45 protein-coding genes (1 of these 45 running past the window's edge) are annotated in these 47278 nt (G+C 40.8%); 24 read left to right on the top strand and 21 right to left on the bottom strand.

Going from position 1 to position 47278, the window contains the following annotated elements; all coding sequences use genetic code 11:
• Window positions 1-131 precede the first annotated feature (131 nt).
• Both Q4567_RS15630 and Q4567_RS15625 read right to left on the bottom strand, forming a co-directional pair.
• On the bottom strand, window positions 132-347 hold the full coding sequence (locus Q4567_RS15630; protein WP_216047526.1) for a hypothetical protein: 216 nt from the start codon (window positions 345-347) through the stop codon (window positions 132-134).
• A 68-nt stretch (window positions 348-415) separates the two neighbouring features.
• A complete protein-coding gene (locus tag Q4567_RS15625) occupies window positions 416-1153 on the bottom strand; it encodes a helix-turn-helix transcriptional regulator (RefSeq protein WP_216047525.1) in 738 nt (245 codons plus the stop codon).
• Window positions 1154-1280: 127 nt separating this feature from the next.
• Here Q4567_RS15625 and Q4567_RS15620 point away from each other — a divergent pair, with 127 nt between their 5' ends.
• The 3 genes from Q4567_RS15620 to yiaA all read left to right on the top strand — a co-directional run bounded on the left by Q4567_RS15620 (window position 1281) and on the right by yiaA (window position 3097).
• On the top strand, window positions 1281-1637 hold the full coding sequence (locus Q4567_RS15620; protein ID WP_216047524.1) for a hypothetical protein: 357 nt from the start codon (window positions 1281-1283) through the stop codon (window positions 1635-1637).
• A gap of 53 nt (window positions 1638-1690) precedes the next feature.
• On the top strand, window positions 1691-2500 hold the full coding sequence (locus Q4567_RS15615; RefSeq protein WP_216047523.1) for a DUF2145 domain-containing protein: 810 nt from the start codon (window positions 1691-1693) through the stop codon (window positions 2498-2500).
• Window positions 2501-2626: 126 nt separating this feature from the next.
• On the top strand, window positions 2627-3097 hold the full coding sequence (gene yiaA, locus Q4567_RS15610) for an inner membrane protein YiaA (RefSeq protein WP_216047522.1): 471 nt from the start codon (window positions 2627-2629) through the stop codon (window positions 3095-3097).
• A gap of 56 nt (window positions 3098-3153) precedes the next feature.
• On the opposite strand, the gene Q4567_RS15605 is transcribed toward yiaA, so the two are convergent.
• Window positions 3154-3552, bottom strand: a complete 399-nt coding sequence (locus tag Q4567_RS15605; RefSeq protein WP_216047521.1) for an OsmC family protein — start codon at window positions 3550-3552, stop codon at window positions 3154-3156.
• Between the two features lie 30 nt (window positions 3553-3582).
• Entirely contained in the window at window positions 3583-4398 is an 816-nt protein-coding gene (locus Q4567_RS15600) for a S1 RNA-binding domain-containing protein (protein ID WP_303500990.1), read from the bottom strand.
• A 145-nt stretch (window positions 4399-4543) separates the two neighbouring features.
• On the opposite strand from Q4567_RS15600, the gene Q4567_RS15595 reads away from it, so the two are divergent.
• From Q4567_RS15595 to alr, 5 genes are read left to right on the top strand one after another with little or no spacing between them, the layout of a single operon-like run.
• On the top strand, window positions 4544-5269 hold the full coding sequence (locus tag Q4567_RS15595; protein WP_216047531.1) for a 5-oxoprolinase subunit PxpA: 726 nt from the start codon (window positions 4544-4546) through the stop codon (window positions 5267-5269).
• Window positions 5269-5985 carry a 5-oxoprolinase subunit PxpB gene (gene pxpB / locus Q4567_RS15590; RefSeq protein ID WP_303500989.1) on the top strand — a complete coding sequence of 239 codons (717 nt, stop codon included), beginning with the start codon at window positions 5269-5271 and terminating at the stop codon, window positions 5983-5985. Before Q4567_RS15595 ends, pxpB begins: the two co-directional genes overlap by 1 nt.
• Window positions 5982-6956, top strand: coding sequence for a biotin-dependent carboxyltransferase family protein (locus Q4567_RS15585; protein ID WP_216047518.1), 975 nt, complete (start codon window positions 5982-5984; stop codon window positions 6954-6956). Before pxpB ends, Q4567_RS15585 begins: the two co-directional genes overlap by 4 nt.
• 18 nt (window positions 6957-6974) lie before the next feature.
• Window positions 6975-7838, top strand: a complete 864-nt coding sequence (locus Q4567_RS15580; protein WP_303500987.1) for an aminotransferase class IV — start codon at window positions 6975-6977, stop codon at window positions 7836-7838.
• A gap of 52 nt (window positions 7839-7890) precedes the next feature.
• Window positions 7891-8991 carry an alanine racemase gene (gene alr / locus Q4567_RS15575; RefSeq protein ID WP_216047516.1) on the top strand — a complete coding sequence of 367 codons (1101 nt, stop codon included), beginning with the start codon at window positions 7891-7893 and terminating at the stop codon, window positions 8989-8991.
• A 35-nt stretch (window positions 8992-9026) separates the two neighbouring features.
• On the opposite strand, the gene fur is transcribed toward alr, so the two are convergent.
• On the bottom strand, window positions 9027-9452 hold the full coding sequence (gene fur / locus Q4567_RS15570; protein ID WP_216047515.1) for a ferric iron uptake transcriptional regulator: 426 nt from the start codon (window positions 9450-9452) through the stop codon (window positions 9027-9029).
• Window positions 9453-9734: 282 nt separating this feature from the next.
• On the opposite strand from fur, the gene Q4567_RS15565 reads away from it, so the two are divergent.
• Complete coding sequence (locus tag Q4567_RS15565) at window positions 9735-11744, top strand: methyl-accepting chemotaxis protein (RefSeq protein ID WP_216047514.1); 2010 nt, start codon at window positions 9735-9737, stop codon at window positions 11742-11744.
• Window positions 11745-11854: 110 nt separating this feature from the next.
• Here Q4567_RS15565 and fldA read toward each other — a convergent pair whose 3' ends face one another.
• From fldA to Q4567_RS15545, 4 genes are all read right to left on the bottom strand, one after another.
• Window positions 11855-12379, bottom strand: a complete 525-nt coding sequence (gene fldA, locus Q4567_RS15560; RefSeq protein WP_216047513.1) for a flavodoxin FldA — start codon at window positions 12377-12379, stop codon at window positions 11855-11857.
• Between the two features lie 41 nt (window positions 12380-12420).
• Window positions 12421-12639, bottom strand: a complete 219-nt coding sequence (locus Q4567_RS15555) for a DUF2788 domain-containing protein (RefSeq protein ID WP_216047512.1) — start codon at window positions 12637-12639, stop codon at window positions 12421-12423.
• A 60-nt stretch (window positions 12640-12699) separates the two neighbouring features.
• The gene (locus Q4567_RS15550; protein WP_303500985.1) at window positions 12700-13485 is read right to left on the bottom strand and encodes an alpha/beta fold hydrolase; all 786 of its coding nucleotides are present in this window, start codon (window positions 13483-13485) and stop codon (window positions 12700-12702) included.
• A gap of 106 nt (window positions 13486-13591) precedes the next feature.
• Window positions 13592-15238, bottom strand: a complete 1647-nt coding sequence (locus Q4567_RS15545) for an electron transfer flavoprotein-ubiquinone oxidoreductase (RefSeq protein WP_303500984.1) — start codon at window positions 15236-15238, stop codon at window positions 13592-13594.
• Between the two features lie 437 nt (window positions 15239-15675).
• Here Q4567_RS15545 and Q4567_RS15540 point away from each other — a divergent pair, with 437 nt between their 5' ends.
• On the top strand, window positions 15676-16425 hold the full coding sequence (locus Q4567_RS15540) for an electron transfer flavoprotein subunit beta/FixA family protein (RefSeq protein WP_303500982.1): 750 nt from the start codon (window positions 15676-15678) through the stop codon (window positions 16423-16425).
• Window positions 16425-17351 (top strand): electron transfer flavoprotein subunit alpha/FixB family protein, encoded by a 927-nt coding sequence (locus tag Q4567_RS15535; RefSeq protein WP_303500980.1) that lies wholly within the window; start codon window positions 16425-16427, stop codon window positions 17349-17351. The genes Q4567_RS15540 and Q4567_RS15535 overlap by 1 nt, the downstream gene beginning before the upstream one ends.
• A 101-nt stretch (window positions 17352-17452) precedes the next feature.
• On the opposite strand, the gene Q4567_RS15530 is transcribed toward Q4567_RS15535, so the two are convergent.
• On the bottom strand, window positions 17453-17761 hold the full coding sequence (locus tag Q4567_RS15530; RefSeq protein WP_303500979.1) for an isoamylase early set domain-containing protein: 309 nt from the start codon (window positions 17759-17761) through the stop codon (window positions 17453-17455).
• A gap of 534 nt (window positions 17762-18295) precedes the next feature.
• On the opposite strand from Q4567_RS15530, the gene Q4567_RS15525 reads away from it, so the two are divergent.
• The 5 genes from Q4567_RS15525 to Q4567_RS15505 all read left to right on the top strand — a co-directional run bounded on the left by Q4567_RS15525 (window position 18296) and on the right by Q4567_RS15505 (window position 26234).
• Window positions 18296-18865, top strand: a complete 570-nt coding sequence (locus Q4567_RS15525; protein ID WP_303500977.1) for an RNA polymerase sigma factor — start codon at window positions 18296-18298, stop codon at window positions 18863-18865.
• Entirely contained in the window at window positions 18862-19989 is a 1128-nt protein-coding gene (locus Q4567_RS15520; protein ID WP_303500975.1) for a FecR domain-containing protein, read from the top strand. The genes Q4567_RS15525 and Q4567_RS15520 overlap by 4 nt, the downstream gene beginning before the upstream one ends.
• Window positions 19990-20168: 179 nt before the next feature.
• Window positions 20169-23390 (top strand): TonB-dependent receptor, encoded by a 3222-nt coding sequence (locus tag Q4567_RS15515; RefSeq protein ID WP_303500974.1) that lies wholly within the window; start codon window positions 20169-20171, stop codon window positions 23388-23390.
• A 20-nt stretch (window positions 23391-23410) separates the two neighbouring features.
• On the top strand, window positions 23411-24478 hold the full coding sequence (locus Q4567_RS15510; protein ID WP_303500972.1) for an osmoprotectant NAGGN system M42 family peptidase: 1068 nt from the start codon (window positions 23411-23413) through the stop codon (window positions 24476-24478).
• Window positions 24468-26234, top strand: a complete 1767-nt coding sequence (locus tag Q4567_RS15505) for an OPT family oligopeptide transporter (RefSeq protein WP_303500970.1) — start codon at window positions 24468-24470, stop codon at window positions 26232-26234. Before Q4567_RS15510 ends, Q4567_RS15505 begins: the two co-directional genes overlap by 11 nt.
• A gap of 195 nt (window positions 26235-26429) precedes the next feature.
• On the opposite strand, the gene Q4567_RS15500 is transcribed toward Q4567_RS15505, so the two are convergent.
• Window positions 26430-28736 (bottom strand): TonB-dependent receptor, encoded by a 2307-nt coding sequence (locus Q4567_RS15500; protein ID WP_303500968.1) that lies wholly within the window; start codon window positions 28734-28736, stop codon window positions 26430-26432.
• 265 nt (window positions 28737-29001) lie between these two features.
• Window positions 29002-29985: a GlxA family transcriptional regulator gene (locus Q4567_RS15495; RefSeq protein WP_216047506.1), complete on the bottom strand. Its 984-nt coding sequence runs from the start codon at window positions 29983-29985 to the stop codon at window positions 29002-29004.
• A gap of 152 nt (window positions 29986-30137) precedes the next feature.
• Here Q4567_RS15495 and Q4567_RS15490 point away from each other — a divergent pair, with 152 nt between their 5' ends.
• The 5 genes from Q4567_RS15490 to Q4567_RS15470 all read left to right on the top strand — a co-directional run bounded on the left by Q4567_RS15490 (window position 30138) and on the right by Q4567_RS15470 (window position 35190).
• The gene (locus Q4567_RS15490; RefSeq protein ID WP_216047505.1) at window positions 30138-31937 is read left to right on the top strand and encodes an acyl-CoA dehydrogenase; all 1800 of its coding nucleotides are present in this window, start codon (window positions 30138-30140) and stop codon (window positions 31935-31937) included.
• Window positions 31938-31962: 25 nt separating this feature from the next.
• On the top strand, window positions 31963-32970 hold the full coding sequence (locus tag Q4567_RS15485; RefSeq protein WP_216047504.1) for an NADP-dependent oxidoreductase: 1008 nt from the start codon (window positions 31963-31965) through the stop codon (window positions 32968-32970).
• Window positions 32967-33731, top strand: coding sequence for an SDR family NAD(P)-dependent oxidoreductase (locus Q4567_RS15480; protein ID WP_216047503.1), 765 nt, complete (start codon window positions 32967-32969; stop codon window positions 33729-33731). The genes Q4567_RS15485 and Q4567_RS15480 overlap by 4 nt, the downstream gene beginning before the upstream one ends.
• Before the next feature lie 86 nt (window positions 33732-33817).
• A complete protein-coding gene (locus Q4567_RS15475) occupies window positions 33818-34582 on the top strand; it encodes an SDR family oxidoreductase (RefSeq protein ID WP_216047502.1) in 765 nt (254 codons plus the stop codon).
• Window positions 34583-34608: 26 nt separating this feature from the next.
• Window positions 34609-35190 (top strand): hypothetical protein, encoded by a 582-nt coding sequence (locus Q4567_RS15470; protein WP_216047501.1) that lies wholly within the window; start codon window positions 34609-34611, stop codon window positions 35188-35190.
• A 35-nt stretch (window positions 35191-35225) separates the two neighbouring features.
• Here Q4567_RS15470 and purB read toward each other — a convergent pair whose 3' ends face one another.
• The 4 genes from purB to Q4567_RS15450 form a co-directional block, all read right to left on the bottom strand.
• A complete protein-coding gene (gene purB / locus Q4567_RS15465) occupies window positions 35226-36599 on the bottom strand; it encodes an adenylosuccinate lyase (RefSeq protein ID WP_216047500.1) in 1374 nt (457 codons plus the stop codon).
• Between the two features lie 9 nt (window positions 36600-36608).
• A complete protein-coding gene (hflD, locus tag Q4567_RS15460) occupies window positions 36609-37283 on the bottom strand; it encodes a high frequency lysogenization protein HflD (RefSeq protein ID WP_303500966.1) in 675 nt (224 codons plus the stop codon).
• On the bottom strand, window positions 37244-38368 hold the full coding sequence (mnmA, locus tag Q4567_RS15455) for a tRNA 2-thiouridine(34) synthase MnmA (protein ID WP_216047498.1): 1125 nt from the start codon (window positions 38366-38368) through the stop codon (window positions 37244-37246). Before mnmA ends, hflD begins: the two co-directional genes overlap by 40 nt.
• 135 nt (window positions 38369-38503) lie before the next feature.
• Window positions 38504-39079, bottom strand: coding sequence for a pseudouridine synthase (locus Q4567_RS15450; protein WP_303500964.1), 576 nt, complete (start codon window positions 39077-39079; stop codon window positions 38504-38506).
• A gap of 306 nt (window positions 39080-39385) precedes the next feature.
• On the opposite strand from Q4567_RS15450, the gene Q4567_RS15445 reads away from it, so the two are divergent.
• Window positions 39386-41608: an NADP-dependent isocitrate dehydrogenase gene (locus tag Q4567_RS15445; protein ID WP_303500962.1), complete on the top strand. Its 2223-nt coding sequence runs from the start codon at window positions 39386-39388 to the stop codon at window positions 41606-41608.
• Between the two features lie 118 nt (window positions 41609-41726).
• On the opposite strand, the gene cspD is transcribed toward Q4567_RS15445, so the two are convergent.
• Window positions 41727-41945: a cold shock domain-containing protein CspD gene (gene cspD / locus Q4567_RS15440; protein WP_216047495.1), complete on the bottom strand. Its 219-nt coding sequence runs from the start codon at window positions 41943-41945 to the stop codon at window positions 41727-41729.
• A gap of 207 nt (window positions 41946-42152) precedes the next feature.
• On the opposite strand from cspD, the gene clpS reads away from it, so the two are divergent.
• Together clpS and clpA are read left to right on the top strand one after the other, a co-directional pair.
• Complete coding sequence (gene clpS, locus Q4567_RS15435; protein WP_303500961.1) at window positions 42153-42473, top strand: ATP-dependent Clp protease adapter ClpS; 321 nt, start codon at window positions 42153-42155, stop codon at window positions 42471-42473.
• Between the two features lie 267 nt (window positions 42474-42740).
• Window positions 42741-45005, top strand: a complete 2265-nt coding sequence (gene clpA / locus Q4567_RS15430) for an ATP-dependent Clp protease ATP-binding subunit ClpA (protein WP_216047493.1) — start codon at window positions 42741-42743, stop codon at window positions 45003-45005.
• A gap of 91 nt (window positions 45006-45096) precedes the next feature.
• Here clpA and infA read toward each other — a convergent pair whose 3' ends face one another.
• The 4 genes from infA to trxB form a co-directional block, all read right to left on the bottom strand.
• The gene (gene infA / locus Q4567_RS15425; protein ID WP_008844395.1) at window positions 45097-45315 is read right to left on the bottom strand and encodes a translation initiation factor IF-1; all 219 of its coding nucleotides are present in this window, start codon (window positions 45313-45315) and stop codon (window positions 45097-45099) included.
• Between the two features lie 78 nt (window positions 45316-45393).
• Window positions 45394-46095 (bottom strand): arginyltransferase, encoded by a 702-nt coding sequence (locus tag Q4567_RS15420; protein WP_303500960.1) that lies wholly within the window; start codon window positions 46093-46095, stop codon window positions 45394-45396.
• 2 nt (window positions 46096-46097) lie between these two features.
• Entirely contained in the window at window positions 46098-46796 is a 699-nt protein-coding gene (aat, locus tag Q4567_RS15415; protein WP_303500959.1) for a leucyl/phenylalanyl-tRNA--protein transferase, read from the bottom strand.
• A gap of 39 nt (window positions 46797-46835) precedes the next feature.
• A protein-coding gene (trxB, locus tag Q4567_RS15410; protein WP_216047490.1) for a thioredoxin-disulfide reductase crosses the window boundary here: on the bottom strand, window positions 46836-47278 show its 3' portion. It continues 514 nt past the right edge of the window; 443 of the gene's 957 nt are visible here — the last part of the coding sequence; the start codon falls outside the window, past its right edge; it ends in the stop codon at window positions 46836-46838.

The raw sequence follows: 47278 nt of genomic DNA, 5'->3' as shown, positions 1-47278 counted from the left end.
TCCTTATGAACCTTATACCTATAGCTTAGTTGATAGTGTCAAAGTGCTAGTCTAGTTTGTGGCTGTCTAAATTTTAGATACCTGTCTAAATACGAGATGTTGTGGCTGTCTAAATATTAGATATTACTAGTCTACTCCTTTACTGGAATGTCTTGGAGTAACTTTATAATTGCGCTGTTGTTGTTCAGGTTAGCTAAATCTATTAGGTAGCTTTTTTCGAGTTCTTGCATTGGATGTCCACAGATAAGATCTTTTATGGTTTGAACTTCACCATTTACAATTGCGGTTTTAAGGGCTGCAAAGTGGGCAATGCTATTATCATTTTGATTCGATGTGCTAGATGTCATTTGTTGTCCTCCAATTTATATTCAAATATTAACCTAGCATATCAATCTGTGTATTAACAATTTCCTCTTCATGCCTTACGACGCATATTCTCAAACAGAGATGGTTCCCAAGGTCGCATTGCCATCAGTATGCCCATGTGTTGACGCTTCGCTAGCGGTAACGCGGCATCTTCTTGGTTGAGGTCAGATGCTTCTTTCGTGAGTTGGTTTAATTTACGCTGAATTATTTCTATTGATGTTTGTGAATATCTACCGCGGATATATAACCTAAAATTCCATTTTTCATCTTTTTTGGGAGCCATAAACTTAACCATGACTTCTTGTTCCATGAACTTTTCCAAAGGTCCACCCGGTATCCATCTGAAGTCTTGAGCGATTAAGGTCTTATAATGGTTATTGGGCAACAAACTGATAATTTTAAGCTTGTCCAATTTCGCTAATAGACGAGTGCATTCGAATTGATCAATATCGTAATGTTCAATTAACTCATTATAAGTCCACGAGTCCCGCACACAAACTGCCACTAACAATAGTTTAGGGTCAGCGAGTAATTGTTTTTCCTGCTCAACTGTTAGCTGACTGAGTTTGTCTGTTTGTTGTTGGGCAACAGAAAATAGATCGGATAGTGATATTTGTAGCACATCGCATATTTCTTCTAAACGCTCCAATGTAAAACTGTTGGTTGAAAATATACGTTTTATATTGGCCTCGCTCATGGCTAATTTCTGAGCTAGATCGCGATAGGTAACTTGTTGCTGTTTTAAAAGTTGCTTGAGTGTTTTGCTAACTAGTCCAATTTGACTCATGGTTACTCTTTAGTATTGAATTAATAAACTATTGGTTGAGTTTTAGTATACATAAAACAACTTTGTTTACATAGGGTATACCTTTTCACTATTGTTTATCTCGTTCACAACAAACAGGAAAAACAATATGAAACATTTAACAACTGCATTAATTATTATTTTATCGGCGTCATCGCTAAACGTATATGCAAATGGATCCGCTCACCATAGTGGTCAAGCGAGTAAACATTCTGCATTGGCAGCATCAGAAGGCGCAGCCTCTACAGCGAAAGTGGCAAGCGTTGTGATGGTAACGCCGGTTATTGTCGCCGGTGGCGTGAGCTTAGTCGCTGGAAGTGTTGTTGCCGAAGCCGGAGACGCATTGAGTGATAGCGCAAGAGCTTCACACGCGACTTCTCATCACCAGCATCAACATACGTTGGTTATAACAGAACATACAATCACCGCTGATCCTGCTCCAATCCAGGTGATTAACGAAAAATAAATTAAAACTAGCAATATGAGTCTTGTCATTAAAGTTATTAGGAGAGTAGGGAAATGAAAATTAGCGCATTGTATATATTCATCGTTGTTAGCATTTTTAGTTTTACCGTGCCCAGTGCTTTGGCGGGAAGCCAAAGTGATGCACCCAATCAGCATGAGCCCGAAGAAATTGTAAAGTTCGCTAAAGATGTTGAAAAATATGCGGCATCAAAAGGCGCTCGAGCATTTATCATCGCCAGAGTAGGCAGACCAGAGAAAGATTTGCCTAAAGGAATTAAGTTCACGCATACCGCCATTGCCTTGTATTCAAATATCACCTTAGATAGTGGTGAAGTTGTGCAAGGTTATGCAATTCATAACCTTTATCAACAAAACGGAAAAGCGGATAAAAGTGAGCTAGTCGTTGACTATCCCGTAGACTTCTTTTGGGGAGTACATGAGTTATCTGCAGGAATTTTAATTCCTAATATGGAAGTTCAACAGAAATTAATAGACTTGATCGGTTCAGGTAAAGATAAAACCTTGCATAACCCAAACTATTCGGTCATTGCTAATCCGTTCAATTCGATATTTCAAAATTGCACTGAGTATACACTCGATTTGCTTAACTCGGCTATTTACAACACTCAGGATGTCGCGCAATTAAAGGTCAACGCAAAAGCACACTTTCAAGCACAACGAGTGAGAACCAGTCCATTTAAATTACTATTAGGATCTATGTTTATGGATGGTGTCACCACCAAAGATCACAGTGGAAAAGTATATACCACTACGTTTACAACCATTGGTCAGTATCTACGTCAAAATGAACTCGCCAGCGAATTTGTTACTTATTCAGCATCTGGAGACATAAATACATTGTAAAGTATAATATTAATAAACTTTAAGGCTTGAAATAATCAACATTTTATAACTGGGTTTATCATTAGTGTTTTTGAAGGCAAACTGCATTCATACTTTCAGCAACACTCGAAACAAGTGAGAATAATCATGACAACACAAACGTTAAATACTGCATTACAAGCTCCAACTAAATCTTATACTTATGCCGCGGTTGCAGCATTAATCATTGGCATAGGGGCTTACGGTGTTGGACTTTTTAACGCACAAATGTTACTCAATGAAAAAGGCTACTATTTGATAACCTTACTTTATGGTTTGTTTTCAATAGTATCATTGCAAAAAAACGTGCGAGACAAAGCTGAAGGCATTAACACTTCTTCAATTTACGGAAGCCTATCTTGGATATCAACAGGGTTAGCCATAGCACTGTTGGTGATTGGGTTGATTAATGCTGATTTATTATTAAGTGAAAAGGGATTCTACGCTATGGCATATACATTGAGTTTGTTTGCTGCTGTTACGGTTCAGAAAAATGTTCGGGATAAACAAGCTGCGACAAATGAAGGAATTGAAAATACCGTGAAAAATAAACAAACCTCAGAATTAGCCGCAGAATAATCTGCGATCTAGCAAGGTATTAAAGCCTGTTTAGTCACTAAACAGGCTTTTTCAGTTTATAACTCTTCAACTCTATATGACGTGGTAATGTTCACATTGCCTGCTAACATCAACATCACTGAACAATATTTTTCACATGATAGCTGCACCGCGCGAGCTAAATGTTTATCACTTATTTTTTCACCGCTAACCACATATTCGGCATGAATATCTGTAAATACTTTCGGGGCTGATTCGGCGCGAGTGGCTTTGAGTTCACATCGACAACTACGTAAAGGCAGACGAGATTTTTTCATGATCTCCACCACATCAACTGAAGAACAAGCACCTACCGATAATAAGACAGTTTCCATCGGAGTTAATTGCTCGCCATTTCCGTCTAATTGAAGGGTTTTTCCTGAGTCGGTTTCACAATCAAACAGCATATCTTTTTGCCAGGTAACAGTCGCCTGCATTACATGTTCCTTATTCATATCGTAAGAGCTTTACTTTACGAGAGTGATTTTATTTTTGTCGATTAAAATTCGTTTTTGCTTAAACAATGAGCCCAGCGCTTTTTTATAAGCATTTTTACTGGCGCCAAAACGCTGAGTTATTTCATGAGGTGGGCTTTTGTCTGTTAAGGTTGAAAGACCGTCATGGGCAATCAAATCGTCGATGATCAAATCGGTTAACTCTTTTCTGGCGCGCTCACTATGGAATTGAAAACATAAATCGATTTTGCCATCTTCGCGAATGCGTTTCACAAAACCTTTCATCTTTTGGCCAGTACGAATTGGTTTAAAGACCTCATCTTTAAAAATCAAACCGAGATGGGTACCATTAATTACGGCTTTGTAGCCTAAATCAGTGCGGCCACAAATAATTAAATCTGCTTCTACGCCGGCTTTAAGGTCGAGGCCGTCCTCGGTTAAAAAATCACGAAGCTTGGTGGATGCAGCAAGTCGTCCAGTTTCCGGATCCTCAAAAACATATACAACGTATTCGATACCTTCTGACATTGGTCGTTCTTGTTCACTAAACGGCACCAATAGATCTTTTTCCAATCCCCAATCTAAAAATGCGCCAACACGGGTCAGGCTTTTTACTTTTAGTACCGCCACTTCATTTACTTGGGCGAAGGGAATTTTTGAGGTCGCAATAATACGATCTTCGCTGTCATGGTAGATAAACACATCGACCATTTGACCTACTTCACAGCCTTCAGGGGCAGAGCCATTTGGCAATAAAATACGCTCTACTTGCGAACCATCGAGATAAAATCCAAAGGGTAATTTGTCAACCACTTCTAAGTGATTCATTTTTCCAATTTGTAGCATACACCTGACTTTTTTTAAGAATGAAGTAAACTAGCGAATCTCGGTCGTGATCTTGGTGAAAATCTTCATTTGGAATTCGCCTTAGATCATCATTATATCTGAATTTACTAGGAGCAATAAGCGCTTGATCAAACTAAATTGTGACTTAGGCGAAAGTTATGGCGCGTGGCGCATGCCACATGATGATTTGATCATGCCATATGTTGATATGGCAAATATTGCCTGCGGTTTTCATAGTGGCGATCCGCAAGCCATTCAATCAGCCATACAATCCGCTAAAAAACATAATGTAAAAATAGGGGCACACCCTTCCTATCCAGACTTACAGGGTTTTGGCCGTCGGAGTATGGCGCTAACTGAAACTGAGCTTATTCCACTCATGCATTATCAAATAGCGGCATTAGAGGGCATGGCAAAACTACAATCTAAAACCGTTGATTATGTGAAACCTCATGGCGCTTTATACAATGACATGATGGCCAGTAAAGGTTTATTTGAGACAGTTTTAAAAGCGCTGAGCAGTTATTCCGAAAGATTAATATTAGTTATTCAAGCCGTGTCTAATTGGCAATCCTATCAACAATTAGCTGATCAATATAAAATTGAACTTCAATATGAAGCCTTTGCAGATAGGCGTTATGCAGACACGGGCTTACTGTTATCCCGCGCTAAACCTGGCGCAGTGTTGCAGTTAAATGATATGTTTTCGCAAGTGAGAAGAATGGTTGAGCGTCAAGAAGTGGTATCTGCTACTGGACAAATTTTACCATTAAAAATTGATACTCTGTGTGTACATGGTGATAGTGCAGGGGCAGCAGAGGCTGTTAAACACATACGTGAATTATTGTCCTAATGTTTCCGATTGAACCAATCAAAATAGATGTCGCCAGCGAAAATGCGCTTATCGTGTATTTTGCAGGGGCAACATTGAATCGTAAAAATCAACAGGTGAGTATGTTTGTGCATTTATTGGAACAAGCAAATTCGCCTTGGTTGTTAGATGTGATTCCTGCTTACCACTCTGTACTGATTACCTTTGATATTTTGCAAACCGATTATTTTGCAGTAAAAGCTCGAATAATCGAATTGGTGAAAGCTTTAAAAGATGGCCAAACAAAACAAATATTTGCGAACCAAGAGACGAACATTGTGGAGCTGCCCGTTTGTTATGGGTTGAGCGAAGATAACGATTTGCAGCGGATCGCGGACCACAATCAGATCACGGTCGAACAAGTTATTCAGTTGCATCAACAAAATAGTTATCGTGTTTATTGTTTAGGGTTTTCTCCTGGTTTTGCATTTCTAGGAGAAACTGATGAAAAAATCGCAACGCCTAGACTAACCACTCCTCGCAAACAAGTGCCTAAAGGTGCTGTGGCTATCGCTGACAGACAAACTGCTGTTTATCCAAATGTCTCACCGGGTGGATGGAATATCGTCGGTGTGTGTCCATTAGCGTTATTTGTTCCAGAGCGAGCTTCACCATCGCCTTTTAAAGTGGGTGATACAGTTAGATTTAAGGAAATTAGTGAACACAAGTATTACCAGTTGTTGGAGGCAAATAGGTGACTGACTTTGTTGAGGTAATAGCGACCGGATTGCAAAGCATATTAGTGGATTCAGGTCGCAGCGGTTATCAGCACCTTGGAATTACCACAGGCGGTCCAGCAGATCGTCGTAGTTGCTTGTGGGCTAATTGGCTTTGTAACAATCAAAATATAGCCGCCAGCATTGAAGTCATAGGTTGCGGGTTTAGCCTCAAAGCACATTCTTATTGTGAAGTGGCTATTACCGGCGCAGCAACACAGATCACGATTAATGGCCTAAGTTATAGTCCTTGGCGCAGTTTTGCATTAGGTGCTGGCGATTCTTTAACGATTAACAAAGCGGATAATGGACTGCGCAGCTATGTTGCAATCCAACAAGGTTTTCGAGTCCCAGAAACATTTGGGAGCTGTACAACAGTCACAAGAGATAGGTTAGGGGGATTAACTCAAGACGGGCAACCTTTGAAACAAGGCGATCGAATTGCATTCTATAGTCAAACTCATGCCATTCACCCCGTAACCGCAAAAATCGCTCCTCTTGAAGCACAAAGAAATGCTATTGTTGACCCTTACAGTGAATTGACCTTGCGTTTAATCGAGGGTTATCAAATTGATGATTTTACACCTACGGCACTTAAACAATTTTATCTTAATCAATATGTTGTAAGCCCTGACTCAAGTCGGATGGCCACCAAATTAACGGGTAATCCTATCAAAGCGCCGAACAAGCCTATGTTATCTGAAGGTATTACCCGAGGGGCTGTGCAAATTCCTCAACAAGGTTTACCAATTATAATGTTGGATGATCGGCAAACTGTGGGAGGCTACTTTAAAGTCGGTAGTGTGTTATCCATTGATTGTGATTTATTGTCACAAGCAACACCTGGTTGCAGAGTCACTTTTTCACCAATTGATATTCATACTGCGCACAACTTGGTTAATTTAGCTGAGGTTAAGCACACAAATCTGTTCACTCAAATTAATTTTAATTAATACATTTTTGGCCAGAATATGACGGAAACAATTGTATACCTAAACGGTACTTTTATGCCTCAAAGCGAGGCAATGATATCTCCATTAGATCGTGGATTTTTGTTTGGTGATGGGATTTACGAAGTCATACCTGCTTACGATCGCAAAATGGTCGGTTTCACTCCGCACATTGCACGTTTGCAAACGAGTTTATCCGCTATTGGCATTACACTAGATTGGTCTGTCGACAAGTGGCGTACAGTACTGAATGAATTATTGGAGCACAATAGTGGAGATAGCCTAGCGGTTTATATCCAAGTGAGTCGTGGTGTCAGTCCAAAACGTCAGCATGGATTCCCAGATAATGTTAAGCCCACAATGTTTATGATGTGTTATGCCATAAAACCACCGGTTAACTATGATGATTCTGATAACAAAGGATTAGCATTAGTCAGTCAACAGGATCTGCGTTGGCGTCAATGTCATATTAAGTCTACGTCTCTACTGGGTAACGTTTTGCATTATCAAAGTAGTCAAGATCATAAAGTAGATGAATGTTTACTTTATAATGAAAATAAGCAGATTACTGAAGCATCCTCATGTAATGTTTTTGTGGTGAAAGACAAACAAATTTTCACTCCGCCGTTAGACTCTCAATTATTACCCGGCATTACTCGCGCGATCGTACTAGATTTATTAACCACTCAAACTAACTACCAAGTTTTTGAGCAGAATATTAGTCTACAACAAGCCCGTTCAGCTGATGAAATATGGTTAACCAGCTCGACCAAAAATATCGCTCCAGCAGTGAGTTTAGATGGTGAAGCAATAGCAGATGGAAAAATTGGTGAAATATACAAAGAACTAAACCTGTTATTTAATAAATTTAAATACGATTACTGATTTCTAATTTTAATCGTTAGACATTCCCTTTGCTGTAGGACAGGTATACTTAATGAGTCGCCCCACCGAAATTACTATTGATTTGAACGCGTTAGTGGCTAATTGTAATTATGCAAAATCACTTTCTCCAGACAGTCAGACTGTCGCTGTAGTTAAAGCAGATGCCTATGGTCATGATGCTGTCGAAATCGCTAAAGCGCTGCAACAGCATGTGTCAATGTTTGCCGTTTCTAGCCTTGAAGAAGGTCTCGAATTGAGGCTGCAGGGCATCAAACTACCGATTCTGTTATTGGAGGGCTGTTTTCACCAAGAAGAACTATTTATTGCGTGTAAACAAGGGTTTAGTGTGGTTATGCATAACCAGTTGCAGTTGCAGATGTTACAAAATTTGAATGCTGAAGAAACGGTTGAAGTGTGGTTGAAAGTTGATACAGGTATGCATCGGCTTGGATTTCAACCTGAAAATGTAACTGCTATTTTTAGCCAGTTAAAAAGCACTAAGCAAGTTAACAACGTGGTGCTTATGACGCACTTGTCAGTGGCTGATGAAATCGATAACCACTTTACCAGCTCTCAACTAAAGAAATTTATTGCTTGTTGTGAACAATTAGAAGGTAAATTTTCAGAGACAATTTATACCAGCATAGCGAACTCGGCTGCGATAAAAGCATGGCCGTTAGCCAGAGGAACATGGAATCGTCCGGGGATTATGTTGTATGGCGTGTCGCCATTTATGTCTAATCACGATATGCAGCAACAACTAATACCAGTTATGACGTTAAAGTCAAAGGTCATTGCACTGCGAAATGTTTCGCAAGGTGAAAGTGTAGGCTATGGCAACACTTGGAAAGCCGAACAAGAGTCTGTAGTGGCAACAATCGCTGTGGGGTATGGTGATGGTTACCCCCGCACAGCTAAGCTTGGAACACCGGTACTGGTGAACGGTCAAAGGGCTAAGCTGTGTGGCAGAGTGTCTATGGATATGATCACGGTTGATGTTACCGGATTGCTAGATATAGAAGTTGATTCTGACGTTGAATTGTGGGGAAAAAGTTTATTGGCTAATGAAGTTGCAAGCTGGGCAGATACCATTGGTTATGAATTGGTAACACGGATGCCTAAACGAACTCGTCGCCGAATCATTAACCTATAGAAGATTGAATTTCTACTTCAATCTTCTAATTAAGATTACATGTCTTCGTCACAATTCCCATCGGTGCACTCACCATAAAGATACAAGCTGTGATGAGTTAACTTCATTTTGTTCTGACTAGCGACTTCGTCTTGACGTTTTTCAATAATCGGATCTTCAAATTCGATTACTTTGCCGCATTTTAAGCAGACTAAATGATCATGATGTTGTTTGTGGCTAATTTCAAATACAGACTTACCGCCTTCAAAGTGGTGTCTATTCAAAATTCCCGCATCATCAAACTGATTCAAAACACGGTAAACAGTCGCTAAACCTATTTCTTCACCTTGCTCAATCAATAACTTGTATACGTCTTCAGCACTAATATGTTGGTTCGCAGGTTCCTGCAAAACCTCGAGGATTTTAAGTCGTGGCAGGGTAATTTTTAGCCCTGCTTTTTTTAATTCTTTATTTTGATCCATCTGTTTTTCTAAACGATAATTGGTGGGTTCATTATAGGGAAGTAATTCAAATATGAAAGGGATAGCGAACAAACTAATCACTAAAGGGATTAAATATTTCAATTACATCAACATTTTTTTAACATAGCGTGCTTTCTGAACAGATTTACGAATTTAAACTCACAAACTGAGTGCTTGTCCAAATGTTCTATACTGAATTATTTCAAATTGAAAATTACGTCAAATTTAATATCCATTCTTGATTAGAAGGGATAAATCGTTTGGCTAAGTTTAGGATTCGATATGAGACTAAATGTAGTAGGTAAGATTATTGCTGGTTTCGTTTTGGTCGGTTGCGTGATGGTGGTCACCAATATAGTGTCTTATTTTGGATTGGCTGATATTCGTGATTCCGCGCAAAGTGTAGTGCAACAGAAAATGCCGGTGCAAGCCAGCATGTTGCAAGTTCAAACCGGAATTTTGTCACTGGCTACAATATCGACAAATGCTTATTTTGAACAATCCATAAAGCAATTGCAGAGTAATCAACAAACCTTCGATCGGTTGTCCACAGAGTTCACTGTTAACCTCAAAAACCTTAATCAAATAATTGGTGAAACAAATACTGCGTTTCAACTAGGCGCACAGCATGCATCCGCGTATGTTACACAGTCTAAGAATATGTACCAAGCGAGAGTTCAACAGCTGTTATTGACAGCAGAGATCGACCAAAATGCGGCTAATATTATTGCTGTGGCTGACGAAACTAGTGCGCTATTAGGTGACTTAACCTTCTTAGAAGGGGATGCTCCCAATCTTGATATCTTAATTGGTACGGCGATTAATGCAGACAATAAAATTATGCCGTTATTTAGTGCAATAAAAGAGTACATAACAACCAATAACACTGAAATAAGTGAAACGATTAAAGGGGATATTGAATTTACCTTAAGTAATGTAGCAGTCGATATTGACTATTTAAATAGATTATCAGAAACAGTAGACACCCAAGGTTACATTGACGGGCTGAATGCACAATTCTCACAATTACAAAAACTACTGTTACAAGATCCCGGTTTATTCTCAGCTCAACAGGAAAAAATTTCGTTACTTGTTAAAGCAAAAGATTTTAATGTTATTGCCAATCAACATTTAGATAGCGCTAAACAACACTTTTCGACGGTTTTTTCCGAAGTTAACCAAGATACTTTATTAGGGCAAAATGCCATTATCGAAACGGTTAACTCTAACATTTGGAAAGGTCTTATATTTTTAGGTATTGCTGTTGCTGCGGCAATAATCTTTGGAAGCATAACGACGCGCAGCATTGCAGCACCCATCGCAAGAATTAATCGTAGTTTAGGACTAATTAGTAGCGGAGATTTAACCCATAAGGCGTATTCAACCAATCAGGACGAATTTGCTATATTGGCAACCAACGTTAATAAAGTCACTGAAAGCTTGCGTGCGGTTGTTGAAAAAATTCTATTGCAAGAAGCGTCGTTAGAAAATGCCATGCAAACAACAGCCAATTTGAGTGAACAAACGTTAATTCAAGTTGAGCAGCAAAAACAACAACTCAATTTAACCGCCGCTGAAACCAATTCTATTCGACAAGCGAGCAAATCTAACACGCAACAAATTCAGCATGGTATGCATCAATTGCAACAGGTGAGTAAACAAAGTGCCAATGTGAGTAAATTAGTTTCTTCAACTCATAAGCAAATATCTGAACAAACTCAACAAGCAGAGCAATCCTCTACCATTATTCATCGATTAGACGAAAACAGTAAAAAAATTGGCAGTATATTAGACGTGATTAAAACAATTGCACAGCAGACCAATTTATTAGCATTAAATGCCGCAATTGAAGCTGCAAGGGCAGGTGAGCAAGGGCGTGGTTTTGCAGTCGTAGCAGATGAAGTGCGTACACTAGCAAATCGTACCCAAAACTCGACGGCCGAAATTGAAGCTATGATTGAAAGTTTGCAGCTTGATGCAGAGCAAGCTGTCAAAGCGATTAGCAGTGGTAATGAATTTGCCAAGCAAAGTGAGCAGCAAATTTTTGACGTGGCACAACAAGTAACACAAATAAATGAAACCATAGATAGTTTACGAAAAATGAATCAAGAAATTGTTAGCTCTACTTTGGAGCAGGATAGCTTGTTTGAGAAAATTGCAATTAAACTGAACAATGTCGTCGATTTGGCTGAGAAAAGTGCGGAATCTACGCATTCTTCAACCGCGGCAAACCAAACATTAACTGATTTGATGGTTGAAATGAAAAAGGCAGTTAGTCAGTTCAAGTTGTAAACGGGGTTGTTTAAACCCCTTGTTGTGCGAGGCACAACAAGGGGGCAACTTTACAAGTACATTCAACACTTTGTTGCCGTGTTGATAAAAGGATAAATAATTCTAGTAATTTATGCCAGCTCAGACAAACAAAGCTCTTCGTGAATCTGTTTGCACCAGTCTTTCACTCGCTGCTCGGTTAGCTCTGGTTGACGATCTTCATCGATGCCAAGCCCAACGAAGTGTTCGTCGTCTGCCATGCCTTTAGATGCTTCAAAATCATAACCTTCACACGGCCACTGTCCTACCAAAATCGCACCTTTGGCTTCCACAATATCCCGTATCATACCCATCGCATCTAGAAAGTATTCAGCGTAATCTTCTTGATCGCCACAACCGAAAATAGCGACTAGTTTGTCGTTAAAATCAATTTCTTCCAACTCAGGAAAAAAATCATCCCAATCACATTGAGCTTCGCCGTAGTACCAGGTAGGGATCCCGAATAAAAGTAAATCGAATTCGGCAATGTCTTCTTTACTGCTTTTAGCAATATCATGAACATCAATGAGATTCTTACCCAGTTCTTTTTGGATCATTTTCGCAACATGTTCTGTGTTGCCTGTATCACTTCCAAAAAATAAACCTACACTTGCCATTCCAACTTTCCTTTACTTAACTAATTCGATGCCTAATTATATTAAATGCCACTGTTTTCCCAAAAGATCTGGATCAAACCTTTAGCAATAAATCCGGCTGCACCTAAAAATAAAACAAGATAAACAACTGCTCGACCAAGGAAGGGCACATTGTTCTTTTTTAATACATCGTGTATCGCAAACCCCATAAGGGCAAATAGCGCGACCAAAGTCAGGTTTAACACGATTGCCTCTATTTGCTCATAATATTCATTTAGCATCGCAAAACCTTCAGAATAAAAAAACGCGCAGAATATACCACACAAAGTGACGCAAGCGAATTACCCACAAGTATCATTTTGCAAAAAATCGCTGACTAAACGATTAAAGATGACTGGTTTTTGTGCATGTAACCAATGTCCAGCTGAACCAATCACTTTTGCACTGCTATTTGGAAACAATGCACTAATGGCAGATTTGTGTTCAGGTAAAATATAGTCTGACTGACCACCTTTAATAAAAAGTACCGGTACCGAGCAAACATTATCACTGCTAATTCCTTTAGAAATTGCGGGGTAATCCCGTTGCAGTAACTGTAAGTTAAAGTCCCAGCGCCAGTTACCATCAACTTGTTTTAAACTTTTTAATAAAAATTGACTTACACCAGGCTCTTTTAAATATTCAGACATCACAGCATCAGCATCACCTCTTGACGTTATACTTTTTAAGTCAACGGCATTTAATGCTTTAAATACATTCTGGTGGCGAGGTGTATAGCTCACAGGAGCAATATCAGCAATGACTAACTTGTCAATTAGTTGCGGGTTATCGAGGGCTATTTTCATGGCTATTTTGCCGCCTAAAGAATGCCCTAAAATGGATACTTTTGTTATGTTCACAGAAGCTATTAACTGTACAATTTTGTTAGCATAGCTAGTGAATGAAAATGCATCAGTAAAAGCCGATTTACCATGGTCAGGTAAATCGATACTCAAAACATTGTGACTGTCCTCAAGTGCTTTTCTTACCATAGACAAATTATCTAGGCTGCCAAATAGGCCATGTAAAAGCACTAAATAAGGTTTTTCAGCTTGATTGCTGCTTAAATGATAATTAATAGATTGCATAAGTGTTTAGATAGGGATAATTGCTTGCTAAAACAAGCAATTTAATTGAATTAATTGCACATAGCCAGAAATTAGCCACATTCTGACTATGTGTTTAACAGATTACTTACATATTAGGGTAATTAGGTCCTCCTGCACCCTCAGGTGTTACCCAAACAATATTTTGCGTAGGATCTTTAATATCGCAGGTTTTACAATGCACACAATTCTGCGCATTAATTTGCAGCTTTTTGTCACCCTCAGGGCTGTCAATAATCTCGTAAACGCCAGCAGGACAGTATCGTTGCGCCGGTTCATCGTATTTCGGTAAGTTTATGACGATGGGAGTTGCCGGATCTTTTAAACGCAAATGGCAAGGCTGATCTTCTTCGTGATTGGTATTCGATAAAAATACTGATGAAAGTTTATCGAAACTAATTACGCCGTCAGGCTTAGGGTATTCAATTTTCGGAAATTCACTGGCTAAGCCTATAGCGCCATGATCAGTAGTCGTATCTTTAAGCTTAAAGAGGACTTTACCACCAAGGATATTTTGCTCAAACGTATTGTAAGCACCCCCTAAAAAGGTACCAAACTTGTGTAATGCAGCGCCGAAATTCTGTGAACTATAAAGTTCTTTGTACAACCATGAATTTTCGAATTTTTGTGCATAGTCGGTTAAATCTTGACCCACTTTATCTTGGCTGATTGCCTCAACAATGGTTTCAGCGGCAAGGATGCCCGATTTCATCGCTGTGTGATTTCCCTTTATTTTTGCAAAGTTAAGGGTGCCAGCATCACATCCTACAAGGATCCCCCCTGGAAATGTCATTTTGGGAAGGGAATTATATCCTCCTTTAGCAATTGCTCTGGCACCATAGGAAACCCGCTTACCACCTTCTAAATATTGCTTTAGCACTGGATGCTGTTTAACTCTTTGGAATTCGTCAAAAGGACTCAGGTGTGGATTCTTGTAGTTAAGATCAATAATGATCCCCACTAAAACTTGGTTATTCTCTGCGTGATATAAATAACTTCCACCGGTTTCGCTATTGAGTGGCCAGCCAGCAGTGTGAACCACCAAACCTTCTTGATGTTTGCTTGGGTCGATATCCCAGATCTCTTTAAAGCCAATACCATAATGTTGAGGTGCTTTGTCTTTATCGAGTTCAAACTTAGATATCAGTTGTTTGCCCAAGTGACCACGACACCCCTCGGCGAAAACTGTGTACTTTGCTCGTAATTCCATGCCAGGCATATAGCTGTCTTTGTGTTCGCCAGAAGCACTTATGCCCATATCGCCGGTGATAATTCCGCCCACGCTGCCATCTTCGTTGTATATTATTTCTGAAGCGGCAAAGCCTGGAAAAACCTCTACGCCCAATTGTTCCGCTTGATCGGCTAACCAACGGCATACATTCCCCATACTAACGATATAATTACCTTGGTTGTGCATGGTTTTTGGGGTCATGAAGTTAGGTAATTGCGTCGCTGAGCTTTGATTCTTTAAATAGTAAATGTGGTCCTCAGTGACTTTTGTGGTCAGAGGGGCCCCTCGGTCATTCCAATCAGGAAAAAGTTCGTCCATAGCTTGGGTTTCGAAAACCGCACCAGAGAGAATATGGGCACCAACTTCTGAACCTTTTTCAACTACACATACCATTAACTCTTGTTCATTTTGTTGAGCTAATTGCATAATTTTACAAGCAGTTGATAGTCCGGCTGGCCCAGCACCTACAACTACAACATCAAACTCCATCGATTCACGTTCCACGGGTTTCTCCCCTTATAGATATCTATTAATTAAAGAAATAAACAATTAAGTAACTATCACCCACAGTTACCAAAGTTGATTGATACTATTCATCAAGTATATAGTTTGCATCAACCAAAAAGTAGGTCCTGAAAGTACCTTTTAACCTGTCATTAAAGTCAATTAAATCAATATCTTACTTGGTAATTTAATCTTGGTTTTTGGGCGAAATTAAGCTTGAAAAATAGCGCTTTTTATTAACATTAACATAATAAAACTTAAGCTCAAATGGAAATAATGACCTACAATTTATAACCAAAATACGGGAAGCCAGATTTGTAACTTTGATAACACTTAGTTGACGCTTAGGTAAACAGCCAGTAAATTTACGCAACCTTACAAATACGCATAATTTGCGTTATAACTTCTCTACACTTTATATCTGATTAGAGGTAAACATGAAAATTTTAGTGCCGGTTAAACGTGCCATTGATTACAACGTAAAAGTACGCGTTAAAGCCGATAACACAGCGGTTGATTTGACCAACACAAAGATGTCTATTAATCCGTTCTGTGAAATCGCAGTCGAAGAAGCGGTTAGACTAAAAGAAAAGGGTATTGCCACTGAAATCGTGGTGGTTTCAATTGGTGATAAAGCCTGCCAAGAACAAATAAGAACCGCTTTAGCACTAGGTGCAGATCGTGGAATCCAAATTGATACCAGTGAAGCTCTAGATTCTTTACAAGTTGCCAAATTGCTTGCAAAAGTTGTTGAAGAAGAGCAACCAGGCTTAGTTATTCTAGGTAAACAGTCTATTGATTCGGATAATAATCAAACCGGTCAAATGTTAGCTGCGCTAACAGGTATGCCACAGGGTACTTTTGCATCTGTTGTGGATGTGGATGGTGATAAAGTAAAAGTGACCCGTGAAATTGACGGTGGTTTACAAACTGTTGAATTGAATCTTCCAGCGGTGGTGACTACAGATTTACGACTCAATGAGCCACGTTATGCAACGTTGCCTAATATTATGAAAGCAAAACGCAAACCTATCGATGTTAAAGCGGCTGATAGTTTTGGTGTAACGCTTACGTCGAACGTTAAAACGTTAAAAGTAATGCCGCCAGCACAACGTAAAGGTGGTATTAAAGTAGCTGATGTAGCAGAGCTCGTCGAGAAATTAAAAACAGAAGCGAAGGTGATCTAATGGCTGTTTTAGTATATGCAGAACACGACAATGAACAACTAAAATCTGAAACTCACAAGTTAGTTAATGCGGCCAGTAAAATGGGCGCAGATGTGGTTGTTTTGGTTGCAGGACAAAACTGCACAGGCGTAGCTGAACAAGCAGCTAAGATTGCAGGCGTAAGTAAGGTGCTATTGGCAGATAACGCTGAATACGCTCATCAGTTAGCTGAGAATATTGGCGATCTGGTCACAGAGTTAGCTGCTGATTATTCTCATGTGATTGCAGCCGCTACCACCACCGGCAAAAACTTTATGCCTCGTGTAGCTGCACTATTAGATGTCGCACAGATATCTGATGTTATTGCTGTTGAAAGCGAAGATACCTTTGTCCGTCCTATTTATGCCGGTAACGCGATTGCTACGGTACAAAGTAGCGACAGCAAAAAAATACTTACAGTTCGAGCTTCAGCATTTGACGCTGCAGAAGAAACAGGCTCAGCTGCTGTCGAAGCAATTGATAATGTGAAGACTTCTGAAAAATCATCATTTGTTAGTGCTGAATTGACCAAATCTGAACGTCCTGAATTAACTGCCGCTGAGGTCATTATTTCAGGTGGTCGCGGAATGCAAAATGGTGAAAACTTCAAGTTACTTGAAGGTATCGCTGATAAATTAGGCGCTGCAATTGGGGCATCTCGTGCTGCTGTAGACGCTGGCTTCGTACCAAACGATATGCAAGTTGGGCAGACGGGTAAAATCGTTGCTCCTCAACTGTATATTGCGGTGGGCATTTCTGGTGCCATTCAACATTTGGCGGGTATGAAAGATTCAAAAGTCATTGTTGCTATCAACAAAGATGAAGAAGCGCCGATCTTCCAAGTTGCCGACTACGGTTTAGTGGGAGATTTGTTTGATGTGTTGCCTGAGCTAGAAGCGGCACTTTAGACTATTTAAAAATTATAAAGGCAGTATGCTGCAAAGCATGACTGCCTTTTTTATACCCCGAATAGTAAAACTATTTTTATACTGATAACGAATTGCAGTATTTAAACAGATATTACTGAATTCTCATCTAAAGAAACCGGTGATGTAGCGTAAGCATCTGCGTGCCAGTCATTTTCCCATTCTGTATCATTTAATAAGTATCTGAATTGATAGTCAGCATCAGCAGGAAGGTTAATTGTTGATGAGAAAGAGCCATTTTTCAACTTTTTCATTGGTGCAGTAGTCATATCCCAATCATTAAAATCTCCAACTACACGAACCGATTCAGCGTTCTTAGCTTCTTCTTTTGACAATTTGAACGTGACTTTACACACTGGTTTTGACTTTAGATATTGTTTCTTGAAGCTCATAAGCTCCTCCTGTCGGTAATTAAATTACATTAATAGGCTATTAATACGGCAATATTACAGTTTTATTGTAATTCTGTGAAATATTATTACGGTATTTGAAAAAATAATTGCGTTTATTCACTAGAAGTTGCCCTTTAACAGTGCGAAATTATTATTTGTACGAAATTTATGCACCTATTTAGCGTTAAATAACCCGTATTTAACGATCACCGCGGGCTCAATAGATATTAAGTCAGATATTGTGCCAATTTTCTTTAATCTGGATCAAAATTCGACCAATTATTTCAGTGAAACACATAAATGGCTGTCGTAACATTGCATAAATATCGTTGTTTCCTGAGTTACTTCAATTTAAAAGCGATATCACTTTAAGGTTATTTTTAGATTCTACTTACCATTTGTGTAACTGAAGCCTAGTCTTCGATGGAAATATTTAGTATGAATTTATGACCTTAAATTCTTTAAATTTAGTTCAGAGGTTCCGAAATACTAACTTAAAACGTCTAGGGTTATAAAAAGGCAGGAAATTCACTTGTGACGGTACACAAATTTAATTCAGCGATGATTGAGCAGCAGGTTAATGAGAGTGACTTACCTGAACAACAGCGTGCTTTAATTTCTGAATTATTTACTCAGCACAATGAAATATTGTTGCGTTTTTTAAGAGCTCGTTTGCAATCGGATGCAGACGCACATGAAGTGGCGCAGGAAGCCTATGTTAAATTACTCGATCTAGATAAACCTGGAGCCGTAAGCTATTTACGTTCTTATTTATTCAAAGTTGCTTCCAACTTAGCGATAGATAGATTGAGAGCAAAGCAAACAGCGGTAAAATATCAGCCTTTATTATTTTTTGATGAAGAGTCGCCTTCAGCTGAACAAGAAGCCATCGTTAACGAAAGGGTTCAGTTAGTTTCTAGCTTTATTAGTGAGCTCCCTCCAAAGTGCAGAAAAGCATTCTTGCTTAGTCGTTATCATGGTTTGAGTTCAAAACAGATTTCTAATGTCATGCGAATATCAGATCGCATGGTTAGAAAATATTTAGTCCGAGCAACTGAACATTGTAAAATGCGGTTGCAAAAAGCCTTGGAGAGCAGTGAATGAGAGGCGAATTTAAGAGTCAGGACGAAGTATTCGAGCAAGCATCGGTTTGGTATTATAGATTACGTGATCCTGATGTGATGCCTGAGACGATAACTCAATGGCAAACATGGCTATACGAAAAGCCAGAACATATTGACGCTTTTACTCAAGTTGAAGAGCTCATGCATATATCGGGAAAAGTTGATCATCTTGACTGGCCTGATGATGCCGAGTTACTTGAGGACGATTACGATGGTGAACAAAGTATTGCTCAGTGGCGGCAAAATCAGAAAATAGCTACAGAAACTGCCTCGTCTACTTCGTGGCGAAAATGGTTGTCACTATCAACTTTTCAACATGCAATACCTTCTATGGGGGCTGCATGTTTGGTGCTGAGTTTTTTAGCTATATTCTGGGTGCAAACTTACCCTCGGGATAAAGGTAATATTTTTGTTTCAGTACACGAAACTTCAGCAGGTCAACATGACAGCATACAACTTGAGGATGGCTCCAAGATTACGTTGGGTGCAAAAAGTTTGTTGTCGGTGGCATATAGCAAAAAACAACGCAAAGTTGTACTAGAGAGAGGCGAGGCCTACTTTGATGTAGCCAAAGATCCTCAACGTCCTTTTATCGTAGGATCGGGAACCCGAACTATCACCGCAGTAGGTACTGAGTTTAATGTTATTAAACAGTCTGAAAGGGTGGTCGTAACGGTAACCGAGGGTAAAGTGAAAGTAGCCCCTATTGTTGCTTTCGGTACTAAAACTGCGCCGCGTATCGCAAAACCCTTGAGTCGTGAAAATGAAGATACCTTTCTAATTGCAGGACAACAGATCAGCTATAACCAACAATCTGTAAGAATAGTAGATGAATCGAGTACCGAGGTTGCCACCGCTTGGCGCGAAGGTAATTTACAATACCTCACTGAAAAATTACGTTTTGTGGTTGAAGATATTAATCGTTACTCTGAAATACCCATTCGTTTAGGTGATGACAAGGTAGGTGAGTTAGCTTATTCAGGAACAGTATTTACCGATCGTGTGGATAGCTGGCTTGAAAGTTTGCCGGTTGCATTTCCAGTGAAAATATTACGTAACAGCAACGGCGCAGTGGTGATTGCTGCTGATCCAACAAGAATATAAATTTAAATTTAATTAATATTATTTCATTTTATTAGTTCCGCTTTTTAAGAATTATTCGTCTTAGTTATTGAAAGTTATAAACTCATGGCACGAACACCAATTGGTGTATGCTGCATAAGTATGCATTTTGTAGGTGGGGTATTGTGTCTATATCTTCAATTTTAAAATGGAACCCAAAAATGAAAAATGTGAAAAACTCAAGTCTGTCCTTTAAATATGGGGTCATTTTTAGTTCCATATTATCGGTGTTTTCAATGTCTGCTGAGGCCGGCAGTTTGGATGACTCTGTACAGTTTGATATTCCTGAACAATCATTAAATGCGGCACTGCTCGACTTTTCTAAACAGTCAGGTATTCAAGTGACTGTTAAAAGTGATACCTTGCAAGGCATCACTAGCCAAAGCATCAGTGGAGAACAAACGGCAATAACAGCTTTAAATAGTTTGTTAAATGAGACCGGGCTAACTTATACCTTGGTGGGTGAAGATACGATTGCGATCACCAAGCCAGAAGGGAGCGAATCCTCGTCAAAAAAGCATCTGCTGGTCGCTCAAAACCAGACACTATCTAGCCTCACACCGACAAATGAAGCTACAGGCTCTTTGAGGATATCTGATTTTGGAACGGCAGAGCCAAAAGTTGAACAAATCCAAGTAACGGGTTCACGAATTGGCCGGCTTGGATCAACCACGCCCACTCCAATAACGTCTATTGACGCAGCAACCCTTGCTCTTAGCGGAGATGTTCGAATTGCTGATATATTAAATGAGTTACCGGCAATAAGAGCAACGCAAACCACTGGTAACGTGAATACTACCGGTGATGCTCAAGAAGCCGGTACCAATTTTTTGAATCTCCGTGGATTGGGTATTGACCGTACCCTAGTATTGATTAACGGTCGCCGTCACGTTGGCAGTCGTTCTGGCAGTGCAGCGGTAGATATGAGCACTATCCCAAGTGCGATTATTAAACGGGTTGAAGTCATTACCGGCGGAGCATCTGCAATTTATGGGGCAGACGCGGTGTCTGGAGTTATCAATATTATCACCAAAGATGATATCGAGGGTCTACAGTTTACTGCGCAAACCGGTATCTCGAGTAAAAGTGATGGTGAACAATTTAATCTCAGTTTGACCGGGGGAAGTAACTTTGCTGATGATCGAGGTAACATTTTCTTTAATGCTACATTCGACCGTTCTTTATCTGCGCGCGCTTCAGAGCGTGATTGGGCGAGCACCGAAACACGATATGGTCCTAATCCTAATAATACAGGGAGTGATGATAGCATTCCTGATCAGATTTTATTTGCCAATACCGGTTTTATAGGTACGCCGGCAGGTGGGCAGGTAGTTGATCCAAATGGTGAAACGTTTGACGCCTACGGTGGGCCTTTTACATTTGACGATGCAGGAAACCTTGTGAGTCAAGACATGGGCTACTTGGTTCAATCTTGGTTGAGTCAGGGCGGAGACTTTGTTGATATGTCTGATTATGACTTGCTCGCAGTGCCGGTTGAACGCACTATTGTGGCGGCAGGCATGACCTACGATTTTAATGATGATGTGCGCTTATTTGCTGATGGTAAATTTGCCAAGACAACCTCTGACACTAACGGTCAACCAACATTTAATCTGGGCACGGATGCTTCTGCTAGCGGTATTCCAGGTGCATTTATTTTGGCCGATAATCCATACGTACCTGACGATCTGCGCAATATTCTAAGTGCTGAAAATATTGATGGCTTCTATGTTGGACGAACCAATGTTGACCAGGGAGGGAGGCAGTCGCACTCCGACCGTGATACCACTCAACTGGTGTTTGGTTTTGAAGGTGTGCTAACTGACAATATCGATTTTACGGTGCATTACCAGTATGGAGAAACAAATAACACCACCGAGTTTATTAATGAGCGGATTAATGCCAATTTTCTACAACAAATTGATGTTGTTTTAGATGAAAGTGGCGAGTCGGTTTGTCGTGATCAATCTAATGGATGTGTGCCACTAAATATTCTTGGCCCAAATGCGGCAACGGAAGAAGCGCTAACGTTTAGTCAGGTAGATTTTGTTACTGAAGGTAAATTAACCCAGCAGGTTTTACATGCTTCTATCGACGGTTACACTGGTATTGAATTACCTGGTGGTGAAATTGCATTTGCTGCCGGTATTGAATATCGAGAAGAAACCTCCGCCACCGAAGAGGGGTATCTGCGAAATAGCGGCGCATTGTTTGCCACTGCAGCGATCGCAGATACTAAAGGGGAGTTTGATGTAAACGAAATATTTGCCGAAGTATCACTACCACTTTTAACCGATATTGCGTTAATCAACAGTTTAACCTTAGATGCAGCAATTCGTTATGCAGATTATTCTACTATTGGCGCAGCAACGACTTGGAAGATTGGAGCCGACTGGGCAATAAACGACACTGTACGCTTACGTACGACCTTGTCTGAAGCGGTTAGAGCGCCAAATATCGGGGAGTTATATGCTGCTGTGGAACAATCTAACCAGTTCCTTGCTGATCCCTGTGATGCAGATTATTTGGCGTCGGGTAGCGCTAACCGGGCAGCCAACTGTGAAGCGCTGGGCTTAACTGCTGACTATCAATCAAACTCTGAAGCTTTTACTAAAGCGGTATTTTCTGGCGGAAATGAGGATTTACAAGAAGAAAAGGCCGATACTTTTACCTTTGGAGTCGTTCTTACACCAGATGCAATAGATAATTTGTCCATTACCGTGGATTACTGGGACATTGAAATCAAAGATGCCATTAGTAGTTTCTCTGCCCAAGCAACTATTAATGGTTGTGTGGATGCTACATCGTTGAGTAACCCCTTATGTAGCGTAATTACCCGTGATGCCAGTGGTAATATTGCAACGGTATCAAACCAGCTCATCAATATTGCGTCGTTTGAAGCCTCAGGCGTCGACGTTGAGGCCAACTATCTGTATAGCTTCGCTGACTCAGATCTGCGTTTTAGTTTAATTGGTACCTACCTCAATAAACTCGATTTTTACACCCAAGCAGGTGAGGCGCCTGATCAAGAAGCGGGTGAACTGGGTGATCCCGAATTGCAGTTTAATTTTCGAGTTACTTACCAGTGGGATGCCCTCATTCTCACCGCAGAAGAACGTTACTTTTCAGATATGAAATATGACTTAGCTGAAGCTGCAGAAACCCGCAGTCCGAATGCCACAGGCACTATCTGGTACACCGACCTTCAAGCGAGATACGCTCTTGGCGACAACCTAGACGTGTATGCAGGTATCAACAATGTGTTTGATAAGCACCCTCCGGCTTTAGCGCTGGTACCTGAAACTCGTTCTTTTGGTGATGATGCGATAATTTATGACCAGATTGGACGCTATTTCTATACCGGACTGAGTTATCAGTTTTAATTAGTCAAGGAGCACGCAGCGTGGTTTTAGATGAAGATTATCTGTATACAACACTGGCAGAATTACTCGCGATCCCATCACCTTTGGGGTACACAGACGAGATTGTGGCTTACGTAACGACAAAACTGCAGGGCTTAGGTGTTGAGTACTGCATTAAACGCAGAGGGACTATAGTTGCCACACTAAATGGTCAACAGCGCGATGCCGACCGAGCAGTTTCTGCTCACCTCGATACATTGGGGGCGATGGTACAAGCCATTGAACCAGATGGTCGGTTGAGGTTAGTTCCGTTGGGGACCTGGTCTGCACGTTTTGCCGAAGGGGGACGGGTAAGTGTGTTAGATTGCGTTACACCTGTGCGTGGCACCGTGTTACCTATCAAGTCTTCTGGCCATGTATATGGAGATGAAGTAGATACCTTACCCATTGGCTGGGACTATGTGCAGTTGCGTTTGGACCAAAGCTGTAAAAACCCAGAGGACGTGAGGGCGTTAGGTATAGATGTGGGAAGTATTGTTGCATTCGATCCCAATACTGAGTTTTTAGCCAATGGCTACATCAGCTCTCGTTACCTTGATGATAAAGCGGGTGTTGCTTGTGTTTTGACAGCAATCAAAGCGCTGGGAAAACGTCCTAATCTGGCGGTGGAATGCCATCCTATTTTTTCATTGTCTGAGGAAACGGGATGTGGCTGTGGGCATGCTCCGGATGAGCAAGTTGGTGAATTATTGAGTGTCGATATTGGTCCGGTTGCCCCGGGCCAAAACTCATCAGAACATTGCGTTAATCTTGGCATCAAAGATACCAGTGGGGTGTACCATTCTAGTCTTGCTAAGAAACTGACACGCTTATGTGAACAACATAAGATTCCGTTTCGCAGAGATGTCTATAAATTTTATCGCAGTGATACACATTCGGCGATTATTGCGGGTAAGGATCTGCAACATGGTTTGATCACTTTTGGGACTGAATCTACCCATGGGTATGAGCGTACTCATATGGATAGCTTGCTGAGTGTAACCCGCTTACTGGTGGCGTATATGGCAAGTGGCGGTTCAGCCAGAGATGGGGCTGATAATGACAGTTAAAACCCAGCCCGAACTTACCTTGAGGGCCTTGATTACCGGCATGTTCCTCGGCATTTTGCTAACACCGTGTAATATCTATTCTGGCCTGAAAATTGGCTGGACTTTTAATATGTCAATCACCGCTGCTTTATTGAGCTTTGGCTTCTGGAGCTTATTACACCAGTTAACCTTAGCTAAGCCGTGGGGCTTACTGGAAAGCAACATAAATCAAACTGCAGCTTCTTCTGCGGCGTCTATTATTTCTGGAGGACTGGTAGCGCCGATACCGGCTTTAGCGCTAGTCAGTAATATTGAACTTCCTTGGTATCAACTAATTATTTGGGTGTTCACGGTTTCGTTTTTTGGAATTTGGGTGGCTTATTTTCTACTGACCCCGTTTTTAATTCGTTCACCATTACCCCTTCCTGCGGGCGTCGCAACTGCGCAAGTGATGCAGGATATCTTCAGTAAAGGCAAAGAAGCGATGTTACGGGTTTACGCCTTAGGTTTGGCCGCGCTAGGCGCCGCCTTAGTAAAAATCACTGATAGCTATTGGTGGACGATACCACGGATTACTCTACCAGGATCGTTGTCAAGCTCTAGTGCCTCAAATGCAGCAAGCTACAGTTTTAAGAATTTAACTTTTTTTCTTGATCCATCGCCTCTGCTAATCGGTTTTGGCGCCATAATTGGTCCTAGAATTGGGATAAGCTTGCTTGTCGGTGCAGTGCTGTCATGGGGGATAATTGGCCCGGAAGCTCTTGATCAGGGGTGGGTTTTACCTGGTTCGAATAATCCTACAGCAAGTTGGTTTCCAGAATTGGTAGGCTGGCTTTTATGGCCAGGCGTCACTTTGATGGTAACGGCTTCGATTGGTCCATTCATACTCATGTTGTTACCTGTAATTAGAACTAAACAGGAGGAGCAAGAGAAGTTGCCGACAGGGCCAGTCTATCACCGTGGAAAGTTAGTTTACGCTGGGTTGCTGGTGGCATGTACTCTTGTAGTGGGTGTGCAAATGTGGTTGTTTGATACCGACTTTTATATGGCATTATTGGCTGTCCCGTTGGCGTTTATCCTTGCCGTAGTGGCTGGGAGGGTAGTGGGTGAAACGGGGATCCCACCTATTGGTGCCATTGGTCAGGTTTCGCAGTTATCTATGGGAATCGCTGCGCCTGGGAACATGACAACAAATCTCACTACAGCCAATGTTGCTGGTGGTACCGCCGGTCAGTGTGCAGATTTACTGAATGATTTTAAGGTAGGGCGCATTATTCATGCTAACCCGTTACATCAGGTTGTAGCCCAATGCATCGGTGTGCTTACGGGCAGTATTATTGGTAGTTTAACTTATCTAACCTTGATCCCTGATCCACAGACCATGCTTATCTCTGAAAATTGGCCAGCGCCAGCCGTTGTAACTTGGCAAGCTGTGGCTGAAACACTTAATGTCGGCTTGTCGGCTATTCCATTAAATGCACGCCTGGCTATGCTGGCAGGTGTTGTTGCCAGTATTATGTTAATGCTAGCGGAGCGCTATTTACCTTCGAAAGTGGCGCGCATTATGCCAAGCGGGCCGGCACTAGGGCTTGCTTTCGTCATCCCTGCGTCTATTTCATTCAGTATGTTTTTAGGAGCGGCGATTGCGTGGTTATTACGTCGCTATGCCTTAACTTGGAGTCAGCGCTTTTTAATCGCTATTGCGTCAGGAATGGTTGCTGGTGAGAGTATCGCAGGTGTAGGCAGTGCCATTTTGCAACTCACTGGACGCTATTAGTGTGGTTATTTTAAAATCCGCTTATATCATCCAAAGGGCGTTGTTTCTCCGCTAATAGAAGATTCTGAGAATGGATATTTAGCACATAAAAAAGCGATCCTAAAAAGGATCGCTTTTGGCTTAACTCATTTCACTTAGTTTATTTAACTTAGTTAATTTCGCTTAGTTCATTTAATTTAGTTAATTTCACTGAGCCTAGTAGAAGCTAATTTTTGCTTCTATACCAAAAATACGAGGTTGATTCATGATGCCAGCAAGGTTATTGAAATCAATTGCACCTTTCACATTTTCTTCATCGGTAATATTTCTACCGAATAGCGCTATGCTGTAATTGTTTTCGTAATTTTCATAACCAATACGCAAACCACCTTCGTAATTATCGTCTGAGGTGAATTCTACAGAGTCATATAAGAAGAAGCTGGTTTCACCTTGGAATGCCCAATCGGTGAACACAAATAACTCGCCATTATCGCCAATTGGCGTAGCGTATCTGGCTGTAAAGTTAAAGATAGTCTCTGGTGCTTGTGGAAATGAATTTCCATCTATACTCGCAGAGTAACCATCTGGGCGAGGGTCAAAGACAGTACAATTTCCTGTGAAAGCGAAGTCTGCACTAGCACCACAAGGTAATATTGTTAAACCACTATCTTGGATTTCAGTGTGGTTGTAACTATATCCTGCCGTTAATGTAATGAACTCGTTTAGCAAGTACTCAACGTCAATTTCGAAACCATAACCCACACCTTTGTCAGCATTGATCAGCGCAGTCGTATTTGCACCACCGCCAATTGCACTTAATTGCATGTCGTCAATTTCATAGTAAAAAGCAGCGGCATTGATGCGTAAGGTATTATCTAACAGGTCTTTTTTGATACCCAATTCAGCAGAATTAATGGTTTCTGCTTCTGCAACTGAAGGACTTGCTTCAAATGCAACATCGCGGCCTTGTATGGTTTGTGCTCTAAAACCATTCGCTAGTCGAGCAAACACTGAGGTGTCGTTATCTAGCTTATAATTTGCGCTTAGTTCCCAGCTTAATTGTCCATCATCAACATTGATGTCTTCGTACTCTTGGATTGATGCAGCACCAATTACTAACGCGAAGCCGTCAACATTCTGTTCGCCAACGATCAAAGATTTTTCATCATAGGTATAGCGAAGACCACCAGTTACCTCTAATTTTTGGTTAACTTGATAAGAGGTTTGACCAAAAACAGCCCAAGTCGTGTTTTCATGATAGACGGTGGTCGCGCCGTAAAATCCATCTATACTGGTTACGTTAAAAGATGAATCATAATAAAATGCGCCCACTTGCCAACTCATCGCTTCATCTGTTTCACTGGCTAGGCGAATTTCTTGAGTTAACTGTTCTAAATCATCCAACTTATCTTGTGTAACTGCAGAAAACGCAATGTTACCAGGGAAAGTGGTTTCTTCAGTACCATCACCATTTATATCTGCTGGTTCGTTTAATACTACACCACCATCAATATCACCTAAGCTATAACCTTCAGCTTGTTCGTATGCGGTAATGCTGGTTAAAGACATATTTTCAAGCGCAAATTCTAATTTTAGAGAGGCCCCATAATTGTTGTACTCTTGCGGATTATTGTCAGCACCATTACCATCAATATCGCCATCATAGTAAAGCACGTCACGATCATAATTTTCGTTTAGGTCGTTGCTACCTTTGGTAAATATGTTGGCGCGGAATATAGACGCTGTGCCATCTAACTCTCTGCCGTGAACGTTTAATAAGGCAGAAAAGTCTTCATTTGGTGAGAAGAGTAGTTGTCCACGCCAAGCTTTTTCATCGAAACCACCCATGGCGTCATTTTCGCCAGTATAGGCATTATCAATCCAATCGTCACGATTCTGCGATAAAACTGAAAAACGACCTGAAAGGTTATCGGTTAGACCACCGCCAACAGCACCTTCGAAGTTTAACGTACCTAAATTGCCGACTCCTAATTTCATATAAGCATCGAAGTCTTCAGTGGGCTTCACTGAATCAAATTTTACAATGCCGGCGGTGGTATTTCTACCAAATAGGGTTCCTTGCGGTCCTCGTATTACTTCTACTTGCGAAACATCAAATAATGGGAAGCTTTTTAATATGACGTTTTCTTTTACAACATCATCCATCACAATAGAAACAGGTTGAGATGCGGCTAAATCGAAATCTGAATTCCCCAATCCGCGAATATAAAACCGTGGAGCAACACGACCGTTAGATGTCTCGGCATATAGTCCAGGTACTCTCACTGCTAGTGCAATGATATCTTCACCACCGGAAAAGATACTTTCAAAACGTTCACCGTTTAATGTAGCAATTGAGATTGGAACATCTTGAATACTTTGCGTGCGTTTTTGTGCCGTCACGGTGATTTTTTCCAAACTACGCTCTGCGGCAACGGTATCTTGCTCTTGAGCGAAACTTAATTGGCTAAATAAGGCCGATTGTATGCACAGTGCAATCACTGTTTTATTAAGTGTTTTCATTATATTACCAAGTTGTTAATTTAAATTAGTTGTGTGTTTATCCTTTTGCTTTTTAACCTTGAGAAGAGATAAAAAGCGGATATATTTTTAGAATTGGGTCATGTTTTAAGCTGCAAACATTATTTGGGCGCTAGTGTAATTTTATATTCCAACAGAATCCAATATTTATAGCTCAGATACGAGCAATGCTTTAAAGATAGTCATAAATGCCGACATTATTCGGTTATTTTTCAGATTTTTCGTTTGTTATTTAGCGAGTTCGAATTTAACTATAAGTACGAAAGAATTTTTTGCGATATTGACTCGGAGATAAACCGGTTAGTGAGTTGAACAATCGTGTGAAAGAGCGAGGATCTTCATAACCTACTTTTGTCACTATGGCTTCCAACGAAGAGTTCTCGGTTTCTAACAGTTTCTTAGCCGCTTCGACGCGAATGGATTGCAAATATGAAAAAGGAGTTTGCTCTGTGGCAATTTTGAAACGTCGCAAAAAGGTACGATTGGTTAGGCTAACTTGATTCGCCAGTTGGTCTAATGAAATAGGTTGATGATAGTTACTTTCTAACCACTCTTGCGCACGCAAAATCTCAGCATCTTGATGATATTTTTTACTTCTTAATTGCGCGTAAGCGGCTTGATTTCCCCGAGAAATATCTAACACATGGGCTTTAGCTGTATTGGTAGCCACATCATGGCCGCAATATCGCTCAATCAATAGCAGGGCTAGATCGAACCAAGCCATGCCGCCACCGGAACAGTAAATATTACCATCTTGTGTAATGAGTTTGTTCGACAACAAATCAACTTGTGGGTAACGCTTAGCAAATGTCTCAGCATATCCCCAGTGTGTTGTCGCTTTTTTATTATTCAAAATGCCTGCTTCGGCGAGAAAAAAAGCGCCGCTACAATTACTGGCAATATCAGTTCCTTTGCTATTGAAATATTGTAAAAAAGGTAGCAGGTTACGATTTGCTGACAACACCTCTTCGAGTTTTCCGCCTATAGTTGGGATGATTAATATGTCAGTTTGGTCAACATCTTCAATGGCTACTTGGCTCTTTAAAGTGAGGTGGTTGATGCATTCAATATCACGTTTTCCCACTGATGCTAGCTGAACATTAAAAATTCGTTCAGGGGGTTTGCCTTGCATCCGTTGCCAAGTCACACCCGCTAACGCAAATATATCTAATGCGCCTGTTATTGCACTGGCATAAGCATGTTCATAACCTAAAATGGTGACATTGTGCACGTTAAAATGACTCTATATAAGTTGGGTTTTTAAAAGCTTATCACGATTATGAATGTGTGGCGATATTAGCCATAAAAGAGTCAATAATGACAGTTAGCGTACAGGTCTAAATATGTGATGCTAGGTGCATGATCTAACTAAGGATGCACCTAATGAATGATGAATTAATCCACCCTAAAGAATTACCGTTTCAATTATATGAAGTGCTTGATATTGAATCGTTATTGCAACGTGAACGTTTTGCTGAACACAATAAAGAAACCTTCGATGCCATTTTAGCAACAGCTAACAAAATCGCTTCTGAGAAGTTTGCCACCCATAATGCTATTGCTGATGCAGATGAACCCAAATTTGACGGCACAACAGTGCATATGATCCCACAAGTTAAAGAGGCATTTGATGCTTATAACGAGGCGGGATTCATGGCTGGACGTTATGATTTTGAAGAAGGTGGAATGCAACTTCCTGAAACCATAATGATGGCAACCTCTGGCTACTTTATGGCGGCTAACCCATCGACTTCAGGGTATGCCTTCTTAACCGTCGCCGCAGCCAATGTGATTGGTAATTTTGCTTCAGAATCGTTAAAGCAACAATTTATGCCAAGAATGCTCAGTGGCGAATTCACCGGCACTATGGCATTAACCGAACCCCACGCGGGTTCTTCACTGGCAGACATACGAACTAGTGCGGTTAAAGCCGAAGATGGTAGTTACCGTATTAAAGGCAGTAAATTATATATCTCTGCCGGTGAACATCAGTTATCTAACAATATTGTACATTTAGTGTTAGCCAAAATTCAGGGCGCTCCTCCTGGCGTTAAAGGTATTTCACTGTTTGTTGTACCTAAATATCGCTTAGATGAAGCGGGCGAGCCAAGTACTAAAAATGACGTTGCATTGGCCGGATTGATTCACAAAATGGGCTATCGCGGCACAACCTCTACCGCATTGAGTTTCGGTGAAAATGGGGATTGTCATGGGTATTTGTTAGGGGAAGCTCATCAAGGGCTTAAGTACATGTTCTTGATGATGAACGAGGCGCGAATCGGTGTTGGTTTTGGGGCCGCTATGATTGGTTATAGTGGCTATCAATATTCTTTAGCTTACGCAAAAGATCGCACTCAAGGCCGTATTCCTCCAAATAATGCACCTACAGATCCGGCGACCGAAATTATTAATCATGGTGACGTCAAACGTATGTTATTGGCCCAAAAAGCCTACGTTGAAGGTGCAATGTCCCTTTGTTTATATGCCGCTAGGTTAGTGGATGATGTGAAAACGTTGGAATCTTCAGAACAAAGAAAAGTGACTGAAGAGCTGTTGGATCTGCTCACGCCTGTGGTTAAAGCATGGCCATCTGAGTTTGGCGTGAAGGCAAATGATTTAGCTATTCAAGTCTTAGGAGGAGCAGGCTATACACGAGAATACCCAGTCGAACAGTGCTGGCGTGACAATCGCCTTAACCCTATCCATGAAGGGACCAATGGTATTCAAGCCTTAGATCTGCTCACACGCAAGTTGTGGCAAGCAAATGGCGCAGGTTTAAACACATTGCAAACCCGCATACTGGCAGATTTTAACACTGCGACGGGAGAGAGCTGTGCTCCTCTAGTGAAATCCACTTTGGACTATATGGCAAAAATGCAACCGCTAATTCCGGTGCTTGGAGAAGCATTGCGAAATGAAAAGCTGCCTAATTTATTGGCTAATGCCCAATGTTTCATGAATGTATTTTCGAGCATTGTGATGAGCTGGATTTGGATCCGTCAAGCAAACGTGGCGGAAAAAGCATTGGCAGAGTGCAAAGCTGAAGATAAGTCATATTACCTTGGCAAAATTCAAGCGGCAAAATATTACATCAATTGGGAACTCCCTTTGATAGATAGAGACTTAAAACTACTTCAAGCATTCGACAGTAGTTGCAGCGATATGCAACCCGAATGGTTTTAATCACAAAGAAATGGAAACAACAATTATGAAAAGCAGACAATTTCTTTTAGCTTCACGTCCGGTAGGGACGCCAACGGCAGCAAACTGGGATTTTGTGAAAACAGAATTACCCACACTTGGAGACAATCAGATAAAGGTAAAAGTCCTGTATATTTCTCTCGATCCCGCCATGCGTGGTTGGATGAATGAAGGTAAATCCTACATTCCTCCAGTTGGTATTGGCGAAGTCATGCGAGCCGGTGGTGTCGGTGAAGTGCTCGAATCAACTGATCCTAATTTTAGCGCTGGAGACTTTGTATACGGCGGTTTTGGTGTGACCGATTTCGCCGTTATTTCAACTCAGGGCGTGTATAAAGTTGATCCCAATTTAGCACCGTTAGAGCGCTATTTAGGTGTACTAGGCATGCCGGGTATGACTGCATATTTTGGTATTTTGGACACCGGTCAGCCTAAAGCTGGCGAAACTGTTGTGGTTTCAGGTGCTGCTGGCGCTGTAGGCACTGTTGTTGGACAAATCGCAAAAATCAAAGGTTGTCGCGTAGTGGGTATTGCCGGTGGCGAAGACAAGTGTCGCTACTTAGTTGATGAGCTCGGATTTGACGGTGTCGTTGATTATAAAAATTCAGACGTTAAAAAAGCCTTAAAAGAGCAGTGCCCAGATGGTGTTGATGTGTTTTTTGATAACGTCGGTGGCGACATTCTCGATGACGTATTAACTCAGATAAACATGAAAGCCAGAATTGTTATTTGTGGCGCAATCAGTCAATACAACAACACTACAGCAGTTAAAGGCCCTTCAAATTACTTAACATTATTAGTCAATCGAGCTCGTATGGAAGGCATTGTGGTGTTTGATAATATTGAAAATTACGGCAAAGCAGCAGCTGAAATGTCAGGTTGGATCGCTGAAGGTAAACTGATTGCCAAAGAACACGTAGTAGAAGGATTAGAAACTTTTCCTGATACCTTACTGATGCTTTTCAGAGGGGAAAATTTTGGTAAGTTGGTGATTAAAGTGGACCATACATCATGAAAGCTGCAGACGTAGAAAATAAACATATAGTGGTTACAGGCGGTGCATCAGGGATTGGCGCTAAAACTACCGAGTTATTGGCGTCTCGGGGAGCTAAAGTGTTTTTTGGCGATCGTAATGTCGAGGGTGGAAAGGCCCTGAGTGAAGCGCTACAAGCGCAGGGATACGCTGTAGAGTTTTTTGCATTAGATGTTACTCAAAATGATTCTGTTAAAGCCTTTTACGCAGCAGCCATCGCTAAATTTGGACAAATTAATGTGGCCCTCAATAACGCTGGTGTCGACCATACACCGGCACGCATGTTGGATGTTCCAGATGAAGAGTTTCATCGCAATATTGCAATCAATTTGACAGGCGTCTGGTACTGCATGAAACAAGCTATTCAGCATATGCTGGAAGTGGGTGGTGGCCATGTAATTAATTTGGCCTCAGTCGCTGGAGTATCGGGGGCACCGACTATATCCGCTTATGGCGCATCGAAACATGGTGTGATTGGACTGACTAAATCAGTCGCTATTGAGTATGCTCGGGCCAATATTCGGGTTAATGCGGTATGTCCTAGTTTTGTTAAAACTCCCATGGTTGAAACTGTGTTGGCGAATTTTAATGAAAAGCAACAGAACTCTCTGATTGGTGCTAACCCAATGAAACGCCTTGGTGAAGCAGAAGAAATTGCCTATGCAATAGCATGGCTGTGCAGTGATGAATCAAGCTTCATGACAGGCCATTCAATGGTGTTAGATGGCGGATTAACTGCTTAATTAAATTATCCTTAGGCTCTTAGTCGTAAGGGCAATTAATTTCCAGAGCGCTTAAATGCAAAGCTCTTTATTTACAGGAACAAAAAATGAACAAAAATTTATTCGATTTAACTGGGAAAGTGGCATTAGTAACAGGTGCTAGTAGAGGCATCGGAGAGTCGATTGCACGATTACTCGCTGCTTATGGCGCTGAGGTGATTGTTTCAAGCCGCAAAATTGATGGCTGTGAAGTTATTGCGCAAAGTATTCGAGACAATGGCGGTAAAGCCCATGCTATGGCTTGCCACGTTGGCGAAATAGCACAAATAGATGCTACCTTTGCGCAAATCAAAGAACAGTTTGGTCAACTAGATATTTTGGTGAATAACGCTGCGGCCAATCCCTTTTTCGGACACATTTTAGATACTGATCTTGCCGCCTACGATAAAACTGTAGATGTGAATATTCGCGGTTATTTCTTTATGTCAGTGGCTGCCGGTAAAATGATGAAAGAGCAGGGCGGTGGCGTGATCTTAAATACCGCTTCTGTGAATGCATTGTCACCAGGCGATATGCAAGGTATTTACTCTATATCAAAAGCTGCCGTAGTGAGCATGACCAAAGCTTTCGCCAAGGAATGTGGCAGTTTGAACATTCGAGTAAATGCATTATTGCCAGGATTGACAGACACCAAATTTGCGTCGGCGTTAACTACTAACGATAAGATCCTAAAACAAGCTCTGCAAATTATTCCATTAGGCCGAGTAGCTGATCCTGATGAAATGGCGGGGACTGTGTTGTATTTAGTCTCTGATGCATCAAGTTACACAACCGGCACAACGGTTGTCGTTGATGGTGGTATGATGGCTTAAACACAGCCGTTATTACAGGAAATACCATGCAACATCAGTTAGTTGTTTGCTCCGATATTTTTGGACAAACCGAGTCATTTAAATCGTGGTGCAAACAGATTTTACCTGCGGACTGGCAACTTACCATTGTCAGTCCGTATATCTCTTCGGTGAACTTTACTGATGAAGCCTTGGCTTATTCCGCATTTCAACAGGCTGGCGGAATACAACGTTATACTTTACGAATTGCGGCAGCTTTGGCTGCTAGCCTCGCGGACAAAACCGTCATAGGCTTTAGTGCTGGGGCAGCTTCACTATATAAGTTGTTGAGTGAAAAAGACTATTCGCAAAGTATCGATAATTTTTATGGTTTTTATCCAGGCCAAATACGTTTTTTTACTAAACTCAAGCCTTCTCTACCAACCCAACTTTATTTTCCCCATAAAGAACCGAATTTCAACATAGATACTGTGATTGACGAATTAGCTATACATGACAATGTGAAGTGCCAAAAGACGGAATTCGAGCATGGTTTTATGAACTTGGCATCAAGGGGATACAATAAAGACGCTGAGCTAATTTTTACGCAAGAAATTAATCAGATATTATCGCTCCAAGCGGCTATTTAACCAACTTGGAACGATAAACATGGTGTAGATGAGGGTTATGCTGTGATTTTTTCAACCAAAGCAATTGCATCGCCAATATAATTTGCGGGTGAAATTTGCTTCAATTCAGTTTTCACATTATTGGGTAAATCTAAATTATCAATAAATTCAGCTATCGCAGCCTGATCGACTTTTTTACCTCGAGTAAGCTCTTTTAACTTCTCATAAGGTTTTTCAATACCATAACGTCGCATTACTGTTTGAATGGGCTCAGCCAACAATTCCCAATTGCTGTCAAGTTCGTTTCTTAGACTTTGCTCGTTAACCTGTAACTTACTAATACCTTTTAAGGTCGATTCATATGCAATTACAGAGTAGCCCATACCCACACCGAGATTTCTCAAGACAGTAGAGTCAGTTAAATCACGTTGCCATCTTGAGATAGGTAACTTAGTGGCTAAATGATTAAACATTGCATTGGCTAAACCCAGATTACCTTCAGAGTTTTCAAAATCAATAGGGTTGACTTTATGGGGCATGGTTGAAGAACCAATTTCGCCGGCAATGGTTTTTTGTTTAAAGTGACCTAGGGCAATATATCCCCAAATATCTCGATCGAAGTCGATCAAAATAGTGTTGAAACGGGCCATTGCATCATAAAGCTCAGCAATGTAGTCATGGGGTTCAATTTGAGTTGTGTATTGGTTCCAATTTAGCCCTAGACTTTCCACAAAAGACTGTGAAAAAGCATTCCAGTCTATATCTGGATAAGCACTTATGTGAGCGTTATAGTTACCCACTGCTCCATTTATTTTACCCAAAATAGTGACGTCTTTAATTTGCTCGCGCTGACGTTGTAAACGATGCATGACGTTAGCCATCTCTTTACCCATAGTGGTAGGAGAAGCTGGTTGCCCATGGGTTCTTGCCATCATAGGGATACTTTTATAATCAATGGCTAAGCGTTTAGTCTCAGCAATTAATTTGTCACAGTAAGGCAATATAACTTGTTCTCTTGCTTCACTTAACATTAGTCCATGAGACAAGTTATTGATGTCTTCAGAGGTACAGGCAAAATGAATAAATTCACTGACACTATTTAGCTCTTGGTTATTTTCAACTTTTTCTTTTAAAAAATACTCAACGGCTTTGACATCATGATTGGTTGTTTTTTCAATGGCTTTGATACGCAGGGCATCTTGTTCACAAAAATTATCAACGATATTATTGAGTAAAGTCATCGCTTCCGCTGAAAATGCCGGTACTTCGGTAATTTCGGCGGTGGTAGACAATTTTTGTAACCAGCGTACCTCGACTAGAACACGATATTTTAGCAAACCGTATTCACTGAAATAGTGTCGTAAGGCTGAACTTTTCGAGCCGTAACGGCCATCAACGGGGGAAACTGCAGTTAGTGCAGACAATTCCATGAATTACTCCTATTGAGATTGGTGAATACTGTGTTGTAACGTCAATGCGTTTGCCACAATGCTTTTTCGGTTAAATAAAATTTGTCGTCTTTTACCGCCTAATTGGCGCCATAAAACGGCAGAACGTAGACCACTTAATAAAAGCGCTCGGACTCTATGTTGGTTAGCGTCTTTCTTTAATTGATTAGGGGTGCCGGCTATTTGGATTTTTGCGCCCAAAGGGCTTATTACATCTGAATAAACACTGGCTAAATTACTGCTCATTTGTTCATCGAATAAATCTAAATGTAAAGTTTGACGTTGAATTTGCTCTATGCGTTTTGATAGCTCATCTAACTTTTTCGATGATTTTTTGAGTTTGCGCTCTAAGCCTAAGATGCTAGCGATATAACGGGTGATTTCAGCGTCTTTTTGCATAGGTGTATTACCTAACTGACCAATTAACGTACCCAGTCCAAGCTTTAAGTTTTCGATACTACCATACACTTCAATTGTGCTTTGGGCATCAGTAAGAACTATGCTATTGATACTTGCCTTGAATGCATCGATGTCGGCTTCGCCTTTTCGGGCTACTGACTGCACTAAGGATGCGGCCTGACATACACCGGCTAAGGCTAAGGTTTTTTCTTTTTCATTGTCTATGTTCAACGCAAATAACTCTCTATAATTCCGCCACCTAGACATTCATCTTGTTGATAAAATACCGCGGATTGCCCAGGTGTCACTGCTTTTTGCGGATCATCAAAAAGCACTTTAATGTGGCCGTTAGGCTGAGGCGTAATAGTACAGGGAATATCTTCCTGACGATAACGTGTTTTTACTGCACAACGTATTTCTTGTTGCGGACCTAAGCGGTCAACCCAATGCAGTTGGTTTGCGATTAAGCCTACAGAGTAAAGGGCGGGGTGATCTGCGCCTTGGCCAACAATTAACACATTACGTTTGACGTCTTTGTCGACGACATACCAAGGTTCATCACCAAATTCTTTTTTTCCACCAATGTGCAAGCCTTTACGCTGACCAAGAGTATGGAACATCAGTCCATCATGTTGACCTATTTCAATACCTTCAGCGGTTTCAATCACGCCAGGTTGAGCAGGTAAATACTGTCCTAAAAAGTCTTTGAACTTTCGTTCACCAATAAAACAAATACCCGTACTGTCTTTTTTATCGTGAGTAATAAGATCTTGCTGCTCAGCAATTCTGCGTACTTCAGGTTTTTCGATATTGCCAACAGGAAAGAGGGTTTTGGCAATATGTTCTTCCCCTAATGTGTACAGGAAGTAACTTTGGTCTTTATTTGAGTCCAAACCACGCAACATTTTCCAGTGACCATTTCTCATTTCACGACGCACGTAGTGCCCTGTGGCAATATAGTCAGCACCTAAATCTTCAGCTGCAAACTCTAAAAAAGCTTTAAATTTGATTTCCTTGTTACACATAATATCTGGGTTCGGGGTACGCCCAGCCCGATATTCTTCAAGAAAATATTCAAAAACGTTGTCCCAGTATTCGGCAGCAAAATTGATTGTATGTAACTCGATGCCAAGTTTGTCAGCTACTGCTTGCGCATCTGCTAAATCTTCAGCAGCTAAACAATATTCATCACTGTCATCTTCCTCCCAGTTTTTCATAAACAGGCCTTCAACTTGATAACCCTGTTGCTGAAGAAGATAAGCGGCCACAGACGAATCCACACCACCAGACATTCCAACGATGACTTTTATGTTAGCGTTTTGTAAATTTGTGGTCGTGTTCGTATTTGACATATTTGCTGGCGAATTCTTGGCTGCTAAATTGGGCGGCAAGTCTAGCAAAATAAAGCCTTTAGATAAATACGCAGGATTACAAAAAAGAACTAATTTATAACCAAATAATTAAACCATAATGGTTTTCTGAACTCCCTATAAAATCCGATATTTTCCGTTCTCTATGCCGTCAATTGTCCACTGCCCAATTTGATAACGAATAAGGCGTAGAGTGGGGAAGCCGACGGCTGCAGTCATTCTTCGAACTTGTCGATTACGCCCTTCAGAAATGGTTAACGATATCCAACTGGTTGGAATATTGGCTCTAAATCTTACCGGCGGTACACGTTCCCATACATCTGGAGGTGGGATTTTTTTAACTAGGGCGGGCATCGTTGGACCATCTTTCAATTCGATGCCTTTACTTAATTTACTAATAGCTTCCGGCGTAATATCACCATCTACCTGTGCCCAATAAGTTTTGGCAGTCTTCTGTTTTGGGTTGGCAATTTGATGTTGCAGTCTACCGTCATTGGTTAATACCAATAAACCTTCACTATCCCGATCTAATCGCCCAGCAGCATAAACATCAGGTACATTTATAAAGTTTTTAAGAGTTTTACGATTTTGCTCATCGGTAAATTGGGTAAGCACATCAAAGGGTTTATTAAATAAAAGTACGGTTCTTTTTTGAGCAGTTGGTTTCTTTTTTATGTGTTTTTTTTGATTCATTTTGAATAACTATTCACTTTTTTATGGTTTTCGTGTGCTTGGATCTAGTAAACGGAGTTTAGCCCATATATCATTGTTTGTTAGCATCTATAACCTTTCGTGATGAACTATTTATTGTCGTTGTACACGAAGACTCAATCTAATTTATGCATAAATAATGTAATAAAATACTGGTTATAATAGCTATATTGATTAGAATCTGTGCTCAAATTTTTAAGTTTTTTGATAAATTTTTTAATTATCAGCGCTTTCGTCTGAGTAATTTGGATTAACCAGGCGGTTACGCCGCCACCACTGAGGTATATAATGACTACATCAAAGTCTAAGATTATTTACACAAAAACTGATGAAGCCCCTGCGTTGGCTACATACTCACTTTTACCCATTGTACGTAAATTTGCTACTGCAGCGGATATAGAAGTTGAAGTGAGTGATATATCGTTAGCTGCCAGGATTTTGGCTATCTTCCCTGACTACCTAACCGATGAGCAAAAAGTCCCTGATGCATTATCTATCTTAGGGGATCTTACCCAGTCACCAGAAACAAATATTATTAAACTGCCGAACATCAGTGCTTCAATCCCTCAATTAAAAGCTGCGATTAAAGAGCTACAAGATAATGGTTTCGCGTTACCTGAATTTCCAGAAAATCCGCAAACAGACGAAGAAAAAGAAATTAGAAACCAATACGGTAAAGTGCTAGGTAGTTCAGTAAACCCAGTACTTCGTGAAGGGAACTCTGATCGTAGAGCACCTACAGCGGTTAAAAACTATGCGAAAAAACATCCTCATTCAATGGGGTCATGGAGCCAAGCTTCTCGCACCCACGTTGCCCACATGCATGGTGGTGATTTCTACTCAGGTGAGAAGTCAGTCACGGTAGAGAAGGCGGGTCATGTTCGTATCGAATTCACCGACACTGCTGGTAATAAAACGACGCTAAAGCCGCGTGTTGATTTACTTGCTGGTGAAGTGATTGACGGCATGTGCATGAGCAAAAAAGCATTGTGTAAATTCTTTGAAGAACAAATTCAAGATGCCAAAGAAACGGGTATTTTGTTTTCTTTACACGTTAAAGCAACCATGATGAAAGTGTCTCACCCAATTGTATTTGGACACTGTGTTAAGGTTTTCTACAAAGAATTGTTCGATAAGTACCAAGACTTGTTTGATGAGCTAGGTGTTAATCCTAACAATGGTCTGGGCAGTGTTTACGATAAAATCGCAACCTTACCTGCTTCTCAGCGTGCCGAAATTGAAAAAGATATTAACCGTTGTTATCAAGACCGTCCGCCGCTAGCGATGGTTAATTCAGACAAAGGTATTTCTAACTTGCACGTACCAAGCGATGTTATTGTTGATGCGTCTATGCCTGCAATGATTCGTAGCTCTGGTCAAATGTGGGGTCCAGACGGAAAACCTCAGGATACTAAGGCTGTTATCCCAGAAAGTACTTATGCAACGATTTATCAAGAAGTGATTAACTTCTGTAAAACTCATGGTGCATTTGATCCAACTACTATGGGTACAGTTCCAAACGTCGGTTTGATGGCGCAAAAAGCTGAAGAATACGGTTCTCACGATAAAACATTTGAAATGACCGGTGACGGTAAAGTACAAATAATCGATCAAGATGACAATGTACTTATCGAGCACGCGGTTGAAGAGGGTGATATCTGGCGTATGTGTCAGGCCAAAGATGCGCCTATTCGCGATTGGGTGAAACTTGCGGTTACTCGTGCAAGACTTTCAGGTATGCCAGCAATTTTTTGGTTAGATGATGAACGTGCTCATGATGTTCAACTAATCAACAAAGTAACTGAGTACTTAAAAGAGCATGATACTGAAGGTTTACACATTGAAATAATGGCGCCAGTTCGTGCTATTCGTTACACCATGGAGCGCGCTATTCGTGGTTTGGATACGATTTCTGTTACCGGCAACGTATTGCGTGACTACCTAACTGACTTATTCCCAATTTTGGAACTAGGTACCAGTGCAAAAATGTTGTCTATCGTGCCACTAATGGCCGGTGGCGGATTGTTTGAAACGGGTGCCGGCGGTTCTGCGCCAAAACACGTTCAACAATTTGTTGAAGAAGGGCATTTGCGTTGGGACTCGTTAGGTGAGTTTCTTGCTATCGCCGTATCTCTTGAAGATTTAGCGATTAAAAATGACAATGGTAAAGCTAAGGTATTGGCAGCAGAGTTAGATAAAGCTACTGAAACCCTGCTGAATAATGGTAAGTCACCATTACGTAAAGCGGGACAACTTGATAACCGTGGTAGCCATTTCTACTTGGCTATGTATTGGGCACAAGGGCTTGCTAGCCAAACTGAAGATGCTGAATTGGCAGAGTATTTTGCACCAATTGCAAAAGCATTAAGTGACAATGAAGAAAGTATTGTTGCGGAAATTGATGCAACTCAAGCTAAACCAGCAGATATTGGTGGATATTATTATCCAAATGAAAGCTTAATTACTAAAGCAATGTGTCCAAGCTCTACACTAAATTCAATTATTTCTTAATTGTATTTGGACTTTATCGATCGCATCCATTAGGGGCGGTCGATAAACAAGACACACAAAAAAGCAGGCAATGTATGCCTGCTTTTTTATTTGAAAAGTAGTATTAAGTCTAGCTTAACTATCTTTCAGGTTCGTCGCTTATGCCTATGTTCTCTGCATGTAAGCCTTTTGGGCCTTGCTGAACTTCATAGGTCACTTCTTGACCTGCTTTTAAAGAACGATAACCGTCCATCTTAATCGTGGAGTAATGTGCGAAAATATCTTCTCCACCATCATCAGGGACAATAAAACCGAACCCCTTTGCATTGTTAAACCATTTGACTTTTCCGACCGCCATACATCTGCTTCCTTTTAATCCCTTGAACTGACACTGCTTAATCCCCACTATAAGTATAGTAAAGATAGGGCAAATCGACTGCATAACGTTTTACCCTATTTAAAATGTAGATATTTTAACCTACAAATGTCAAGGTCAAATTAATTTAATCGACAAAAATTGTAAAAAACAGCACAATTTAAGTCAAAACGGCACTATTATTTGAATATGAGCAAAGATAATACGATAAGCATAGATCACAACAAGCACTTAGAAGCGGTTAAAAAGAAAGTTGAACCGCCTCCGATGTACAAAGTTTTGATCAATAACGATGATTACACACCGATGGATTTTGTTATCGAAGTGTTGATGCGCTTTTTTAATATGGACGCAGAAAAGGCCAGTCAGCTAATGTTAACTGTCCATTACCGTGGTCGCGCTGTTTGCGGTGTTTATACAGCTCAGATCGCCGAAACCAAGGTGATGCAGGTCAATCAGTATGCCAGAAAGCATCAGCATCCATTGATGTGCAGTATGGAACAAGCATAATCGAACTTAACTACGGTTAAATGTCTTTAACTAAAGTTTTTATGCCGCTGATCGCACAAAACATTTGATTTTAACCTTTGAATCAGAGAGTCTGATTACGAAGAAAGATGTGAAAATGGAGGCTTTAACCACTGAAATGTTAGTTTCTAAACAGCGTTTTTGTGGCTAATAAACTGATCAATAAGGTTTTATCCGTATTCCAGATAAAAATCAGCGTCAGTTTACTTCAGGGTTAACTAACCAACCCGATTTTAGGAGGGTATAAGTATGTTGAATAAAGATTTAGAGCAGACCCTTAACGAAGCGTTTATATTTGCCAGAGAGCATCGTCATGAGTTTATGACGGTGGAACATCTGTTACTAGCGCTTTTAGATAACAAAGCCGCCAGAGAAGCTCTCAAAGCTTGTGGAGCAAATATTGAGTCAATAAAAGCTGAGTTGGTCGATTTTGTCAAAGACACGACTCCGCTAATCTTAGAAGATGACACTAGCGACCGTGAAACGCAGCCCACTTTAGGGTTCCAGCGAGTGCTTCAGCGCGCGGTTTTTCATGTGCAGTCATCTGGCAAAGAAGAAGTGACAGGTGCCAATGTTCTGGTAGCGATTTTCAGTGAACAAGAATCTCAAGCGGTTTATATTTTGAAAAAAACCGATGTCACACGCTTGGATGTGGTTAATTTCATATCCCATGGTGTGAGTAAAAATGATGAAGAATCCAGTATTGAAAACCAAGAAGAGACTGTCGAAGGTGAAGAAAATACCTCGGTGCTTGAAAAATATTCTTCCAATTTAAATGTTCTGGCCAAAGCGGGTAAAATTGATCCTCTTATCGGTCGAGATGCTGAATTAGAAAGAACCATTCAAATTCTATGCAGACGACGCAAGAATAATCCACTACTAGTGGGCGAAGCTGGCGTCGGTAAAACCGCCATTGCAGAAGGTTTAGCGTATCGCATAGTGAATAACGAAGTACCTGAAGTAATAGCTTCATCAACAGTCTACTCATTAGATTTAGGTGGATTATTAGCGGGAACTAAATACCGTGGTGACTTCGAAAAACGCTTGAAAGGTATTCTTAAAGAGCTGAGTAAAGATGACGATGCGATATTATTTATCGATGAAATTCATACCATCATAGGTGCAGGTGCCGCATCAGGTGGTGTTATGGATGCATCTAATTTGTTGAAACCTAAGCTTAGCAGTGGCGAGCTGCGCTGCATCGGCTCTACTACTTATCAGGAATACCAGGGTATTTTTGAAAAGGACAGGGCGCTTGCACGACGTTTCCAAAAAATTGATGTGGCAGAACCCAGTGTGGCTGATACCACGAAAATTCTTATGGGGTTAAAAAGTCGCTATGAGAAACACCATAGTGTGCGCTTTACTAATCAAGCGATTAAAGCGGCCTCAGAGCTCTCTGCTAAGTATATAAACGAGCGTCACTTGCCTGATAAGGCTATTGACGTGATCGATGAAGCAGGGGCTTCACAGCGCTTATTACCCGTTTCTAAGCGACGTAAAACTATTGGTGTAGGTGAAATAGAGCACATTATTGCCAAAATGGCCCGTATTCCTGAAAAGTCAGTATCAGCTTCTGACAAAGAAACACTGAAAAATCTGACACGGGATTTGAAATTAGTCGTGTTTGGACAAGACCAAGCCATTGAAACCTTATCTGATGCGATTCGTTTGTCTCGTTCAGGTTTGGGAATTGAAACTAAACCTATTGGTAATTTCATGTTCGCTGGTCCTACAGGTGTCGGTAAAACAGAAGTTACTCAACAATTAGCCAAAATTATGGGTGTAGAGTTGGTCCGCTTTGACATGTCTGAATATATGGAACGCCATGCGGTCAGTCGATTGATTGGTGCTCCCCCAGGCTATGTAGGCTTCGATCAGGGGGGCTTGTTAACGGATGCCGTGATTAAAAATCCTTACTGTGTTGTGTTACTTGATGAAATTGAAAAAGCCCACAGTGATATTTACAACATTTTGCTACAAGTGATGGATCACGGAACCTTGACCGATAACAACGGACGCAAAGTTGATTTCCGTAACGTGGTTTTAGTTATGACCACGAATGCCGGTGTGCAAGAAACCATTAGAACGTCGATTGGTTTCAAACAGCAAGATCACAGCTTTGATGCAATCAGTGAAATTAATAAAATATTTACGCCGGAATTTAGAAACCGTTTAGATGGGATCATTTGGTTTAATCACCTTGAGTCAGATGTCATTCTTCAAGTGGTGGATAAATTTATTATTGAGCTGCAAGTACAGCTGGATAACAAAGGTGTGTCTATGGAGATTGACGATGCAGCTCGTAATTGGATTGCAGAAAAAGGTTACGACAGAGCAATGGGCGCGCGTCCAATGGCCAGAACTATGCAAGAGTATGTGAAGAAAAATCTAGCTAACGAATTGCTATTTGGTGAGTTGGTGAATGGTGGTAGTGTTAAAATCACCATGAAAGACGATAAGCTTAAGTTTGATTATTCTAATCAAAGCTCTAAACAAGCCAGTAAAGTGTAATCGTTTAAGTTACTAGTTGTTGTTAGTCCAGATAAACAAAAACCCAGCTAGGCTGGGTTTTTTTATGCTCAATTAGCAAAAGGAACGTCTCTTATCTGGCGCGATAAATGATACGGCCTTTTGTTAGGTCGTAAGGAGTCATCTCAACTGTTACTTTGTCGCCAGTTAATATACGTATATAGTTTTTGCGCATCTTTCCTGAGATGTGCGCAGTGACGACGTGTCCGTTTTCTAATTCAACCCGGAACATAGTATTAGGAAGTGTGTCCAATACGGTACCTTCCATTTCAATACAGTCTTCTTTCGCCATGTAAGTTGTTTACCTCAATTAATAAGTGTCAAAAATGCCGCGCAGATTTTGCCCAATATAAGAGCAAGAGTAAAGGACCTAAGTGCTTTTTTTTGTGATTAATTGCCATTTATTGTCAATAAAGCGCTGGTGAGGGTAAAAATTAGCCTTGTAGCTCATTTTTTGACAGGCATCTATCTGATATCCCAAATACAAAAATGTTTTATTATTGAGCTTGGCTTGTTCAATTTGTTTGATAATTGCGTAAGTTCCAATGGACCGATTGGTGAATTCAGGTTTGAAAAATGTATAAAGAGCGGAAAAACCGTCACTCAAAACATCGGTAACAGCAACACCTATTAAAGTGTCATCTAAGTGGAATTCAATAAAAAGAGTGTCTAACCAATCACAGTCGATGAATCCATCATATTGATTTTTGCTTGCAGGAAACATGCTACCGTCGTTATGGCGTTGATTAATATATTGGGCGTAAATTGGATAATACTCAGGTTTATTTTTCGAGCTGGTAAACACTTGAATATCGGAATTCTTATTTATAATTCGCCGTTGGCTTTTCGACGGTAAAAAGTTATTAGCTGGAATTCTAATTGATTGGCATGCGTTACATTGGCGACAATGAGGGCGGTAAATTTGATCACCGCTACGGCGAAAACCCTGCCCAAGTAAATAATTGTATTGGTTATCCAGTTCATCATCAGTGTCTGTCACTAGCACTAGCAACTGTTCTTTCTGCTCGGCTAAATAACTGCATGGAAATTGTTGAGTTAGTCCAAATTTCATGTTCATACCGACAACATCCGAGGAGTCCACGAGTTAGATGTTTGTTTTTCTGCCGCAGAGGATAATAATCTTAAAAAAGTCGCTCTGGGTATCTCTTCACAACCTAAAGTGGCTAAGTGGGGGTTTTGCATTTGGCAATCTATAAGTTCTACACTATTCGTTCTCATCAGATTAACTAAATAGTGAAATGCGACTTTAGAAGCGTTGGTTTGTAGGCTAAACATGGATTCCCCGCAAAAAACATTATTGACGAAAACACCATATAAACCACCAATGAGTTGTTTATCATTCCACACCTCAATAGAGTGGGCGTAACCGGCCTTATGCAGCGCTTTGTATGCGTTTATCATATGCGCTGTTATCCACGTACCACTGTCTTTACGAGGCGCATTGGAGCAAGCATCGATAACATCATTGAAGCGTTCATTAACTGTTACCTTTGGATTGGTCTTGCGGATATGTTTGAGTAAGCTTTTGCTGCTTTTGTATTTTTCAGTGAAAACAACCCCTCTAGGATCTGGGCTCCACCAAAGAATAGGTTCTCCTTCAGAGAACCACGGGAAAATTCCGTGCTGATATGCGCTGACTAAACGTGCAACACTCAGATCCCCTCCAAATGCCAGTAATCCATTAGGATCAGCTAGTGCCTCGTGAGGGGAAGGAAAGGTGACGGAAGCGTCAAGCTTATGCAGCGAAATCATTTACTATATATTCTCATACACAAGCTTGACGTGTTTTCCTTAATTTTCTAATGCATCCAAGAATTTTTCTGCATCTAACGCGGCCATACATCCTGTACCGGCAGATGTAATTGCTTGACGGTAAACATGGTCGCATACGTCTCCAGCGGCAAATACACCTTCAACGCTAGTCTGCGTTGCATTACCATCAAGACCGCTCTTAATCTTAATGTAGCCATCTTTCATATCCAATTCACCTTCGAATATGTCGGTGTTAGGTTTGTGTCCAATGGCAACGAACAAGCCCATAATATCAATTTCTTCAGTCGCACCAGAATTGACATCTTTGATACGCACGCCGGTTACGCCCATTTCATCACCTAGCACTTCATCAAGGGTTTTGTCGAGATGCATTACTACGTTGCCGTTTTTTGCTTTTTCAAACAAACGATCAGACAATATTTTTTCACTTCTAAATGAATCACGTCTGTGAATAACATGAA

The sequence above is a fragment of the Aliiglaciecola sp. 2_MG-2023 genome (genome assembly GCF_030548145.1).
GTDB lineage: Bacteria > Pseudomonadota > Gammaproteobacteria > Enterobacterales > Alteromonadaceae > Aliiglaciecola > Aliiglaciecola lipolytica_A.
Note: the sequence above shows the minus strand (reverse complement) of the source record. Positions and strands in the feature narration are given on the sequence as shown.

What these genes read in the sequence shown, in the direction of transcription:
- hflD (WP_303500966.1), bottom strand. Translation starts at nt 37,283, where the DNA reads ATGTCTAGGTGGCGGAATTATAGAGAGTTATTTGCGTTGAACATAGAC.
- Q4567_RS15490 (WP_216047505.1), top strand. Translation starts at nt 30,138, where the DNA reads ATGAATGATGAATTAATCCACCCTAAAGAATTACCGTTTCAATTATAT.
- Q4567_RS15470 (WP_216047501.1), top strand. Translation starts at nt 34,609, where the DNA reads ATGCAACATCAGTTAGTTGTTTGCTCCGATATTTTTGGACAAACCGAG.
- Q4567_RS15535 (WP_303500980.1), top strand. Translation starts at nt 16,425, where the DNA reads ATGGCTGTTTTAGTATATGCAGAACACGACAATGAACAACTAAAATCT.
- Q4567_RS15605 (WP_216047521.1), bottom strand. Translation starts at nt 3,552, where the DNA reads ATGCAGGCGACTGTTACCTGGCAAAAAGATATGCTGTTTGATTGTGAA.
- mnmA (WP_216047498.1), bottom strand. Translation starts at nt 38,368, where the DNA reads ATGTCAAATACGAACACGACCACAAATTTACAAAACGCTAACATAAAA.
- Q4567_RS15620 (WP_216047524.1), top strand. Translation starts at nt 1,281, where the DNA reads ATGAAACATTTAACAACTGCATTAATTATTATTTTATCGGCGTCATCG.
- Q4567_RS15505 (WP_303500970.1), top strand. Translation starts at nt 24,468, where the DNA reads ATGACAGTTAAAACCCAGCCCGAACTTACCTTGAGGGCCTTGATTACC.
- Q4567_RS15555 (WP_216047512.1), bottom strand. Translation starts at nt 12,639, where the DNA reads ATGCTAAATGAATATTATGAGCAAATAGAGGCAATCGTGTTAAACCTG.
- Q4567_RS15420 (WP_303500960.1), bottom strand. Translation starts at nt 46,095, where the DNA reads ATGAAATTTGGACTAACTCAACAATTTCCATGCAGTTATTTAGCCGAG.
- Q4567_RS15520 (WP_303500975.1), top strand. Translation starts at nt 18,862, where the DNA reads ATGAGAGGCGAATTTAAGAGTCAGGACGAAGTATTCGAGCAAGCATCG.
- yiaA (WP_216047522.1), top strand. Translation starts at nt 2,627, where the DNA reads ATGACAACACAAACGTTAAATACTGCATTACAAGCTCCAACTAAATCT.
- Q4567_RS15625 (WP_216047525.1), bottom strand. Translation starts at nt 1,153, where the DNA reads ATGAGTCAAATTGGACTAGTTAGCAAAACACTCAAGCAACTTTTAAAA.
- clpS (WP_303500961.1), top strand. Translation starts at nt 42,153, where the DNA reads ATGAGCAAAGATAATACGATAAGCATAGATCACAACAAGCACTTAGAA.
- clpA (WP_216047493.1), top strand. Translation starts at nt 42,741, where the DNA reads ATGTTGAATAAAGATTTAGAGCAGACCCTTAACGAAGCGTTTATATTT.
- Q4567_RS15500 (WP_303500968.1), bottom strand. Translation starts at nt 28,736, where the DNA reads ATGAAAACACTTAATAAAACAGTGATTGCACTGTGCATACAATCGGCC.
- Q4567_RS15480 (WP_216047503.1), top strand. Translation starts at nt 32,967, where the DNA reads ATGAAAGCTGCAGACGTAGAAAATAAACATATAGTGGTTACAGGCGGT.
- cspD (WP_216047495.1), bottom strand. Translation starts at nt 41,945, where the DNA reads ATGGCGGTCGGAAAAGTCAAATGGTTTAACAATGCAAAGGGGTTCGGT.
- fldA (WP_216047513.1), bottom strand. Translation starts at nt 12,379, where the DNA reads ATGGCAAGTGTAGGTTTATTTTTTGGAAGTGATACAGGCAACACAGAA.
- Q4567_RS15450 (WP_303500964.1), bottom strand. Translation starts at nt 39,079, where the DNA reads ATGAATCAAAAAAAACACATAAAAAAGAAACCAACTGCTCAAAAAAGA.
- pxpB (WP_303500989.1), top strand. Translation starts at nt 5,269, where the DNA reads ATGTTTCCGATTGAACCAATCAAAATAGATGTCGCCAGCGAAAATGCG.
- Q4567_RS15550 (WP_303500985.1), bottom strand. Translation starts at nt 13,485, where the DNA reads ATGCAATCTATTAATTATCATTTAAGCAGCAATCAAGCTGAAAAACCT.
- Q4567_RS15580 (WP_303500987.1), top strand. Translation starts at nt 6,975, where the DNA reads ATGACGGAAACAATTGTATACCTAAACGGTACTTTTATGCCTCAAAGC.
- Q4567_RS15515 (WP_303500974.1), top strand. Translation starts at nt 20,169, where the DNA reads ATGAAAAATGTGAAAAACTCAAGTCTGTCCTTTAAATATGGGGTCATT.
- alr (WP_216047516.1), top strand. Translation starts at nt 7,891, where the DNA reads ATGAGTCGCCCCACCGAAATTACTATTGATTTGAACGCGTTAGTGGCT.
- infA (WP_008844395.1), bottom strand. Translation starts at nt 45,315, where the DNA reads ATGGCGAAAGAAGACTGTATTGAAATGGAAGGTACCGTATTGGACACA.
- Q4567_RS15565 (WP_216047514.1), top strand. Translation starts at nt 9,735, where the DNA reads ATGAGACTAAATGTAGTAGGTAAGATTATTGCTGGTTTCGTTTTGGTC.
- Q4567_RS15485 (WP_216047504.1), top strand. Translation starts at nt 31,963, where the DNA reads ATGAAAAGCAGACAATTTCTTTTAGCTTCACGTCCGGTAGGGACGCCA.
- Q4567_RS15615 (WP_216047523.1), top strand. Translation starts at nt 1,691, where the DNA reads ATGAAAATTAGCGCATTGTATATATTCATCGTTGTTAGCATTTTTAGT.
- aat (WP_303500959.1), bottom strand. Translation starts at nt 46,796, where the DNA reads ATGATTTCGCTGCATAAGCTTGACGCTTCCGTCACCTTTCCTTCCCCT.
- Q4567_RS15475 (WP_216047502.1), top strand. Translation starts at nt 33,818, where the DNA reads ATGAACAAAAATTTATTCGATTTAACTGGGAAAGTGGCATTAGTAACA.
- fur (WP_216047515.1), bottom strand. Translation starts at nt 9,452, where the DNA reads ATGGATCAAAATAAAGAATTAAAAAAAGCAGGGCTAAAAATTACCCTG.
- purB (WP_216047500.1), bottom strand. Translation starts at nt 36,599, where the DNA reads ATGGAATTGTCTGCACTAACTGCAGTTTCCCCCGTTGATGGCCGTTAC.
- Q4567_RS15530 (WP_303500979.1), bottom strand. Translation starts at nt 17,761, where the DNA reads ATGAGCTTCAAGAAACAATATCTAAAGTCAAAACCAGTGTGTAAAGTC.
- Q4567_RS15445 (WP_303500962.1), top strand. Translation starts at nt 39,386, where the DNA reads ATGACTACATCAAAGTCTAAGATTATTTACACAAAAACTGATGAAGCC.
- Q4567_RS15540 (WP_303500982.1), top strand. Translation starts at nt 15,676, where the DNA reads ATGAAAATTTTAGTGCCGGTTAAACGTGCCATTGATTACAACGTAAAA.
- Q4567_RS15630 (WP_216047526.1), bottom strand. Translation starts at nt 347, where the DNA reads ATGACATCTAGCACATCGAATCAAAATGATAATAGCATTGCCCACTTT.
- Q4567_RS15600 (WP_303500990.1), bottom strand. Translation starts at nt 4,398, where the DNA reads ATGAATCACTTAGAAGTGGTTGACAAATTACCCTTTGGATTTTATCTC.